This window comes from Allobosea sp. UC22_33 (assembly GCF_042700715.1).
GTDB lineage: Bacteria > Pseudomonadota > Alphaproteobacteria > Rhizobiales > Beijerinckiaceae > Allobosea.
The window spans coordinates 4,756,198-4,810,613 of record NZ_CP170556.1 but is presented as its reverse complement, the minus strand read 5'-3'; the positions used below and the strand labels follow the sequence as shown (position 1 = coordinate 4,810,613).

The window sequence follows — 54,416 nt, the reverse complement described above, 5'->3', positions numbered from 1 at the left end:
CGCGGGCGAGGCGGCGCAGCACGGCATTGCCGAGCGCGGCGTAGCGGGCCGAACGCGGGTCCTCGTGCAATTGACGGATCGCGATATCGACGGCGGCATGGTCGGGCACATCGAGGAAGAGGATCTGGGCGGCGGCTGCCGTCACGATCGGCTCGAACGGGCCGGATTTGCGCGGGCTGCCACGGTCGAGACGCGCGTCGATCGCCTGCTGGATCGTGCCGAGGCGACGGAAGGCGGTCACCACGATGGCGCGGGCGAGGCTCGCATCGGCGGCATCGAGCCCGGATTCCGGCAGCATCCGCTCCAGGGTTTCGTCGAGCGCGACGCGGGCGCGCAGCACTTCGTCGATGACGGCAGCGGCGAGCCGGCGGGCGGGTAGGCCCGGGGCATCGTCGAGCTTCGGCGCCTCCGGCTGGGGCGGGCGGGGCGAGGAGGATTGAGCGGACATTTCAGCCCCACGGGCCCGGCTGGCGCGGGGCATTGCCCCAGGGATTGTCAGTGGCTTGGGCGGTGAAGCCTGCGCTCGCATTGCTGCGGCCGATGCCCAATGCGCGCGCCTGTTCCATCAGGGCGGCGATGCGATTGCCGGTGTCGGGATGTGTCGAGAACAGATTATCCATGCCGCCGCCGGTCAGGGGATTGATGATGAACATGTGCGCCGTAGCAGGCTTGGCCTCCGCTGTCTCGCTGGGGATGTGCTGAACACCGGCCGCGATCTTGGCGAGCGCATCGGCCAGCCAGACCGGGTTGCCGCAAATCTGGCCGCCGAGCTTGTCGGCCTCGTATTCGCGCGAGCGCGAAATCGCCATCTGGATCAGGGCTGCCGCCATCGGCGCGAGGATCGAAAGCAGGATCTGGACGATGAAGTTCGGGCGGTTGTCGCGCGAGCCGAAGAACATGCCGAAGGTGACGAGCGAGGAGATCGCGCCGGCGAAGGTCGCGGTGATCGTCATCGTCAGCGTGTCGTGATTCTTGATATGCGCGAGTTCGTGCGCCATCACGCCGGCCAGTTCCTCATAGGTCAGCGTGCGCAGGATGCCGGTCGTCGCCGCCACAGCCGCGTTCTGCGGGTTGCGGCCGGTAGCGAAGGCGTTCGGCTGATCCTCCTGGATCAGGTAGACGCGCGGCATCGGCATGTTCGCGCGGGCGGCGAGATCGCGCACCATCCCGTAGAGTTCGGGCGCGGTGCGCTCATCGACCTCCTGGGCGTTATGGGCGGCGAGTGCCAGCCGGTCGGAATTCCAGTAGCTGAAGAGATTGGTGACAGTGGCGAAGCCGAGCGCCATCAGCATGCCGCCCCCGCCGCCGAGCAGATAGCCGACCGCGCCGAACAGCGCCGTCAGGCCCGCCATCAACATGCCGGTGCGAACGTAATTCATCGAACCCCCTTCTCTGGCGCGCGTTCGCGCGGACCCTCGCATCTGCGGGCGTCGTGCCCTATGTGGTGAGGGCAATCCCGATCCTGCAAGAGAATCCTGCAAGGAAACGCGCCGAAATGCCCGAAAAGACCGATCAGGACAGGCCTGCGGATACTCCGGACGCCAAGGTGCTGTCCCCCGCCGCGCAGCGTGCGCTGGCCGAAGCGGCGGCACGCCGCGCCGCAATCGACGCCCATGCCGCCGAGGTTGCGAAGCAGCGCGAGGTCAATGGCCGCGGCGGCCTGGAGCCGGTGCGCTATGACGATTGGGAAGTGAAAGGCATCGCCAGCGATTTCTGACGCGCTGGGGCGGCGAAGCATTGCCCGAACATTGCCAATCGGCTGCCCTGCGTTCAAACAGCTGCGGGATAGCAGCGGATTTGGCCTATGGACAGCAACGACAAGCGCCTCGCAGCCCTGCGCCGCCTCCTCGCCGAGGCGCATGAGAAACTCGGCCTGAAGCTCGGCTTCCGCCTTTGGGACGGCAGCATGGTTCCGGCGGTGTGGCCGCAGGATGCACTCGGCATCGCCATTGCCGACCCCGGCGTGCTCGCGGCGCTGATCCGTAAGCCGAAGCTGGACACGCTGCTCAACCTGCACATCGCCGACCGGCTCTCGATCGTGAACGGCTCGATCTTCGATCTCGCGGCGGCCCGGCCGGAAGGCAAGATCGGCAAGCTCGCCCGCAACATCCCAAAGAGCGCCGTCTTCGATGTCATCAGACGCTTCCTTTTCGCCCCCGGTACGGCCGAGGCCGCCGTCAGCCATCGCAAGGGCGACGAGATCGCGCGCGACGGGGCGCCGGCCACCAACAAGGCCAATATCGCCTATCATTACGACGTCTCGAACGATTTCTACCGGCTCTTCCTCGACGAGGAGATGGTCTATACCTGCGCCTATTTCACCGAGGATCATGGCGATCTCGAACGCGCGCAGCGCGACAAGCTCGACATGATCTGCCGGAAGCTGCGCCTGCAGCCGGGCGATCGCTTCCTCGACATCGGCTGCGGCTGGGGCGCGCTGGTCTGCCATGCGGCGCGCCATTACGGCGTCGAGGCCCATGGCGTGACGCTGGCCGAAGAGCAGCTCGCCCTGGCGCGCGAGAAGGTCGAAAAGCTCGGGCTTCAGGGCAAGGTCACGCTCCACCTCAAGGACTTCACGCAGATGGAAGGGGAGTTCGACAAGATCTCCTCCATCGGCATGTTCGAGCATGTCGGCATTCGCAACCACCCGTCCTATTTCCAGGCGGTGCACAGGCTGCTCAGGCCACGGGGCCTCTACCTCCACCACACCATTTCGCGCCGCGCCAAGAAGACCGAGAAGGCCTTCAACAAGATGCCGGCCGAGTATCGGGCCCTGGTGCGCTATATCTTCCCGGGCGGTGAGCTCGACCATCTGGGCATGTCGATCGCCAATCTCGAGCGCCACGGCTTCGAGGTCCACGATGTCGAGGGCTGGCGCGAGCACTACCAGCGCACGACGAGGCTGTGGTGGGAGCGGCTTGAGGCCAATAAGGCGAGGGCCGAGGCCGAGATCGGCCCGGAGCGGACGCGGATGTGGCTGCTCTATCTGGCGGGCTGCTCGCTGGCCTTCGAGCGCGGCGGGGCGCTGATCAACCAGACGCTGGTCTCGAAGCGGCGCAAGGGTCCGTCCGGCCTGCCGCTGACGCGCGCAGACCTCTATCAGGCGTGACAGGAATCCGGCCGGCTTCGGCGCCGGCCTCCCGTCCTGTCGAATGATGGGAAAGTCGCCCGGCGCGCGGCCGGGCCGAGGTCTTACTTCTTGACGAAAAGGTCGAGCTTTCCGTGATGCTCGGCCAGCAGGTAGTAGAAGGTCAGGCGGGACTTGGTCTTGTCGGCCTTCATATGCTCGCAGATCGCCTTGACGGAGCCGTCGAGATCGCCGGACTTCAAGCCGAGCTTCTTCTTCAGGAAGTTCTCGCGGACGCGATCGAGTTCGGCCGGATCGGAGCAGGCGACGTAGCGGGTGTCGGGTTTGCTCATCACAAGCGCGTAGGATTTAGACATGCCGGCGAAGGCCGCATCGTTGAGCGGCTTCTTGGCGAACTTCTTCACGTCGGCAAGATGATCCATCGGGTAGCCCCTTCCTGACCCGCACGAGCGTACGGGTGGTTACGTGTCGCGGCCGGAGGTTAACGCGGTTCTTCACGGGGGGCGAGGGGGCAACGACCGCGATTTCCGGATTTTGGAACCGCTTGGCCCAATCTTTGGTCGAAGACACGAATGCGCGGCGCGGATGACGGGGCCGACGCCAGCATGGGTTGAGCAAAGTCCGGCATGGTGCTGCGATGCAGCATATCTCCGGAGCCCTGTGATGAAGCCGACGATCCTGATGATGCCGCGCCTTTCCGATGACGCGATCGCAAGCCTGAAGCAGAGTTACACGGTGATCGGACCGGTCCTTGGCGGCGATGCGGCCGGGATTCCGGCCGAGGCGAAGGAAGCGCGCGCGCTGGTGACCTATGGTGGCTGGCGGACCGATGCTCAGCTGATGGACGCCTTGCCGAAGCTCGAACTGATCGCCTGCTATGGTACGGGCATCGAGAGGGTCGATGCCGCGGCGGCCAAGGCGCGCGGCATCCAGCTTTGCAATGCTGCCGATGCCAATGCACGCAGCGTCGCTGAATTCGCTGTTGGTCTCATGCTCAATGCGATGCGTGGCATCGGACGAGGCGACCGCTTCGTGCGCGACGGCCTGTGGACTGGCCGGGGGATCGAGCCGGTGTCGAATACGCCGGATCTCGCCGGCCGCAAGATCGGCATCTATGGGCTCGGTGCCATCGGCAGCAAGATCGCGAGCCGGGCTGCGGCCTTCGAGATGGAGGTCGGCTATCACAGCCGCTCGCCCAAGCCGGAGCTATCCTACCAGTTCCATGACAGCCTGTTCGGCCTTGCCCGCTGGGCCGACGTGCTCATGATCGCCGTGCGGGCCAGCGCCGAGACGCGCCATGCGGTCGACGCCGTCGTGCTCGATGCGCTCGGGCCCGAGGGCTATGTCGTGAATATCTCGCGTGGCCTCGTCATTGACGAAGAAGCGCTCTGCGATGCCTTGGAGCAGAAGCGGATCGGCGGTGCGGCGCTCGATGTCTTCGCCGGGGAGCCGCATGTGCCGGAGCGGCTGCGCAAGCTCGAGAATGTCGTCCTGACGCCGCATATCGCCGCGAGCTCTCAGGACGCCAAGAAAGCCCAGCTGCGAACGCTCCTCGGCAATCTCGAGGCGTTTTTCGCGGGACGTCAGATGCCTGCGGGCGTGCCTCTCTGACGGTTCAGGGCAGGACGACGACCGGCGTGCCCATCTGGACGCGGGCGTAGAGGTCGATCACGTCCTGATTGTGCATGCGGAAGCAGCCATAGGAGGCGGCGGTGCCGACGGTGTTCGGCATATTGGTGCCGTGGATGGCGTATTGCCCGGTCGGTCCGAGCCCGATGACGCGCGCGCCCATCGGGTTGCGCGGCGAGCCGCCGGGGATGACGTCGGGCAGGCGGGGGTTGTCGCGCCGGACCTCGGCCGGCGGGCTCCAGGCCGGATCGACCTGCAGTTCCTCGACATATTTGACGCCGCGCCACTGCTTGCCGGCCTTGCCGACCGCGATGGTGTAGCGGATCGCCTCGCCGGGTGCGGTGACGAAATAGAGCTTCCGCTCGCCGGTGCGGATCACGATGGTGCCGGGGTCGAAGCGCCCGTCGCGCATCCCGACGATCTCGCGCGCCTCGACGGGTCGAACGGCCGCGCCGATGGCCGACAGGGCAAGGGTGGCAACGGCGACATGTCTGAGCATGGTCGGAACTCCCGCAGGAAACGTGCGGGAGTTGTCGCGCGGCAGCCGTGAAGCGCGGGTTGAGCGATATGGTGAAGCTGCGATTCAGGATGAATCGCGGGTAAATCAGCCTCTTAGGCGGCGGGCCGGGCGCGGTGCTGCTGCGGCAGCAGGAAGGGCAGGCCGGGAGCCGGCGCGCGGCTCAGCGTCAGGTCGACCTTGAACACCTGGCGCAGCAGCGCGTCGTCGAGCGTCTGGGCCGGCGGACCCTGCGCGATGATCTGGCCCTGATCCATCACGACGAGATGGTCGGCATAGGTCACGGCGAGATTGAGGTCATGCAGCACGATCAGCACCGCGACGCCGCGCGCGGCGATGGCGCGCGCCATGTCGAGCAGCGCGAGCTGGTGACAGAGGTCGAGACTGGCGATTGGCTCGTCCAGGAAGAGCACCTGCCGCTCGGCGACGCTGCGGCCGGCTTCGAGCTGGCAGAGCACGCGTGCGAACTGGACGCGCTGCTGTTCGCCGCCCGAGAGGGTTTGGTAGCGCCGGCCGGCGAGGTCGATCACGCCGGCTGCGGCCAGGCTTTCGGCGACGATCGCCTCGCGGCGTTGACGCGTCAGCGCCCGGCCGATGCCGTCGACGCCGAGGCTCGCGACCTCGTAGACGCTGAAGGGGAAGGCGAGGCGGGCATGCTGGGCCATGACCGAGCGCAGGCAGGCCAGGCGCCAGGCCGGGACCGCGGCGAGCGGTTCCCCGGCGATGCGGATCTCGCCGCCGGCCGGCTTGATCTCGCCGGTCAGGAGCTTGAGCAGCGTCGATTTGCCGGCGCCGTTAGGGCCGATCAGGATCGTGGTCGTGCCGCCGGCCAGCTCCAGGCTGGCGTCAGTGACGAGCCGGCGGCCGCCTGCAACGAAGCTGACGCCATGGCCGGAGAGGATCGGGTTCGCGTCAGACATCGATCAGGCTCGTGCGGCGCAGCAGCAGCCAGAGGAAGAAGGGTGCGCCGATCGTGGCGGTGACGATGCCGATCGGCAGCTCGGCCGGGACGACGATGAGGCGAGCGACGATATCGGCGCCGACCAGCAGCATCGCCCCGCCCAGCGCCGAGAGCGGCAGCAGCAGGCGGTGATCGGGGCCGACCGAGAGCCGGATCAGATGCGGCACGACGATGCCGACGAAGCCGATCAGCCCGGCCGTGGCGACGCTGGCGCCGACCGCGAGCGCGACCAGCAGGATCGCCAGCGCCTTGATGCGCTGGACGGGGATGCCGAGATGATAGGCCTCGGCCTCGCCGAGCATCAGGCCGTTCAGGCCGCGCGCCAGCAGCGGCATCAGCAGCAGCAGCGGCAGGATGATCGGCGCCACCACAGTCAGCTTGGTCCAGCTCGCGCCGCCAAGGCTGCCGAGCGACCAGAAGGTCAGGTCGCGCAGTTGCCGGTCGTCCGACCAGAAGGCGAGAAGCCCGGTCAGGGCGCTCGCAAGCGCGCCGAGCGCGACGCCGGCCAGCAGCATCGTCGCGACCGAGGTGCGGCCGCCACGGGTGGCGATGAGATAGAGCGCCAGCGTCGAGATAAGGCCGCCGCAGAAGGCGCCGGCCGGCAGGGCGGCGAAGGGCAATTTCATCATGGTGCCGGCGAGGAAGCGGTCGCCCAGCACGATCGTGGTCGCGGCGGCGAGCGCTGCGCCGCTGGAGACGCCGACGAGGCCGGGATCGGCGAGCGGATTGCGGAACAGCCCCTGCATCAGCGCGCCGGACACCGCGAGCCCGGCGCCGACGAGCAGGCCCAGCAGCACGCGCGGCAGGCGGATATTGAGCACGACGAGGACGTCGCGCCCTTCGAGCAGGCTGATGTCGCCGGTGAGGCGCGCCATCAGGATTTCGGCGACGCGGCCGGGTGCGATCGCGATCGCACCCTGGCCGATCGCGACGATGGTGAGGAGCAGGCAGGCGAGAGCGAGGCCGGCGATGGCGAGCAGGCCGGCGCGGCGGCGGCTTGCGATCAGCGTCGTCAGGGTTGCCGTGGCCATGGTCGGGGACGGTGCCGCGAGGGTCACGGGGCGGCGGCGGTCTTGAGCGGCGGAATCGCGGCTTCGGGATAGATCGCAGCCATCAGGTCGCGCGCGGCCATCGGCGTGCGGGGCCCGAAGCCGAGCAGGTAGAGCCCGTCCATATGGACCAGGCGTTTGCCATTGGCGGCCGGCGTCTGGGAGAAGGCGGGCATCGCGAAAAGCTCTTCGGGCGTGATGTTGTGGGCGCTGCTGTTGCGCATCATCAGCACCATGTCGGGCGCGGCGGCGGCGATCGCCTCGTCGGTCATCGGCTTGTAGCCTTCGATCGCCTCGGCGACGTTGATGCCGCCGGCCAGCGCGATGATGCCGTCGGCCGAGCTGTTGCGCCCGCCGACCATGGCCCGGCCGTTCTGCAGCGAGAGCAGGAAGAGGATGCGCTTCTTCTTCGCGATGTCAGAGCGCAGCGTCGCGAGTTCGTCGAAACGCGCCCTGGTCTGCGCCGCCAGCCGCTCGGCCGGAGCGGCTGCACCGATCGCGGCGCCGATCGCGGCGATCTTGGCGGTGACGCCTTCCGGTGTCAGCCCGTCATTGATGCGGGCGATCTTCACGCCGGATTCGGTGATCAGCGAGACCGCGTCCGGCGGGCCGGCGCCGTCGATCAGCATGATCAGCGAGGGCTTCAGCGAGAGCACCCCCTCGGCCGAGAGCGCGCGGACATAGCCGACATTCGCCTTGTCCTTCAGCGCCTCCGCGGGGAACTGGCTGGTCGAGTCGACGCCGACGATGCGGTCCTGCAGCCCGAGTGCATAGATCACCTCGGTGATGACGCCGCCGGCGACGACGATACGGTCCGGCGTCTGGGCAAGCGCTGCGCCCGGCAAGACGGGGGAGAGCCCAAGCCCGCCGAGGCCGAGAGCGCTCAAGGCAAGGGCCGCCGTCAGATCACGGCGGTTCGGCTGCTGAAGGCCGCGAAGCTTCGGGGTGATGCGCGAGCCGGACATGTCGCAACTCCATTCCGGCGCGGACGACGGGTTTACCGGCATGGCGCCCAAGCAAGAAGATTGTAGCCAGTTTAAAATGATTCCACGTCAAGTAGATCTTGTTTTTAATTATTCAAAACAAGATCTCTGTCGCGGTATTATTGACGCTGATATGAGCCTTTACTACAAGGGGTCAAGGGCAATGCCGACATGTAACGGCTTCGTCAGGCGATCTTGTCAGGCGGCTGGCTATTGGTCGCGCGCATTTCCAGGTCGAATCCTCATTCCAGAGGGGGCGAATGGGATGGCGGTTGCCCGGTATCGTTCGTTTCCGCCATTTCCGGCGCGTCAGATGCAGGGTTTACCGATGTTCATCGCCATGAATCGCTTCAAGGTCGTCAAGGGCGAGGAAGCCGCCTTCGAGACGGTCTGGTCCTCGCGCAAGACCCGCCTCGACGAGATGCCGGGCTTCCTCTCCTTCCATCTGCTGAAGGGACCGGAGAAGGAGGATCACACGCTTTATTCCTCGCATACGAGCTGGGCCTCGAAGGAGGATTTCACGGCCTGGACCAAGTCCGAGCAGTTCCGCGAATCGCATCGCAATGCCGGCCAGCCGCGCCCGAAGCCGATCTATCTCGGCCATCCCGAATTCGAGGGCTTCGAGACCGTGCTGAGCGAGAGCAACCCGCACCTGCCCCGCCAGGCGGCCGAGTGAGGCCCGGACGATGACGACCGCCGACATCACCGCGCAGGATCCGATGGAGCATGCGCGCGCGCTGCTCACCGCCAAGCCGGACGGCCTGATCGAAGCGATCGCGCGCGAGGCCAAGGTCTCGACGCGCGCCGTGCTCGAACTCCTGCCCGCCGGGCAGCGCCAGCTCGTGGCGCCCGAGCGCTTCGAGGATGTCTGGAAGGAGCTTGCGACCTGGGGGACGGTGCTCTTCCTGATGCACACGCCCGACATCGTGCTGGAATGCGAGGGCTCGCTGCCCGTCGGCAGTTTCGGCCATGGCTACTACAACATCCATGGCGACAGCCCGATCGGCGGACATATCAAGGCCGAGAACTGCCGGGCGATCTATCTGGTCGACCGCTCGACGGCGCAGGGGCGGCGCGCCTGCTCGGTGCAGTTCTTCAACGGCTCCGGCGAGGTGATGTTCAAGGTCTTCGTGCGGCGCGATGCCGCGCGCGAATTGCTGGCTGATCAGCTGGCGCGGTTCGAGGCGCTCAAGACGATATTCGCCTGAGCCCAAAAAAAACGAGATGGTGCGGCTCATGCATCGCGTGGCGCAAGCCGCGCGATGCGGGTATTGAACGCGGGCCATGAGCGAGATTCACCATTCGTTAACCATACGGGCGCAGCCTTCGCGGCTGAAGGCCTGTCGGCCATGAACGCGCCTCGCGACCCGGACCTCCAGGGCGGCAAGGCGGAGATGGCTAACGACAGGCTGCCCGACGGTTCCGCAATGGGAGTCGACATGGCCGCGCACGTCACCATGGAGCGCGCCCATCTGCCGCATGGACGCCCGGGGCTGACCATCGCGGCCGGGCGCAGGTTCGTGGCGAGGCGGGTCCCGGCCCTGCGCTCGAATCTCGGGTCGGCGCTCTTGCTCGGCCTGCGTTTCATCCAGGCCCGGCTGATTTCGGTCTGGGGACTGATCATCGCGGCCGCTCTGTGCCCGCCCTTCGTCTTCGCCGCCTTTGCGGTGTTCTCCTCGGCCGCGAACTTCATTTCGATCGCCTCGCTCCTGCGGTTGGAGGCGGTGTTCTTCCAGAACAGCGATCGTGCCCGGCTCGGCCTCGCCTTCCGGCTCGCAACCGCCGTCGGGGTCGCCTTCCTGGCTATCACCACGCTCGTCCTGATCGGGCTCGCCGTGACCGGCTGGGTCGCGCCTGCGGTCGCCTTCTTCTTCCTCGTTTCGCTCGCCGCGCGCTCGGTGCTGCGCCTGCTCTGGTCGGAAGCGACGGCTGAGGGCGATTTCCGCGCCATCGGCAACAGCAATGTCGTGCAGGCCGTGGTGCAGCCGGCCATCATGCTGCTGCTGATCGCGATCTTCGGGCCGAAGGCGCTGACGCTGTTCATGGCCGATGCGCTCGGGCACGTCCTGGCAGCGGCCTATCTTCTGCGGCGCCGGCGGGATTCCGTCGCCGCGCTGGTCCGGCCGGCGCTCTGGTCCCTGCGCAGCCTCGCCGAGGCGGCATTCCGCTGGCGGGACGCGCCGCGGGCGCTGCTGCCTTCGGCGCTGCTGGCTTACGGGTTCGCGATCGCACCGCTCCTGGTGCTGCCCTATGCCAGCAATACCGTGCTCGCGGCGCAGGTCGCCCTGTCCATGCGGCTGCTGGACATGCCGACCCAGATGTTCGCCACCGTGTCGATCCCGCTCGTGCTGAACCGGCTGCGCTCCCATGCCGGCCCGCGCCGGCGCTTCTGGGCGCGGATCATGGCACTCGGCCTGACCGCCGGCGCGACCATCCTGTTCAGCGGTATCGCCATTGCTGCCCTCGTCACGGATCATTGGCTGGTCGGGACGCAATGGCAGGACCTTGGCGAGGTCATCGCGCTGCTCGCGGCGTTCTATATCGGCATCGCGGTCCTCGGCCCGCTCCAGGAAGTGGCGACGTTGTCACGCCAGCCCTTCTGGCAGGTCGCGGTCAATGCGGTCGCACTGATCGCGATCCTGGTGGCGATGGCGTGGTTCCGTGCCCTGTCGCCGGAGCTGCTGCTGACGATCGGCGCCATCTCGATCCTGCGGACGCTGACGCATACCGTCTTCATCTGGCTGCATCTCGACGATTCCGCCGAGGCAGCGCCTGATGGTCTTGCCGCTTCGGGGGCTGCCCGCTAAGGCCGGCTCCGATCAGATTATCTGAAACCGATCGGTGAAGCCGAGCTTCGGGAGTTACTCCCGACGGATCAGCCTGTCGGCGATCAGCGAGGAGAGCAGCCCGGGCTTGAACTCGCGCTCCAGCCGCTCGGGATCGTAGACCGTCGCGACCCAGTCCAGGAACGGGATGCCCTTGGCCTCGCCCTCGCGGCGATAGGCTTCGAAGAAGGCGTCGAGGATGCCGGTCTTGGCGAAGCGGAAATGGCCGTAACGCAGCGAGAGCTGGCGCATGGCCTCGTCGAGCGGGCGCCCTTCATGGACCAGCAGATAAAGCGCCGAGAAGAAGCCGGCCCGGTCTGCGCCGGATTTGCAATGCACCAGCGCCGGTTCGTCGATGCCATCGAAGAAGGCCTTGGCCTCGAGGATGGTCTCGCGATCCGGCGCGCCGCGCGAGCGCAGCACGAAATCGACGAGCTTGATGCCGTGGCGCTCGCAGGCTTCCTTCTGGAGCGGCCAGGAGCCGTGCTCGCGCCCGCCGCGCAGGTTGACGATGGTCTTGACGCCCTTGCGGGCGAAGGCCGCGATCTGGCCCGGCGCCGGCTGGGCCGAGCGCCAGAGCCGTGGCGTGACGCGATGCGCGTTGAGATAGGCCAGCCGGAAGATGCCGTGATCGACCAGCAGCATATTGGCCCAGGCGCGCAGGCGCTGGCCGCGTCCCTCGATCGGGCGGTCCCAGCGGGCGATGCGGGCCATGCGGCGGGCATAGCGCTCTTCGTCGGGGCGCAGCCGGCTCAGCACGGCCTGGTCTCGGAGCTGTTCATGGGGCGCCGGATAGCAGCGCGGGCGCGTCTGCGCAAATCGCCCGGTCACCAAGCGCGACGGAAGGGCTTGGCGTTTTCGCCGCGAACTTGCATAAGGCCCGGCGAAATTCCCAAGCGACAGGTTCCAGAATGCGCATCGACGCCATCTCCATCGGCAAGAACCCGCCCGAAGAAGTGAATGTCCTGATCGAAGTGGCGATCGGCGGCGAGCCGATCAAGTACGAGATGGACAAGGAGGCCGGCACGCTCTTCGTCGACCGCTTCCTCTATACGCCGATGCGTTATCCCGGAAACTACGGCTTCATCCCGCATACGCTCTCGGAAGACGGCGATCCCTGCGATGTGCTGGTCGCCAATACGCGCCCGCTGGTGCCGGGCTCCTATATCGCGGTGCGTCCGATCGGCGTGATGCTGATGGAGGACGAGGCTGGCGGCGACGAGAAGATCATCGCCGTGCCCGTGCCGAAGCTGACCAAGCGCTACGAGAACGTGCACAACTACACCGATCTGCCGCAGATCACGCTCGACCAGATCCAGCATTTCTTCGAGCACTACAAGGATCTCGAACCCGGCAAATGGGTCAAGCTCAAGGGCTGGGGCGACGCCGCCATGGCCAAGAAGCTGATCACTGAGGGGATCGAGCGGGCGAAGGCCGCGAAGAAGGGCTGAGTGTCTTCCCGCACGCGCTGCGGCACGAAGTGCTGTTGCGCAGATGCGGGACCTCGCGCAGGATAAGGCGCCCTTTCGTCACGCGGTCCCGTGTCTGCGCAGCAGCACTTCGTGCCGCAGCGCGCACGGGATGACACCTGCCTACGCCGCGATCGCGTCAGCCAGCGCGACCGTGCGGCGCGCCATCTCGGCATGGAGCAGTTCGACCATGCGGCCGTTGAGCTGGATCGCGCCCTTGCCGGCGTTCTCCGGCAGGTCGAAGGCGGCGATGACGGCGCGGGCCCGGGTCAACTCGGTCTCGTCGGGCGCGAACACCGTGTTGGCCACCGCGACCTGCGAGGGGTGGATCAGGGTGCGGCCGTCGAAGCCGAGGTCGCGGCCCTGCTCGCATTCGGCCAGGAAGCCGGCCTCGTCCTTTATGTCGTTATAGACGCCGTCGAGGATGTCGATGCCATGAGCGCGGGCGGCGAGCAGGGCGCTGGTCAGCCAGGGCAGCATCGGCGCGCGGCCGGGCACGAAGCGGGCGCGGGTTTCCTTGGCGAGATCGTTGGTTCCCATGACGAAGCAGGCGAGCCGCGTCACGGGATCGCGGGCGGCGCGGGCGATGCGCTCGACATCGAGGATGGCGAGCGGTGTCTCGATCATGGCCCAGACCCCGATGGCGGGATCGGCCCAGAGGCCGTTCAACAGGTTGCCGACTTCGCGCAGCGTCTCCGGGCTTGAGACCTTCGGGATCAGGATCGCCTGCGGCTTCGCCTCGGCGGCGGCGGCAAGGTCCTCCGCGAACCAGGGCGTGCCGACGCCGTTGACGCGGATCACCAGCTCGCGCCGGCCATAGCCGCCGGCCTTCACGGTGGCGCAGACCTGTTCCCTGGCGGTCGCCTTGGCATCGGGCGCGACCGCGTCCTCGAGGTCGAGGATCAGCACGTCGGCCGCGATCTCGCGGGCCTTTTCCAGCGCGCGGGCGTTGGAGCCGGGCATATAGAGGGCGCTGCGGCGGGGGCGTATCGTGCTCATGGTCTCTCCTGACACGGGCCGGCTTGTGCTGCGCTGCACAGTAGAGCAACGCAGCTGCAATGCCAGCGCTGCGAAAGGCGGAGGAAACGGGATGGCGTGGCTTGCCGGCGTCGATGGCTGCAAGGGCGGCTGGATTGCCGCCTTTTGCGATACGGAGTTCAGGGAATCTCCAATCGTTCAGGTGTTTCGCGATTTTCAAAGCATTCTGACGCATGAAGCGAGACCTGCCATCGTCGCCGTAGATATGCCGATCGGCTTACCCGACAGGATACAGGGACGAGGGCGTGGGCCTGAGGAAGCTGCAAGGGCTGTTCTCGGCCAGCGCGGGACTTCCGTTTTCAGCATTCCTTCGCGAGCTGCGGTCTATGCCGTGAGCCGGCCCGTTGTCGGCATGGACGATATTGATCGTTCCCATGCATACGCCTGCGATATCGCCCGACAGAGCTCGATGCCTGCAGCGGGGTTCAGCCGCCAAGCTTTCATGATCCTCCCTAAAATCCGAGAGATCGACGCCCTCCTTCGGAACGATTCTTTGATGAAGGAGCGGACGCGGGAGATTCACCCGGAAGTAGCCTTCTGGTCGATGAACGGCGAACGGCCGCTCGATTTTCCGAAGAAGACCGTAGAGGGTTCGGCCGAACGCACCCGACTTCTCGTCTCGCAAGGGGTTTGTCTGGCCGCAGCCGAAGGACCTGTCCCCAAAGGTGCAAAACGAGACGACCTGCTCGACGCGCTGGCGGCGCTGGTCGTCGCCCGGCACATTGCCGCCGGGCGCGGGCGCCCCTTTCCCGATCCGCCGGGACGCGATAGCCACGGGCTTCCGATTGCGATCTGGACCTATCGTCCAGTCTCCGAGCCTCGTCAGGATATCGCCATGAGCGCACGCCCCGTCACCCGTCCGATGATCGAGGAAGCGGCGGCGCGCATCGCCGGCCATGCCCGGGTCACCCCCGTAATGCGGCTGGGCACTGGCGCCTTCGGCTCCGCTGCGGATATCTCGCTCAAGCTCGAATGCCTGCAGCATGCCGGCTCGTTCAAGACGCGTGGCGCCTTCAACAACCTGCTCTCGCTGCCGGTGCCGGCGGCCGGCGTCTCGGCCGCGTCCGGCGGCAACCATGGCGCGGCGGTGGCCTATGCCGCATCGAGGCGGGGCGTGAAGGCGACGATCTTCGTGCCGGAGATCTCGCCTGCGGCAAAGATCGAGGCGATCAAGCGCTTCGGCGCCGATGTCGTGGTGGGCGGGGCGCAGTACGACGACGCGCAGGCGGCCTGTGACCGCTTCGTTGCGGAGACTGGCGCGCTGAAGATCCATCCTTTCGCGGCCGCGGAGACCATCACCGGCCAGGGCACGCTCGGCCGCGAATGGGACCAGCAGGAGCCCGATCTCGACACCGTGCTCGTCGCAGTGGGCGGCGGCGGCCTGATCTCGGGCATTGCGAGCTGGTTCGCGGGCAGCAAGGTCAAGGTCGTCGGCGTCGAGCCGGAGGGCTCGCGCGCCTTGCAGGCGGCGCTCGACGCGAAGGGGCCAGTCGAGGTCAAGGTCGCGTCGGTGGCGGCGGATTCGCTGGGCGCCCGCAATGTCGGCCAGCTCGTCTATGACGTCACCCGGGACAGCGTTGACCATGTCGCGCTGGTGCCGGACGCTGCGATCACGGAGGCGCAAGGCGTGCTCTGGCGCGATTTCCGCCTCGCGGTGGAGGCCGGCGGGGCGGCAGCGCTCGGCGCGCTGCTCTGCGGGGCCTACAAGCCCGCAAAGGGCGAGCGGCTCGGCGTGCTGGTCTGCGGCGCCAATGTCGACCTGACGAAGCTCGCGGCGATCGTGGGGTGAGCGTTTGTCATTCCGGGATGCCGCGTCGCGGCAGACCCGGAACCCACGACGGGGTGAACGCCCTGATCGTTATTGTTCGCGCAACAGGTCGCACCCGGTCGTGGGTTCCGGGTTCGTCCCTGTGGGACGCCCCGGAATGACAAAGCGCTCGATCGTTCGTCGGGGCTTGCCGCCGCCCCTGGTTGCAACGCAAACTCGTCTGCGATCAGGAGACGATGCATGTCCGGTTCTACGCCTAAGACCAGTTCCGGCCGTTTCTTCGAGGATTTCCACCTCGGCGACAGCATCGTCCATGCGACGCCGCGCACGGTGCGGGCTGGCGACGCGGCGCTCTATTCGGCGCTCTACGGCTCGCGCTTCGCGGTGCAGTCCTCGGACGCTTTCGCCAATGCGATCGGCTATCCCACCGCGCCGGTCGACGACCTCCTGGTCTTCCACATCGTCTTCGGCAAGACGGTGCCGGATGTTTCGCTGAACGCCGTCGCCAATCTCGGCTATGCCGACGGGCGCTTCCTGAGGCCGGTCTATCCGGGCGATACGCTTTCGACGACCTCGGAGGTGATCGGGCTTAAGCAGACCTCGTCGGGCGATGCCGGCATCGTCTATGTCCGCTCGATCGGCCGCAACCAGCGCAACGAGATCGTGCTGAGCTACGCGCGCTGGGTGCTGGTGCGCAAGCGCGAGCCCGGCACGCCGGCCCATGCCGAGCAGGTGCCGGAACTGGCCAAGGCCGTGCTGCCGGAACAGCTCGGCGAGGGCTGCCCCCGGATCGAACTCGCGGCTTACGACGACGCGCTCGCCGGCTCGCGCTTCCGCTGGGCCGATTATGCGGTCGGCGAGCGGATCGACCATGTCGACGGCGTGACCGTCGAGGAGGCGGAGCACCAACTCGCGACAAGGCTCTACCAGAACACCGCGCGGGTGCATTTCGATGCGCATGCGGCGCAAGCGACCCGCTTCGGCAAGCGCCTGATCTATGGCGGCCATGTCATCAGCCTGGCGCGGGCGCTGTCCTTCAACGGGCTCGGCAACGCCTTTCATATCGCCGCGATCAACGGCGGGCGCCATGTCGCGCCGCTCTTCGCCGGCGACACGGTCTATGCCTGGAGCGAGGTGCTCGGGAGTGCGGAGGTTCCGGGCCGCGGCGATGTCGGCGCCCTTCGGCTCCGGCTGGTCGCGACCAAGAACCGGCCCTGCGCCGATTATCCGCTAAAGACGGGAGATCAGTACGATCCGAGCGTGATCCTCGATCTCGACTACTGGGTGCTGCTGCCGCGGTAACGTTTTCGTAAGAAAATGACGATTTTCAGAATCTGTAACTTCGTTCTGTCGATGCCGCATTGCAGCGCCGGAACGGTTTCGTTAGACAACCAGTCACTCTAGAATGATCCCAAATGGGTCCGCCGCCGTCGACGGACCGCCTGACCGGAGAAGAAGATTGGCCGAGGTCAAGCCCGCGGCGCGTCCGCTTTCGCCCCACCTGCAAATCTATCGCTGGTCCTGGACGATGGCGATGTCCGTCGCCCATCGCGTCACCGGCACGGGGCTCTATCTCGGCACGGTGCTGATCGCCGCCTGGCTGGTCGCCGCCGCATCGGGGCCCGCCGCCTTCGACACGGCCCAGGCCATCGCCGGCTCGTTCCTCGGCCGGCTCGTGCTCTTCCTCTACAGCTTCTCGCTGATCCACCACATGGTCGGTGGCCTCCGGCACTTCGTCTGGGACATGGGCAAGGGCTATGAGCCTGAGACCCGGATGAACATGGCGAAGTTCACGCTCGTCGCCTCGGTGAGCTTGACGGTCCTGGTCTGGATCGTCGCCCTGGTCCTGCGCTGAGGAGCCCGCTCATGCTATCCCATTCCTCGATGCGCACCCCGCTCGGCCGCGTTCGCGGCCTCGGCTCCGCCAAGTCCGGCACCGGCCATTTCTGGCTGCAGCGCGTCACCGCCGTCTCGAACCTGATCCTGACGATCATCTTCATCGGCATCGTCATCGCGCTGGTCGGCCGGCCCTATCCGGCCGCCGTCGCGCTGTTGTCGAACCCTCTCGTCGCGATCCTGATGCTGCTCTTCATCCTCTCGGCCTGCATCCATATGCGGCTGGGCATGCAGGTCATCATCGAGGATTACGTCCAGTCGGAGGGGGCCAAGGTCCTCGCCGTCATGGCCAACACCTTCTTCGCCATCGCGATCGGCGCGGCCAGCGTCTACGCGGTGCTGAAGCTGTCTTTTGGAGGCTGATCCGATGGCGATCACCAAGTCCCGCCCGGTCCCGGCCTATACCGGCACCGCCTATCCGATCACGGACCACACCTTCGACGTCGTCGTCGTCGGCGCCGGCGGCGCCGGCCTTCGCGCCACCGTCGGCTGCTCGCAGGCCGGCCTGCGCACCGCCTGCATCACCAAGGTGTTCCCGACCCGCTCGCACACCGTCGCGGCCCAGGGCGGCGTCGCCGCCTCGCTCGGCAACATGGGCAAGGACACCTGGCAGTGGCACATGTACGACACCGTCAAGGGGTCGGACTGGCTCGGCGACCAGGACGCGATCGAATATCTCGTGCGCAACGCGCCGGCCGCCGTCTACGAGCTCGAGCATTGGGGCGTGCCCTTCTCGCGCACCGAGGACGGCCGCATCTACCAGCGCCCCTTCGGCGGCATGACCACCGAATTCGGCGAGGGCCCGCCGGCCCAGCGCACCTGCGCCGCGGCCGACCGCACCGGTCACGCCATGCTGCACACGCTCTATGGCCAGGCGCTGCGCTACAATACCGAGTTCTTCATCGAGTATTTCGCCATCGACCTGATCATGGACGAGGACGGCCATTGCCGCGGCGTGATCGCGCTCAAGCTCGATGACGGCACGCTGCACCGCTTCCGTTCGCAGCAGACCATCCTGGCGACGGGCGGCTATGGCCGCGCCTATTTCTCGGCGACCTCGGCCCATACCTGCACCGGCGACGGCGGCGGCATGGTGCTGCGCGCCGGCCTGCCGATGCAGGACATGGAGTTCGTGCAGTTCCACCCGACCGGCATCTACGGCTCGGGCTGCCTGATCACCGAGGGCGCGCGCGGCGAGGGCGGCTACCTCACCAATTCCGAGGGCGAGCGCTTCATGGAGCGCTATGCCCCCTCTGCCAAGGACCTCGCCTCGCGCGACGTCGTCTCGCGCTCGATGACGATGGAGATCCGGGCCGGCCGTGGCGTCGGAAAGGACAAGGACCACATCTACCTGCATCTGGATCATCTCGATCCGAAGATCCTGCACGAGCGCCTGCCCGGCATCTCGGAGAGCGCCAAGATCTTCGCCGGCGTCGACGTGACCCGCGAGCCGATTCCCGTGCTGCCGACCGTGCACTACAACATGGGCGGCATCCCCACGAACTTCCACGGCGAGGTTCTGACCAAGGTCGGCGGCGATCCGGACACGGTGGTGCCCGGCCTGATGGCGATCGGCGAAGCGGCCTGCGTCTCGGTTCACGGCGCCAACCGCCTCGGCTCCAACTCGCTGATCGATCTCGTAGTGTTCGGCCGCGCGGCCGGGCTGCGCTGCGCCGACACGGTAACGGCGGGCGAGAAGCAGCCGGAACTGCCGAAGGGCTCGTCGGATTTGGCGCTGACCCGTCTCGACAAGTACCGCAACGCTGCGGGCGGCACGCCGACCGCGGTGCTGCGCGACCGGATGCAGCGGACGATGCAGAACAACTGCGCCGTCTATCGCGAGGGCGCCACGCTGGAAGAAGGCCACAAGCTCATCCACGAGGTCTGGAACGGCATTGCCGATGTCGGCACCAAGGACCGCTCGCTGATCTGGAACTCCGACCTGATCGAGACCCTGGAATTCGACAACCTGATCACCCAGGCGGTCGTCACCATGGACTCGGCCCTGAACCGTCCGGAAAGCCGCGGCGCGCACGCCCGCGAGGATTATCCGAACCGCGACGACAAGGACTGGATGAAGCACACGCTCGCCTGGATCGACGACGAGAAGCGCACGATCACGCTCGATGACCGGCCGGTGCACACTTACACGATGTCCAACGACATCGAGTACATCAAGCCCAAGGCGCGGGTGTACTGAGGGACTCCGATGGCTGAATTCAATCTCCCGAAGAACTCCCGCCTCGTCGAGGGCAAGGCCTGGCCGAAGCCGGCCGGCGCCAAGAAGCTGACCGAATTCAAGGTCTATCGCTGGAGCCCGGACGACACAGAGAATCCGCGCACCGACACCTATTATGTCGACCGCGACGATTGCGGGCCGATGGTTCTCGACGCGCTGATCTGGATCAAGAACAAGGTCGACCCGACGCTGACCTTCCGCCGCTCCTGCCGCGAGGGCATCTGCGGTTCCTGCGCCATGAACATGGATGGCAAGAACGGGCTGGCCTGCACCACCGGCATCGACGAATGCGGGGCCAAGGGCAAGGTCGCGATCTATCCGCTGCCGCATATGCCGGTCGTCAAGGACCTGGTGCCGGACCTGACGCGGTTCTATGCCCAGCACGCCTCGATCGAGCCCTGGTTGCAGACCACGACGCCGGCTCCCGAGAAGGAATGGCGCCAGGCCAAGGACGACCGCGAGAAGCTCGACGGGCTCTACGAGTGCATCCTCTGCGCCTGCTGCTCGACCTCCTGCCCGAGCTATTGGTGGAACGGCGACCGCTATCTCGGCCCGGCCGCGCTGCTGCAGGCCTATCGCTGGCTGATCGATAGCCGCGACGAGGCGACGGGCGAGCGGCTGGACAATCTGGAAGATCCCTTCCGGCTCTATCGCTGCCACACCATCATGAACTGCGCGAATGCCTGCCCGAAGGGTCTGAACCCGGCCAAGGCAATCGCCGAGGTCAAGAAGATGATGGTGGCTCGTCAGGTCTGACGACGCGCGTCATCCCGTGCGCGCTGCGGCATGTGAATGCCGCTGCGCAGACACGGGACCGTTTTCCAATAAGGGCGCGTTCCTGTCTGGGGCGCGCCTTTTCGTTGAAGAGGTGCCTTCTTGTCGCGCGGTCCCGCATCTGCGCAGCAGCACTGCGTGCCGCAGCGCGTGCGGGAAGACAGCGGTTCTCAGCGGATGTAGCGCTCCGGCCGGAACGGCATCGGGTCGATCGGTGGCTTCTCGCCGCAGGCCATCGCGGCGATCATTTCGCCGGTGATCGGGCCGGTCGAGAAGCCGATATGCTGGTTGCCGAAGGCGAGCCAGAGGCCGGGATTGCGAGGCGCCTCGCCGATCATCGGCAATGAATCCGGCAAGGTCGGCCGGGCGCCGCGCCAGGTTTCGCCGACGACCTCGCCGAGCGGGAAGGCCTCGCGGGCTGACGCCGTCGCGCTGTCGATCTGGCGGTGATCGTCGGGGGCGTCGCGAAATGACAGGTCGACGCCGCTGGTGATGCGAAAGCCCTGCTCCATCGGCGCCATGTAATAGGCGCCGTCAACATCGTAGACTGGGCGCGACAGGCCGGTGCCGGCGGCCGGCTTGAGATGGCGGTGATAGCCGCGCTCGACATCGAGCTTCGGATCGATCCCGAGCGGCTTCAGCAGATCGCCGCTCCAGGGGCCCAGCGCCACGACGGCGATGTCGGCCTCGAAGCTGCCTGAAGCGGTGCTCGCGCGCCAGCTGGTACCGTTGCGGGCGAGGCTGGTGATCGCGGCCTGTTCGATCCGGCCTCCACGCTCGGCAAAGAGCGCCGCGTAGGCTTCGGTGACGGCGCCGGGAGAATCCACCGAGCCGACGCAGGGAATCAGGAGCCCCGCCGGGAAGATCGGGTTCAGGTTCGGCTCGAGGCCGGAAATGCCCTGCCGCTCGAGCACTTGCGACTCGATGCCGTGGCTCTTCAGGAAATCATGCTCGGCCCGGGCGGCGTCATGGCCGGCCTCGCTGCGCCAGAGCTTGAGCGTGCCGGTCTCGCGCAGGCGGTGCGAGACGCCGGCCTCGGCCATCAGGACGCGATGGCGTTCGACCGTGCTCGCTGTCAACGCCTGCAAGGCGGCGATGCGGGCTTTGGCCTGCGAGGGCCGGGCCTCCCAGAGGAAGCGCAGCAGCCAGCCCGGCCGGCTGAAGGCACGGGTCCAGCTCAGGTTGAGCGCCGGATGGCGATTGCCGAGATAGCCCGTGATCTTGGCGTAGAGCGAGGGATTGTTGAGCGGCACGATCGAGGAAGCCGCGAGCACGCCGGCATTGCCGTAGGAGGTCTCGCGGCCCGGCGCCTTGCGGTCGATCAGGGTGACCGCCAGCCCACGCTTCTGGAGCGCGAGCGCGCAGGAGACGCCGACCATGCCGGCGCCGAGGACGAGAGCTGTACGGGTCAAGGCGATGTCGTTCCGGCGTCAGCCGGCTCCTTCAGCCAATGGTCGAGGAAGGCGTCGAGCCAGAGCCGGATCGCCGGGTCGTGCTGGAACCAGCCGGGGACATGGGTGTGGCCGAGCTGGGCGCCGGGCATCAGCGTGCGCTCATAGCCGCGCACCGACCAGCGATACATCATCGCCGGCGTCACCTCGGGGTGGAACTGGATGCCATAGGCCTTGCTGCCGGCGCGTATCGCCTGGACCGGGAAGTCCCCGCCCGTCGCGAGGCATTCCGCCCCGTTCGGGCAGTCGAAGCCGTCGCGGTGCCATTGATAGACCGTTCCGGGCCAGGTGAAGCCGGCCGTCGTTGCATGGGAATGGCCGGCATCGGTGACGGCGAGCGGATAATAGCCGACCTCGGCGCGGCCCTCGCCATGGGTATAGACGCGCGCGCCCATATGCTTCGCCAGCATCTGCGCGCCCAGGCAGATGCCGAGGAAGGCGGCATCCTCCTTCAGGCAGGTGCCGATCCAGTCGATCTCGATCTTGACGAACTCTTCCGGGTCATTGGCCCCCATCGGGCCGCCGAAGATCACGGCGCCGGCATGGTCGCGCATCGTCTGCGGCAGCGGATCGCCGAAGCGCGGCTTGCGGATATCGAGCGCGTGGCCGCGCGCCTGCAGCAGGCGGCCGACGCGGCCGGGCGTCGAATGCTCCTGGTGCAAGACGATCAGCACCGGCTTGCGCGCGGGAATCGGCTTGCGGGCGGTGAGGGGAGAGCGGGTGCGGCGAGCCGGACGCAAGCGGAAGGCGTGGTCGTTCATCACGGACTTCAAGGTCGCTCGCGCGTGACGTTGAAGAGGGGCGGCGCGCGAAGCCATGCCAGATCGCCTCTGAGCATGCGGTTCCAGACGGAACGAAGCAAGCGATTTATGCGGGAGAATGCGGCAATCGTCCGGCAATCTTCAGTCTGTTTATCACCGCGGCTAGGGGCGCGAGGGGCACTCAGCTTGACGCCAGCGGTCTTATCTGAGATGAGAATGAACATTCATTCTCATTGTTTCGAGTTCACATGTCACCCGTGGTTCCCGCCTCGCCGCCCGAGTCCGTCCTGTCGGAGCGGCATATCCGCATCCTCGACGCGGCGGAGCGCGTCTTCGCGCGCGCCGGTTTCCATGCGGCGACGATGCAGGATGTGGCGGCCGAGGCCGGCATGAGCCCGGGCAATCTCTATCGCTATTTCTCCTCGAAGGACGCGATCATCGAGGGCATGACCGAGCGCGACCGCAGCCTGATCGCGGAAGATTTCGGGAAGCTCTGTCCGAATAACGGCTCGCTGCTGGATCAGCTGGAGGCGCTTGGCCGCAAGCATCTCGTCGATCAGCCGCGCGAGAAGGCGGTGATCGCCGTGCAGATCTGGGCCGAGGCCGCGCGCAATCCCGGCATGGCGCGGATGTGCGCGGATATCGAGGGCACCGTGATCGAAGGCCTGGCAGCTGCGATCCGCGAGGCCAAGGCGAACGGCGAGTTGCCGCCGCGTCTCGACGAGGGCCGCTTCCTGATGGCGATCTCGATGATGGCGGACGGCTTCTTCTGCCGGCGGGCGATGGACCCGAATTTCGATGTGACCGCTGCCGCCGACACGCTCTTCGACGGCATGCGCCAGCTCTCGCAGACCATGCTCCTGCCCGAAACGGAGACGCAGTCGTGATCTCTGCTTCCGCCGCGCTTTCCCCGTCTCCGTCCGGCCCGATGGCCGCAACAGGATTCTTTCCGATGTCCCTTCGTTCGATCGTTTCGCTGAACGCGATGATCGCCCTCGCGCTGCTTGCTGCGCCGCTGCCGCTGCGGGCTCAGACCGCGGCCCCGGCCGCGCCGGCTGCCGCGGGACCCTCCGTCACGGTGACGCAGGCGCAGACGACCGAGATCGTCCAGAGCGTCGTCGTCTCCGGCTCGATCGTCGCGCGCGACGAAATCCTGGTCGCGCCGGAAGTCGACGGGCTCTCGATCGTCGAATTGCTGGCGCAGGAAGGCGACAAGGTTGCGCAAGGGCAGGTGCTCGCCCGGCTGAGCCGGACGACGCTCGAAGTCCAGAAGTCCCAGAACGACGCCCAGATCGCCCGTGCCGAGGCGCTGATCGCGCAGGCCAAGGCCCAGATCGCCGAAGCCGATGCCAATGTCGTCCAGGCCAACAACGCCTTCGACCGGACCAAGGCCCTGCGCGAGACCGGCAACACCAGCATCGAGACGTTCGACCAGCGGGCCGCCGCTGCCCGTTCCGGACAAGCCCGCGCGAACTCGGCCCGGCAGGCGCTGGCGATCGCCAGCGCGGACCTCGCCTTGGCCCAGGCGCAGGGCAAGGATATCACCGTCAAACTGGCGCGCACCGAGATCAAGGCGCCGCGCGCCGGCATCATCAGCCGGCGCACGGCGCGGCTCGGCGCGATGGCGAGCATGCTGCCGCAGACCGATCCGCTGTTCCGGATCATCGCCGATGGCGCGGTCGAGCTGGAGGCGCAGGTCGCCGAGGTCGAGCTGCCCCGGCTCAAGCTCGGGCAGGGCGTGGCGGTGACCCCGGCCGGCGCCAACGAGGCGCTGGCAGGCACGATCCGCCTGATCATGCCGGAGGTCGACAAGGCCTCGCGGCTCGGCCGCGTGCTCGTCGCGCTCGAGGGCAATCCGCCGGTCGCCATCGGCTCCTTCGCGCGCGGGATCATCGAGACCGGCCGCAAGCGCGCCGTCACCCTGCCGCTGTCGGCGATCACCTATAACCGGGCCGGGGCGACCGTTCAGTCCGTCAAGGACGGCAAGGTCACGACCAAGCCGGTAACGCTCGGGCTCGTCGGCCATGGCCGCGCCGAGATCGCGAGCGGCATCACCGAGGGCGAGACGGTCGTGGCGCGTGCCGGCACCTTCGTGCGCGACGGCGACGTGATCACGCCGGTCGCGACGAACTGACGGGCGGCCGCGATGAACGTCAATTTCTCCGCCTGGTCGATCCGGAAGCCGGTTCCGGCCATCCTGCTCTTCGTCGTGCTCTGCGTGCTCGGGCTGCTCGCCTTCTCGAAGCTGCCGGTGACGCGCTTCCCGAACATCGATATCCCGCTGGTCTCCGTCACCGTGACGCAGTCCGGCGCGGCGCCGGCCGAGCTCGAAAGCCAGGTCAGCAAGCGCGTCGAGGACACGGTCGCCAATATCACCGGCGTGAAACATGTCGTCTCGACGCTGACCGACGGCCAGTCGCTGACGCTGATCGAGTTCCGGCTGGAAACCAATACCGATCGGGCCGTCAACGACGTCAAGGACGCGATCGCCAAGATCCGGGCCGAGTTGCCGCGCACCATCGACGAGCCGATCATCCAGCGCATCGATGTCGAGGGGCAGTCGATCCTGACCTATGGCGCGGCCTCGGCCGGCATGACGCTGGAGCAGCTCTCCTGGCATGTCGACGATGTCGTCGCGCGCGAATTGCAGGGGCTGAAGGGCGTCGGCCGGGTCGAGCGCTATGGCGGCGTCGACCGTGAGATCCGCATCTCGCTCGATCCCGACCGGCTGCTCGCGCTCGGCATCACCGCCGGCGAGGTCAATCGCCAGATTCGCGCCACCAATGTCGATCTCGCCGGCGGGCGCGGCGAGGTCGGCGGTCAGGAGCAGGCGATCCGTACGCTCGCCGGTGCGCGGACCGTCGCCGAGCTGGCGGAGACCAAGATCACGCTCTCGGGCGGACGCGAGGTGCGCCTGAAGGAGCTCGGCCGCGTCGAGGATTCCAATTCCGAGCCGCGGGCGTTCGGGCGCCTGAACAAGAGCCCGGTCGTGACCTTCGCGGTATTCCGCTCGAAGGGGTCGAGCGAGCTCTCGGTCAAGGATGTCGTGGCGCAGCGCGTGGATGAGCTGAACAAGCGCTTCCCGGACATCAAGATCACGCCGATCGACGACGCCGTCGCCTATACCTACGGCAACTACAAGGCGGCGATGGAAACGCTACTGGAAGGCGCAGGGCTCGCCGTCCTCGTCGTCTTCCTGTTCCTGCGCAACTGGCGGGCGACGCTGATCACCGCAGTGGCGCTGCCGCTCTCGGCCATTCCCACCTTCTGGGCGATGGAGCTGATGGGCTTCTCGCTGAACCTCGTCAGCCTGCTCGGCATCACGCTGGTGACCGGCATCCTGGTCGACGACGCCATCGTCGAGATCGAGAACATCGTCCGGCACATGAAGATGGGTAAATCGCCCTATCGCGCCGCGATGGAGGCGGCCGACGAGATCGGCCTCGCGGTCATCGCGATCACGCTGACCATCGTCGCGATCTTCGCGCCGGTCTCCTTCATGGGCGGCGTCGCCGGCCAGTATTTCCGGCAGTTCGGCCTGACCGTCGCTGTCGCCGTGCTGTTTTCGCTGCTCGTCGCGCGCCTGATCACGCCGATGATGGCCGCCTATCTGATGAAGCCGGTCCATCATGCCGATCCCAAGGACGGGTTCGTGATGCGCGGCTATGTCGGCCTGCTCAGGGGCACGCTGAAGAAGCGTCGCATGCCGTTCTTCCCGCGCCTCGACGGCTCCGGGCGCTGGCGGACCATGCCGTTCAACACGGCCTATGCGACGCTGGTCATCGGCTTCATGTTCCTGATCGGTTCGATCCAGGCGACGCAGATGCTGCCGACCGGCTTCATCCCGGACGAGGACACCTCGCGCGTGGTCGCTTCCGTCGAATTGCCGCCCGGCTCGACGCTCGAAGACACCCGCGTCACCACCGACAAGCTCGTCGATGTCCTGAAGACCATTCCCGAAGTGCGCGACGTCTTCGTGCTGGGCGGGGCTTCGCCGACCGGCCAGCGCGAGGTGCGCCGCGCCTCGGTCTTCATCCTGCTCAAGCCCAAGGCCGAGCGCGACATCGCCCAGAAGGAGCTCAAGGTCACTATCGCCGAGAAGCTCGCCAGCGTGCCGGATGTGCGCGCCTGGTATGTCAACGAGCGCGGCGAGCGCGAGATGGCCTTCTCGATCCTGTCGAAGGATGGCGAGGCGCTGGATGCCGCCGTTGCCAAGATCGAGGCGCGGATGCGCCAGGTCGACGGCTATCTCAATGTCGCGACGGCGGGCTCGCTGAGCCGGCCGGAATTGCGCGTCACGCCGAAGCTGGAGGAGGCTGCCAATCTCGGCGTCACGCCGGAGGCGATCTCGGAAGCGGTGCGCGTCGCCACGATCGGCGATGTCGGGCCGAACCTCGCCAAGTTCAACGCGGGCGACCGGCTGGTGCCGATCCGCGTCCAGCTCGACGAAGTCGCGCGGACCGACATGCGCAACATCGCGGCTTTGCGCGTGACCAATGCGACCGGCGTCTCGATCCCGCTGACGGCCGTGGCCGAGATCGGCTTCGGCGAGGGGCCGAGCTCGATCGACCGCTATGACCGTGTCCGCCGCGCCCAGATCGGCGCCGACCTGAAGCGCGGCTTCGAGCTCGGCACGGCCCAGGACAAGTTCAACGAGATCGTCAAGGAGGTCGGCCTGCCGCCGGGCGTCTGGATCGCCGCGACGGGCGATGCCGAGATCCAGGGCGAGGTCGTGCAGGGCTTCGTCACCGCGATGACCACCGGTCTGATGCTGGTGCTGGCGGTGCTGATCCTGCTGTTCGGCTCGGTCTTCCAGCCGATCACGATCCTGCTCTCGCTGCCACTGTCCTTCGGCGGCGTGGTGATCGCGCTGCTCGCGACCAACAACGCCGTCTCGATGCCGGTCTATATCGGCCTGCTGATGCTGATGGGCATCGTCACCAAGAACGCGATCATGCTGGTCGATTTCGCGGTGGAGGAGGTCGGGCGCGGCAAGGACCGTTTCACGGCGCTGATCGAGGCCGGCCGCAAGCGGGCACGGCCGATCCTGATGACCACGATCGCGATGGCGGCGGGCATGCTGCCCTCGGCCTATGGCGTCGGCGACGGCGGCGAGTTCCGCGCGCCGATGGCGATCGCGGTGATCGGCGGCCTGATCGTCTCGACCGTGCTCTCGCTGGTCTTCGTGCCGTCCTTCTACATGGTGATGGACGATCTCTCGCGGGCGACCGGCTGGCTCTTCGGCCGGTTCTTCGGCAAGGCCGAGGACGAAAGCCAGTGGGAGCCGATCGACGAGCACGCGGCGCCGGCGATCGCGACGGCGGAAGCGATGTCGAAGCCGGCCCCGCCAAGGCTGGCGGCGGAGTGAGGCGTCAGGGCTGAAGTTCGAGCGGGAAGGGCGTGCGTTCGTAGACCGGGAGGAGGTCGTTTTTTGTTGCGAACTCCTCCTCCCATTGATGGAGCAGGGCAGCCACGGCGGGGCGATCTCCCGCGGTGACAAGAGCTCCCAGCTCGGTGGCCTTTTCGAAGGCTGGACGCGGCCAGGATGTCATGCGCAGGTGCCATTCCTTGATCTGCTCGTAGATGGCCGCGGCCTCGTCGAAGCGGCCGAGAGCGGCGAGGATATGGATGCGATAAGGCTCGTAGTGGTTCAGCCAGCCATTGTGTCGCGGAGCGCAAAGCTCGCCACTGGTAAGCACCATGTCATCGATCGTTCCAGCGCGACGCAACATCGACAGACCCTGATGCTCGATCGCAGTGATGGCCGCTTCGGCGAAACCCGGCTCGGACCACCGCCGAGGTCCGTCTTTGGAAAGCCAGATCGGTTCGAAGCCAAAACCATAGATAGAACCGAATGGATTGAAGGCATGCCCCATATGCCAGTTAAAGCCGGGGTAGTCCGCACTGCTGCTTCGCTCGATGGAAATCGCCCGATACACATGGCGCATCGGCTTCAGTATAATGATCGGGCCCCTGACAATGATATCGTCATGGCGTGAAGCGAGTTGCTCAAAAAGCGCCCTGATCTGCTTCTTCGTCGTCATTGTCTCGGCCTAACCTCCATGACAATGATCCGTCGAACAGGATTGAACCCTAATTTTATGGCACTCGCCAAGATATCAGCTCGCCGGTCGGGCAAGCCGGCTTTGCCGGTTTTGAGATCATAGACGCAAAGCGTGCCATCTTCTCGGTATTCATAGGCGTCCACACGGATCGACCGCGGATACCCATAAGGCACCTCTTGGCTGTTAACGCCCTCAATGCGTTCTTTGAGGAATGATCGTTCGGCTCGGAAACGGAAGTCGTTTAGAATCGTTGACATATCGCGCAAAGCGCGTGTGGATATCCGTTCCATAAACTGTTCGTGACGGGTAAAGCTCAGGGGAGCCGGCAGCATTGGCGGCGCGATCGGCTAACTCCCTGACATCCGGCAAGCGCCGGCAGGCTAGCTCGGCCTGCTCCTCCGTTATGCGCCCGGAAAAGCTGAGGTCGAACTTGCCGGTCGTGCCGTCTCCCAGCTGATACTCACGGGCGTTGAAGCCCATGACGGCATGCTGGCCGTCGATGCCGTTGGACGGCGATTGCCAGTTGAAAAGGATCGCGCCGCCGAGGAGGATCGCCGGTGCTGCCAGAAGCGGCACGAAAGCCGGCTGCACCGTCGCATCGGGCTCGGGCCCGGACGGCGTCCAGATCGTGCGGGCGACGAGTTCGCCGTCGGGGCCGCCGTTATAGATCGACTGGACATTGCCGCTCCTCTCGAAGCTGGTCTTGTTGCCCTCGGGATCGATGACAGTCTGGCGCTCGTCGAAGCTTACGGCGCGCGAGGCGGCATATTCCGACTGGATCGTCGTGCCCTCGCCGTCCGTGACGGTCTGCTCGAAGATCGAGCCATCCTCGCTCCAGCCTTCGTCGAGCGGGGACCAGCCGGTATCGGCACCCAGCGAGCTGCCATCGGGAGACAGGGGATCTGCCGGGCTGGAGCCGCCACCTCCGCCGGCGCCGCTGGTCCATTGACCGCCGCCGGCATTGCCGGAGGGGACGCGCGGCTGGTTCGGGTTGTATTTGCGGCGCCAATGATCGCGCCGGATCAGGCAAAGCTCGTCGCGCAGCCGCAGCAGGCGCAACCGGGCGGCGCGAAGCTCGCGATCGGCGTACGGACGATGGAGGATGGGCATCTGAGGCTCCTGGACGGGAGTCCCAGTGTGATGCCGCTACGGCAGACGGGGATAAGTTCGGGTGGGCTTCAGCCCGCCGTGGCCTGCCGCCGCGCCAGCGCGTCCCGATAGGCCTGCGTCAGCTCGGCGAGCACGGATTGCTCGGGCTTGGGCGCATCGAGATGGAGATGCCTCAGCTCCTGCATGAAACGCTCCCAAAGGGGCGGGCCGCCTTCGCTGAGCAGTTCGGCGCGGATCGAGAGTTCCTCGGTCACCGGCAGGAAGTTTCGGCCCCACTCCCCCATAGCGGCGAAGACCGGGACGAGCGCGATGCCCATCTCGGTCAGGCTGTAGATCGCCTTCTGCTTGTGGCTGGCGTCGTCGCGGCGCGAGAGCAGGCCCTTCTCGACGAGGCGCTTCAGGCGGTCGGCGAGGATGTTCGAGGCGATGCCCTCGTCCGATTTCGCCAGCATCTCGCGGAAATGCCGGCGGTTGCCGAACATGATGTCGCGCAGCACGATCAGGCTCCAGCGGTCGCCCAGGATTTCCAGCGTCAGATTGATCGGACAGCCCGAACGGCCGGTCTCGCGCATGCTTGTCTCCAAAACCGCTTGCAACATAGGAGCGGTTTCGTTACCCAACAACCGGTTGCAAATCGAAACTGGTTTTGACCGGACCTGTCAGGAGGATGCGATGGCCAAGGTGATCGTCTGGAATCTGATGACCATGGAGGGGTTCTTCGAAGGCAAGGAGAAGTGGGATCTGAGCTTCCATGGCGATGCCTGGGGCGACGAGATCTCCGTGCTCAGCAGCGAGTTCGGCCGCAAGGCCGGGCTGCTCGTCTTCGGCCGCGTCACCTATGAGGGGATGAAGGCCTACTGGACGACGAACGAGGATGAGGGTGAAGGCGAGGTCAAGGGCTTCATGAACGCCCTGCCGAAGCTCGTGGCGTCACGCAGCCTCACCGGCTCCGACTGGAACAATACGACGGTGACGGCGGATATCACCGGAGAGATCACGCGCCGAAAGGCGGAAGCCGGCAAGGACATCTATGTCTTCGGCAGCGCCGAATTGACGGAATCGCTCTTGGCGGCGGGTCTCGTCGACGAGATCATGATCGCGGTCGCGCCGGTTACCATCGGGCAGGGTACGCCCTTGTTCAAGCCGAACGCGGAGAAGCGCCACTACGCGTTGATCGCGGCCCGCCCGCTCAAGAACGGAACCGTGATCCTGCACTATGGCGTCAAGACTGCGGCCTGAGGGCCAGGCTCAGCCGCGCCTCACCAGCAGCACGGCGGCGAGAATGGCGACGCCGCCGAAGGCCTGGACCGGCGTCGGCTGCTCGCCGAACAGCGCCCATGCGGCGAGCACGCTGACCAGAGCCGGCCAGACCATGACGAGCGAGGCGGCGCCGGCGCCATAGCTGCCGAGCGAGAGCGTGATCAGGCCCTGGCCGAGCGCATGGGAGACGAGGCCGAGCGCCGCGACCGCGAGCCAGCCCTGCAGGCTCATCGGAACGATCTGCTCGCCCAGCATCAGCGCGGCGGCGAGGCAGAACACGGCGCAGATCGCGCTGGAGACGAGGCTGACATAGCCGGCGCCGGCCCCGTCGCGGGCGCGGCGCACCGCCAGGATATAGGCGGCATAGGAGAACGCGGCACCGACGGCGAGACTGTCGCCGAAGAGATTGCCGGTGACGCGTTCGGCGCCGGTGAATTTCGGCAGCACCAGCAGGATCGCGCCAGCGACCGCCAGCATCAGCGCGCCAAGGATGCGCCGCGAGGGCTTGTCGCCGAGCAAAAGCCAGCCGCCGAGCACGACGCCGACCGGCGAGAGATTGCCGAGCAGCGAGGCGTTGGCGATGGTCGTATGGCCGAGCGCGGCGTTATAGAGCGTGACGTCGATGCCGAAGGTCAGGCCGGCCAGCGCGACCGCGATGAAGGCGCCGCGACCGATCTTCTCGCCCGCCGGCCTGCGCTGCTCCAGCGCCGTCCAGGCGACCAGAACCGGCAGCGCGAAGAGCATGCGCCAGAAGCCGGCCGCGGCCGGGCCGACATCGGCGAGGCGCACGAAGATGCCGGAAAAGCCGATGCAGGTGGCGCCGGTCAGCAGCGTGAGGAACATCGCCAGCGCGGGCGACGCGGGCCGGACGGGAATGGCAGGGGCGGACATGGTGTTTTCTGACGATCGGTGAAGCCAGCTTCGGCCGCGACGGCGCGGTCTGCTCGGCTTCGTTCGACCAATGATATAGGCCGCTTCCTTCAATCGGAAAAACGGATTATTCTGATTTAACCATTCTTAAAACCGATCGATCGCACCCGTCCCAAGGAGGCACGTCATGACCGCTCATTTCGATCTCGCTGCGCTCGGGATGCTGGTGGCCGTGGCGGAGACCGGTGGCTTCACCGCTGCGAGCGCCCGGCTGGGCCGGACGCAATCGGCGATCTCGGTGCGCATCCAGGATCTGGAGAGCCAGCTCGGCCACAAGCTGCTGGAGCGCTCGCGCCGCGGCGTCACCCCGACCGATGCGGGCGAGCGCCTGATCGCCCATGCGCGGCGCCTGCTCGCCGTCGAGCGCGAGGCGCTGGCCGACCTTGCCGGCGAGACGCCGACGGGGCGCCTGCGCATCGGCGTTCCCGACGACTATATGGACGCCTATCTCAGGCCGCTGATCGCGCGTTTCGCGGTGGAGCATCCCAAGGTCGAGCTCGAGGTCCATTGCGACCTCTCGAAGCGGATCGAGCCGGCGCTGAAGGCGGGCGATCTCGATCTCGCCGTGGTCTCGCAGGATCCGAGCCGGCCGATGGGCGAGGTACTCCGGCGCGAGCCGATGATCTGGGTCGCGGCGCGCGGCCATCGCCCGGAACTGCAGGAGACGCTGCCACTCGCCCTGTTCTCCGAAGGCTGCCGGGCGCGCTCGCGCGTGCTCGGCGCGCTGAACAGCGCGGGACGGGCGTATCGGCTGGTCTTTTCCTGCTCGCATACCTCCGGCGTGCTTTCGGCGGTGGAGGGCGGCTTCTGCGTCACGGCCATTACGGAAAGCGCCGTGCCGCCCTCGCTGCGCCGTCTCGGCGCGACCGAGGGCTTGCCGCCGCTGTTCGAACTGACGGTCGGGCTGATCATGGCGCCGCGTCCGGGGCTGGCGGCGCAGCGTTTTGCCGATGCGCTCCGCGAAGAGATGAGCGCTTTCCGGCAGGCGGCGTGATCCGGTCCATTGCCCTTTCCTTCGCTCATCACTAGTGAAACAGCATGAAATTCCTCGACCAGGCCAAGATCTATGTGAAGGCGGGTGACGGCGGCGCCGGCTGCGTCTCCTTCCGCCGTGAAAAATTCATCGAGTTCGGTGGGCCGAACGGCGGCGATGGCGGGCGCGGCGGCGATATCGTCATCGAATGCGTGCAGGGCCTGAACACGCTGATCGACTTCCGTTTCCAGCAGCATTTCAAGGCCAAGATCGGCGGGCACGGCATGGGTTCCGACCGGCACGGCGCCAATGGTGAAACCAAGGTGCTCAAGGTGCCGCCGGGCACGCAGATCTTCGACGAGGATGGCGAGACCCTGGTCGCCGACCTGACCGAGCCCGGCCAGCGTTTCGTCCTGTGCAAGGGCGGCAATGGCGGCTTCGGCAACGCCTATTTCAAGACCGCGACCAATCAGGCGCCACGCCATGCCAATCCCGGCCTGCCGGGCGAGGAGCGCTGGGTCTGGTTCAGGCTGAAGCTGATCGCAGATGCCGGCCTCGTCGGCCTGCCCAATGCCGGCAAGTCGACCTTCCTCGCCACCGTCACGGCGGCGAAGCCGAAGATCGCCGATTATCCGTTCACCACGCTGCATCCCGGCCTCGGCGTCGTGCGCGTCGACGGGCGCGAGATGGTGCTGGCCGATATTCCCGGCCTGATCGAGGGCGCGCATGAGGGCCATGGCCTCGGTGACCGATTCCTCGGCCATATCGAGCGCTGCCGCGTGCTGCTGCATCTGGTTGAAGGCACCAGCGAGCATGCCGGCAAGGCCTACAAGACCGTGCGCGAGGAGCTGGAGGCCTATGGCGAGGGACTGGCCGAGAAGCCGGAGATCGTCGCGCTCTCCAAGGTCGACGCGCTGACGCCGGAGGTGCTCAAGGAGCAGGTCGCGCGCCTGAAGCGCGCGGCCAAGCGCATGCCGATCATCCTCTCGGCCGCTTCGGGTGAAGGTGTCGATGCGGCGCTCAGGGCGCTCTTCGCCGTCGTCGAGGAAGCGCGTCGCGCGGAAGAGCGCGAGAACGCCCCGGTCGAGGAGACCGGCTGGCGGCCCTGAAGCCGACCCGGCGCTTCAACGGAAATCCCGCCAGGCGCCGACACGGTGGATGCTTTCGCGGTCGCGCTCGGCTTCGCCGAAAGGCGCGACCGGCCAATCCCAGCTTTCATCAGGATCCGGAAGAGCGGCGCCGCGTGTAAGATCGAGGCGATCGATGACCGTACCTGTACGGTCCCTCTCGATCATCTCGACATCGCTCAACAGGGCGACGCGACCGCCGAAGCGGCGGAGATCGGTGAGATGCCAGGCAATGCATTGCGCCGGCAGATCGGCCGGGAGTTGTCCCGCGCGGGCAGGATGATCGTCCAGCCAGTCTTCGACCGGCCAGGCAAGCTGCGACATCAGGTTGGCGGAGATGACGAGGTCGACGGCCGGGTCGGAAGCCAGATCGGCGAGCGGATCGACCCGCCCGCCTTCCTCTCCGGCGAGCCAGCCGATGACGCCAGTGAGATCGCGGGTCAGGAGCCTGACCTTGGGCAGAAGGCGCATGCGCAACCGGATCTGGGGCAGGTGAACGGCATCGACCAGCAGAACCTGCTCGAACCGTTCGCAGAGCAGGTCGAGCGGGATGTCGCGCAGCAGGCCCGAGCCGAGGACGGCGACTTTCCGGTGCTGCGGCAACTCCGCGACGACTTCGCTCACCACGGCGCGGCAGCGCTCGTGATGGGGCGCCCAGGCCCGGCGTTGCCGATTGCCGCGCGCCCAGAGCGCGACACTCTCTGCGACGAGACCGAGCCGGCGCGTCATCCGCGCCGCCGGTGTGGCCAGGCTCAGGAAGAGCTCGGCGAGCATCGCTCGCTCAGGTCAGGGCACCGCGCGCAGCGACCGGCCAGAGCGCCTCGACATGGGCGTCGGGCCCGTGCAGGCCGCGGACGCAGACATACCAGTCGTGCAGGTTGACGGTCGGGTCGCAATGGCCGGGGATCAGCAGCAGACGGTCGCCGCGATGCGGCACCGCGACCGGGTCGCCGGTGAGGATGCCATGCTCGTCGGAGGGCTTGGTGTAGATCACGCCCTCGCGGCGGAAGGGCACGGGCATGCCGGAATCGACCGCCGCCGACTTGTGGCCGGCATCGACGATGGCGCGGTCCGGCACCGGCTTGCTCATCACGCCGGCGAGGACGAAGAGGGCGTGCTCGAAGCTGCGGAAGGGCGTGCCGTCGGCCTGGCGATTGCGGGCGTAATCGGCGTCCATGAAGATGTAGGAGCCCGGCTGGATCTCGTTCCAGATGCCGGACTGCGTCTCCAGCTCATGGGTGCCGGTGCCGGCGCCGGTGACGATTTCGCAGGGCAAGCCGTGATGCTTGAGCCGCTCGACCGTGTTGCGGGCGGCGAGCCCGGCGCGCTCGATCGCCTCGCGCCGTTCGTCGATGGAGCGCATGTGCTGGGCCGAGCCGTGATAGGCATGGATGCCGGCGAAGCGCAGCGTGTTGGAACGCGTGATCGCCTCGGCCAGCCGGACGGCGCCCTCACCGGGGGCGACGCCGCAGCGCCGGCCACCGACATCGATCTCGACATAGACATCGAGCGTCACATCGTTGCGGGCCGCCGCTTCCGCCGCCTCGCGCACGCCGTCGGGATGGTCGACGCAAAGGCCGATCTTGGCGCTGCGGGCGAGCCGGGCGAGACGATCGAGCTTGGCAGCGCCCACGATCTCGTTGGTGACCAGCACGTCGCCGACGCCGCCGGCCACCAGCACTTCCGCTTCGCCCACCTTCTGGCAGCACTGCCCAACTGCGCCATGCGCAATCTGGCGCAAGGCGATCTCCGGGCTCTTATGCGACTTGGCATGGGGCCTGAGCCGGATGCCATGCGCCTGCGTGAAGGCGGCCATGGCGACGAGATTGCGCTCGAACGCGTCGAGATCGAGCACGAGGGCAGGAGTTTCGATCTCGGCGAAGCTCTGGCCGGGCTGGGCCGGCGGGGATAGCGGCATGAGGTCTCCTGAGTCGGTTGTGGCCATGGGAAGACAGCTTCGTGTTCGTAGCAAGGCCCCTCCGCCATGGACCGGCATGCGCCAGTGGCGCTTGCCGGTCTGCCATGATAGGCCCCCGGCATGAAGATCGGCCGCGTCACCGACGACACCCTCGCGCTCTTTGCCCGTGTCTGGCGTGAGCAGATCAGGTCCTACCTCCCGCAGATGCTGATGATTCTCGGCCTCGTCGTGGTCATCGCCGCGACGACGAGCTTCTATCCGCTGCTGATCAAGGCGGCATTCGATGCCTTCGCCGATCCGCTGACAGCCGAATCGACGGGTTTCGTCCGGCGCATGGAGCGATTGGTCTCGAAGTCGATCGGCTACGATATCGGCGTCATCAACGCGGTTGCGACCGTGGTCGTCATCGTCACCGCGATCAAGGGTTTCTCCCTGCTCGCCCAGACGGTGATGACCAACAAGGTCGTCAGCCGCATCGAGGCGAACATGCAGACGGCGCTCTACGGCCATCTGATCGATGCCGATCTGGCGCAGTTGCAGCGAGAGAATCCAGCCTCGCTCACGCAGCGCTTCACCACGGACTTCACCTTCGTGAAGGAGGCGCTGACGCGCATCGTCAACATCGCCATCCGCGACGTCGTCACCGCGATCGCGCTGGTCGGGGCTCTGATCTGGATCGACTGGCAGATGACGCTGGTGGTGCTGCTGATCGCACCGGTGGTCGCCCATCCCATCGGCCGGATCGGGCGCAAATTGCGCCGGATGGCCAGTTCCCAGCAGGAACAGACCGGCCTGATGGCCAATCTCGTCACCGAAAGCCTGCAGGGCGCCCGCGTCGCCAAGACCGATCGGCTCGAGCCCTATCTGAAGACGCGGGCCGCCAACGCGTTCGAGACGATCCGGGCGCTGAAGATGAAGGCAGCCAATGCGCGCGGGCGGCTCGATCCCTTGCTCGAGGTCGGTGGCGGCATCGCGGTCGCCGGCGTGCTCGCCGCCATCGGCGTGCGCATCACCTCCGGCAATTCGACGGTCGGGGATTTCACCGGCTATGTCTCGGCGCTGCTGCTGGCGGCCCAGCCGATGCGCTCGCTCGGCAATCTCAACGCCATCGTCCAGGAGGCCGGAGCCTCGCTGAAACGCTACTACGCACTGATGGACGAGAAGCCGCAGGTGCTCGACCGGCCCGATGCGAAGCCGCTTGCGGTCGGGGCCGGCGAAGTCGCCTTCCGCCAACTCCGCTTCCGTTATCGCGAGGACCAGCGTGCCCTGGAGGGCATCGACCTCGTCGCGCAGGGCGGGAAGACGATGGCGCTGGTCGGCCGCTCGGGCTCGGGCAAGTCGACGCTGCTCGCGCTGGTGCCGCGCCTCTACGACCCGACCGAGGGGCGGATCGAGATCGACGGACAGGACCTGCGCAATGTGACGCTCAGGAGCCTGCGCCGACAGGTCGGCGTGGTCAGCCAGGACGTCGTGCTGTTCGACGACAGCGTGCAGGCCAATATCGCCTTCGGCCGACCTGAGGCCTCGCCGGACGAGATCGTCGCAGCGGCCAAGGCCGCTGCCGCGCATGACTTCATCATGGCGATGCCCGGCGGCTATGACGCCCCGGTTGGCGAGCGCGGCCACAAGCTCTCGGGCGGCGAGCGCCAGCGGGTCGCGATCGCGCGCGCCATCCTGAAGAACGCGCCGATCCTGCTGCTCGACGAAGCGACGAGCGCGCTCGACACGGAATCCGAACGGCTGGTCCAGCAGGCTCTGGCGGGGCTGATGAAGGGGCGCACCACCATCGTCATCGCGCACCGGCTCTCGACCATCCGCGAGGCCGACATGATCGTGGTGATGGACGAGGGCAAGGTCGTCGAGACCGGCAGCCACGATGAATTGCTGGCGCGCGACGGCGCTTATGCCCGGCTGCACCGGATGCAGTTTCTGGAGGGCTGAGCGGACTGCTCAGCCTGCAGGCTGCTTCAGCGCAGTGTTAAGCTCGACGGCGAAGCCTGCATCGAGCGGTGCGCCGTCGCTCCAGCAATGGCGGACGATGGCGATGCGGCCCGAATCGATCAGGCTGTTCTCGTCGCCCGACCTGCTGGTATGCGGGCGGCCACGGCGGATGCGCCAGACGATCTTCTCGCCTTCTTCGGAGACGATATCGGCGGCGCCCGCGATCTTGTCGCGGCCGATACCGGCGAGACCGATCTGGGCCGGCAATTCCTTCGGCAGGTTGACGCTCAGGAACGTGCCTTCGCGGGTCCATTGCGCGCGCGTCCGCCAGAGATTCTCGATCAGGGTCGCCAGCGCCGCGACATCGCGCTCCTCCGAGGTTCCGCCCTTGGTGCGGGAGAAGCCGATTGCGGGGCGATTCCAGAAGCTCGCCTCGCGGGCGATCGAGAGCGTGCCGGAATAGGCGGCGTCCTCGGCGGCATTGCGCCCGTCATTGACGCCGGAAAGCACGAGGTCGGGCGCACCGCCATCGCGGAACAGCACGGTCATCGCCGCGACGACGCAGTCGGCCGGCGTGCCGTTCAGCGCGTAGACCTGCGGCTCGCGCCGGCTGAGCGTCAATTCCTTGTCGAAGGAGAGATGATGGCTCGCGGCCGTCCATTTCCGCTCGGGCGCGACGACCCAGATATCGGAGGCGATGCGGGCAGCAGCCTTGCGCAGCAGGGCGATGCCGGGAGCGTCGATGCCGTCGTCATTGGCGATGAGGATGCGCATGGTCAGATCTCGATGGTGTCGCCGGGTTTCATGCCGGTGACGAGCTTGGGAATGTCGGCTGCCAGCAAGGCAGCGGTCGCCGCATCGCAGGAATGGGCGAGGATGCGGCCGGCACCGCTCGCCGCCGCGAGCGCGATATTCTCCGGTAATGTCGGATGGGTCGGGAAGCGCAGCCAGTCGGCCTTGCCGGCTGCCAGCATCAGATCGGCGGGACTGCCCTTGGGGATGCCGCCGGTCAGCAGGACCGGATGGCGCTCGCGACGGGCCTGCGCGAGCGCAGCCTTTGAGGGACCGGCGAGCCCCATCCCGTCATCGACGAGCAGGGCGGCGGCCGGGAGCGGCTGTCCCTCTTCCCAGAGCAGGGCCTCGGCAAAACGCGCCGAAAGAACGTTGGCGGCACCGGGCTTCAGCCAGGCCGGGGCCGCAATCTGCTGGGCCAGCGCCTCGCGCATCGAGGGGTGAATGGCGATCGGCGTCTCGATCAGCCCGATCAGCTCGATGGAGCGGCCAGAGAGCGGTGTCGGCAGGACGGCACCCTGCGGATGCGTCGCGAGCCAGCGCGTGATGGCTGAGCCGCGTTCGGCGGCGGGTATGCGGTCCGGACCGTAGGAGGCATCGACCAGCAGCAGGTCGCAGGGCGGCAGTGCGTCCATGGCGAAGACCGGGCTGTCCGGCACGACATCGCCGCAATAGCCGAGGCTGCGGCCGCCTGCGCTGAGATGACACCAGATGCCGCCGACGACATGGCCGCTGCGGCCGGTGCTGATCGCGATCGGGCCGAGGGCGAAATCCGCGCCGGGCGCGATGATCTCAACATTGGCTTCCTTGGCGAGAGCCCGCTCCTGCGAGGTGGCATAGGCTGCAAGCGTTGCATCCGTCTCGACGGCGGATTCGGCGGTCATCAGGATGCGGCCGGGAAAGCCATTGGCGAGGCACCAGCCGAGCGCCGCGACATGGTCCTCGTGGGCGTGGGTGACGATGATCGCGTCGATGCGTTCGAGTTCGGCTCGCGTGATCGCCGGATGGTAGGCGGCCCCTCGCGCGCTGGTATCGACGCCGACATCGAGCAGGAGCCTAGTCCCGCCATGTTCGACGCCGATGCAGGTCCGGCCCTTCTCGCCGATCCCGCCATGAACTGTCAGTTTCATGCCGCCGGTCTCACGCAGCCCTGTCCAGGGCGATGTTCTCCGGGATGATCCAGCCGTCGGTGATGGCGATGCCGATCGTCTGGCCGGGCTGGGCGGGCGCGGGTTCGGCCGCGTCGAGATGCAGGACGATGTCCTGATTGCTGGCGGGGCGGGCTTCCATGCGGAAGAAGCCGCCCTGATAGGACAGGCGCTCGACCGTCGCGGCGAGGCCGTCCTGTCCGGTTGCGGTGATGCCGATATCGCGGGCGCGCAGGCAGAGTTTTGCCTGGCCGGTAACGGCTTGGTCGGGCCGGCAGCGCACGACGGCTTCGACGCCGAGCACGCTGACCTTGCAATGGCCCGCCTGCGGAGCGGACAGGATCGTGGCCGGCAGCACCATGCCTTCGCCGATGAAGCCGGCCACGGTCACGTTGGCGGGCTCGCGATAGAGCAGCGAGGGCGTGGCGAGCTGGAGCAGGCGGCCGCGATCCATCACGGCGATGCGGTCCGCCAGCGCCATGGCCTCGGCCTGGTCATGGGTGATGTAGACCATGGTCGTGCCGGTGCGCTCGTGGAAGCGGGCGAATTCCTCCTCCATCGAGGCGCGTAAGTGCACGTCGAGATTGGCGAGCGGCTCGTCGAGCAGCACCAGCGAGGGCTCGGTGACGAGGCAGCGGGCGAGCGCGACGCGCTGGCGCTGGCCGCCGGAGAGGAGGCCGGGCCGGCGTTCGGCGAAGCCGTTCAGCCCGACGAGATCGAGCGCGGCGGCGACGCGTTTCGACCGCTCGGGATCGCGCACGCCGGCGACGGTGAGGCCATAGGCGACGTTCTCGGCCACGGTCATATGCGGCCAGAGCGCATAGGACTGGAAGACGATGCCGAGCTTGCGATGCTCCGGCGGGATATGGGTCTGCGCCGAAGAGACGAGCCGCTCGCCGATGCTGATCCGGCCGCCGTCGAGCTTGTCGAAGCCGGCGATCTGGCGCAGCAGCGTGGTCTTGCCGCAGCCGGAAGGGCCTAGCACGGCCAGGAACTCGCCGTCCTCGACCGCGATCGAGACGTCGTCGAGTGCGAGATAGGTGCCGAAGCGCTTCTGCGCGCGGTCGATGGTCAGTCGCGCCACGGCAGGACTCCCTGGGGCAATTTCTGGGCAAAGAGGCTGGTGGAGGCCATCAGGCCGATGGTGACGAGCACGGTCACGGCCGCCAGCGCCGAGGCATAGGTGGAATCGCCGCCCTGCTCGAAGGAAAAGACGACGACGCCGAGCGTCTCCGCGCCCGAGGACCAGAGCAGGGCCGAGACGGTGAGCTCGTTGAAGGCCGTGAGGAAGACCAGCAGCGCGCCCGCGACGGCGGCCGGCGCGACCAGCGGGAAGATGATCGTGACGAGGCGGCGCGGCAGGCCGGCGCCGGCGATCTGGGCGGCCTCCTCCAGCGTGCGGTCGATCTGGAGATAGCCACTGATGACGGGGCGCAGGCCCAGCACCAGGAAGCGGGCGAGATAGGCGAAGACGATGATCCAGATCGTGTTGTAGAGCGAGACGTTCACGACCGGCAGCGGCTTGAGGAAGAGCAGGATCGCGGCGATGGCGAGCACGACGCCGGGCATCGCATAAGGCAGTTCGGCCGCGAGGTTGAGCAGGCGCAGGGCTCGGGACTTCTTCCAGACGATGAAATAGCCGAGCGGCACGCAGATCAGGACGATCAGGGTGGCCGCGCCCGCCGACATCAGGAAGGAATTGACGAAGGCGCGCCGCGAGGCAGCGTGCTCGAACAGGACATAGGCGTAGTTGGCGAGCGTCGCGGTCTTCGCGTTGAGCGGCACGCCGAAGGCCGGGATCAGCGAGGTCGAGAGCAGGCCGAGGAAGGGCATGGCGAGCACGAGGATCGCGAAGCTCCAGAGCGCGATCTCGACCGGCCGGCGCCAGCGGCCGAGCTCGAAGGGGCGCGCCGCGCTCGAGGTCGTGGTGATCCGGAAATCGCGGCGGCGCAGCATGACATCCTGCAGGAGGATGCCGACCATCGCGATGACGCCGATCAGCAGGGAGAGGATCGCGACCTCGGAGAGCACGCCGGGGCCGAGGCCCGCGAGGCGCTGGTAGATCAGCGTCGGCAGGACGAGGAAATTGCCGGGAATGCCGAGGAAGGCGGGGATGCCGAAATTGCCGAGGCTGGAGACGAAGCAGAGCGCGATGCCCGCGACGAGCGGTGGCGTCATCAGCGGCAGGACGACGGTGCGCAGAACGGTGAGCGGGCTCGCGCCAGCGGCGAGGCCGGCCTCGATCAATTCCTTAGGCAGGGCGCGCAGGCCGGCGCGCAGGGTCAGGAAGACCAATGGCGCATATTGCAGGCCGAGCAGCAGGATGATGCCTTCGCGCGAATAGAGCGGGTTGCGGCTGCCGAGCGGCGGCGCCATGCCGATGAGCTTGAGCAGCGTGCTCGACGGGCCGAAGAGCTGGAGCCAGGCCAGCGCCGTGACCTGCGGCGCGATCATCAGCGGCAGGACGAAGCAGAAGGTGAAGGCGTTGCGGGCGCGGATATCGGTCAGCGTCGCGAGCAGCGCGACCGTCCCGCCGATCAGCGTGGCGAGGATCGTGCCGGCGATGGCGGTGGTGAGGCTGTTCCAGGTCGCGGTCCAGGTCGCCGGGCTCGCCATGACTTTGCCGAGCGCCGTCGCCGAGAGCTGGCCGCCGGGGGCGAGGCCCTCGACGATCAGGCGCCCGATCGGCAGCAGCGACAGGAGCGCGACGAGGCCGACGAGCCCCCAGAGGAGGCCCGTCTCCTCGACGCGCGTGCGCAGCGTCGCGGGATCGGCGAGGGACATGCGCACCGCGTCCGGGCTCAGTTGCCGAACATCGTGGCGAAGCGAGCCTTGTCGGCCTCGGTCGCCTTGACCACGGCCGCGATGTCGGAGGCCATGACGTTGATCCTGGTGCCTTCCGGCAACCAGGCGGGCGACCCGACGCTGGGCTTGGCCGGGATATAGCCCATGGCGAGCGCAAGCTTCTGGCCGTCATCGGAGAGGATGAAGTCGACGAAGGCCTTCGCGGCGGCCTCGTTCTTCGTGGTCTTCACGATGGCGACGGGCTCGGTCACCGCAGGCGCGCCTTCCTTCGGGAAGACGAACTCGATCGGCGAGCCCTGCTTCTTGGCGTTGAAGGCCATGAAGTCGACCAGCACGCCATAGGATTTCTCGCCGGTCGCGACGGATTTCAGGACGGCGCCATTGCCGCGTACGGCGACGGCTTCGTTGGCCTTCAGTCCCTCGAACAGCTTCCAGCCGAGATCGGGCCGGGCCGTCATGGTCGAGAGCATGATCGCGGCAGCACCCGAATAGAGCGGGCTCGGCATCGAGATCTGGCCCTTGTAGGCGGGCTTGTCGAGATCGGTCCAGGAGGTCGGCTTCTCCTTGGCGCCGGTGTTGTAGGCAATGCCCGTCGTGATCAGCTTCGAGCCGAAATAGGTCTTGTCGGCGTCGAAGGAGCCGGCCTGCAGGCCCTCGGTCTTCGCGCCGGGATAGGCGAGGAGCTGCTTCTGGCCCTTCAGGATTTCCATGCTCGCGGCATCCGCGATCAGGAGGACGTCGGCGCCGGGCTGGCCGGCCGAGATCTCGGCGGCGAGCTTGCCCATCACCTCGGTCGTGCCGGAGCGGAAGATGTCGATCTCGATGCTGGGATAGGCCTTCTTGAAGGCCGCGACGGTCTGGGCTGCGTCCTTTTCCGGCTGCGAGGTGTAGAGCACGAGCTTGCCCGAGGGCGCCTGTGCGAAGGCGGGTGCGGCGGCGAGCAGGGCGGCAGCGGCGGTCATCATCAGGCCGTGTCGCGTGAAGCGGCGTCGTGTCAGGGTCATGATCTCATCTCCTCCGTTGTCGCGATGCCGACCTTTACGCCAAATGCGCCGGCCGATCTTCGTGTCAGATCGTCATGTCAGTTCGCTTCTTGCCGGTCATCCGCGCTGCGGCGACCGGCCAGCATCTTCCTTCACAGAAGCAGCTCGGGGTTTTCAAGGGCCTCGCGCAGATCGGCCATGAAACGGGCCGCCGCGACGCCGTCGACGATGCGGTGATCCGAGGACAGCGTGAAATTCGCCATCGGCCTGAGCACGATCTGGCCATCGCGCCCGACCGGCTTGTCGACGGTGCGGCCGACCGCGAGGATCGCGCCCTGCGGCGGGTTGATGATCGCGGTGAACGAGTCGACGCCGTACATGCCGAGATTCGAGATGGTGAAGGTGCCGCCGCCGAGCTCGGCCGGTGTCAGCGTGCGCTTGGCCATGCCCTCGCGCAGCCTTGCGAATTCGCGGGTCATGGCGGGCATGTCCATGGCGCCGGCATCGCGCAGCACGGGCACGACGAGGTCGCCGTCCCGCTCCATGGCGATGCCGATATCGATGCGCTCGTGGAAGCGGGTCGCCTCGCCCTCGACGGAGGCGTTGATGACCGGGTGGTCGCGCAGAATGCGGGCGGCGACGCGGGCGATCAGCACGGTGAGGCTAGGCTTGGGCGCGCCGATGCGCTCGTGGCGTTTGGCGAGGCGGCCGAGCAGGTCCCGCGCGGCGCTCATCTCGATCTCGGAGGTGAGATAGAAATGCGGGGCGCTGCGCATGCTCTCGGAGAGCCGGTTCGCGACGATGCGGCGGATGGCGGAGAAGGGCTGCAGGCGGCCTTCGGAGGCAGTCGCCGGTAGGGCCGGTGTGGGACGCGCCTCCTGCGCCGGAGCGCAGCGCGGCCGCTCTTCCAGATGGCGCTTCACATCCGCTTCGCCGATGCGTCCGCGCGGGCCGGTGCCGGTCACGGTCTTGAGGTCGAGCGCGTTCTGGCGGGCGATACGGCGGGCGAGCGGGGTCGCGCGCAGGCCGGACGAGGTCGGTGCGACCGCAATCACCGGAGCGGCCGGCGCCTCGGTCTTCGAAACGGATGTGGCAGCCGCCACGGTAGCCGCGGCGGCTGCCGGCTCGGACGGCGTGCTGGCGGGCTCGCCGTCGAGATAGATCCACGCAACGGGGGTCCCGACCGAGATCGGCACGCCGGTCTCCGCCCTGATATTCCGGATCGCGCCGCTGGCGGGGGCCTCCACCTCCATCACGGCCTTGTTGGTGCCGATCTCGAAGATGGTGTCGCCCTGGCGGACTTGGTCGCCTTCCTTGACATGCCAGGCCTCGATCGTGCCCGTCTCCATGTCCATGTCGACCTTGGGAAGGATGACCTCGATGGGCATCAGGCTTCCCCGCGGCGGACGAGATTGGTGGCGGCGGTGACGATGTCGTCCTCCTGCGGGACGGCCGCCTTCTCCAGAACCGGATTGTAGGGGATCGGCGCGTCGGCGCCGCCGAGCCGGATGATCGGCGCATCGAGGAAGTCGAAGACCTCGCTTTCGGCGATCATCGCCGAGATCTCGGCGCCGATGCCCATGGTCTTTACGCCCTCGTAGACGACCAGCAGGCGATGCGTCTTGCGGACGCTCTCGGCGATGGTGGTGAAGTCGATCGGACGGATCGAGCGCAGGTCGATCACCTCGGCCGAGATGCCGTCTGCGGCGAGTCGCTCGGCCGCGGCCTCGGCCTTGCGGGCCATGATCGAGGAGCCGACGATGGTCACATCCGTGCCCTCGCGGCGGATCGCCGCCTGGCCGATCGGCACGCGATAGGCTTCGGCTGGGACATGGCCCTTGGTCTTGTAGAGCAGCTTGTGCTCGAAGATCAGCACCGGATTGGGGTCGTCGATCGCGGCGAGCAGCATGCCCTTGGCGTCATGCGGCGTGCTCGGCTGGAGCACCTTGAGACCCGGAACATGGGCGAACCAGGCTTCCAGGCTCTGGCTGTGCTGGGCAGCCGCGCCCGTGCCCGAGCCGCCGGGCAGGCGCACGACCATGGGCACGCTCGCCTTGCCGCCGAACATGAAGCGGATCTTCGCCGCCTGGTTGACGAGTTGCTCCATGGCGAGCGTGACGAAATCGGAGAACTGGATTTCCAGCACCGGGCGCATGCCGGTGATCGCGGCGCCGACCGCGGCGCCGGCAATGCCGAGCTCGCTGATCGGGGTGTCGATCACGCGGTCCTTGCCGAAGCGATGGACGAGGTCGCCGGAGACGCCGAAGGCGCCGCCATAGACGCCGACATCCTCGCCGAACAGGAAGACGCGCTCGTCGGCTTCCATCGCCTGGCCGAGCGCCTCGCGCACGGCCTCGGCATAGGAGAGCTCGCGGATCTCGCTCACGGCTTCGAGCGTGTCAGAGGGCATAGACGTCACGGGTCAGGTCTTTCGGATCGGGGTCCGGGCAGGCGCGGGCGAATTCGACGGCGGCGTCGATGTCGCGCTGGGCATCCTCTTCGAGCTTCATCAGCGCGGCCGCGTCGAAGCGGTCATGGGCCTTGAGTTCGTCCTCGAGCCGCCGGATCGGGTCCTGGTTGCGCCATTCCTCGATCTCTTCCTTGGAGCGGTAGAGATTGCGGTCGCTCTTGGAATGGCCGCGCCAGCGATAGGTCTTGCACTCGATCAGCGAGGGCCCCTCGCCGGAGCGGGCGCGCTCGATCGCGACCTTCGCGACGGCTGCGACGGCGGCGAGGTCGTTGCCATCCAGGCAATGGCCGGGCATGCCATAGGCGCTCGCGCGGTCGGCGACGTTCGGCACCGCCATGGCGCGGTTGATGTCCATCGACATGCCGTATTTGTTGTTCTCGCAGACGAAGACGACCGGCAGCTTCCAGATCGAGGCCATGTTCAGCGCCTCGTGGAAGGCGCCCTCGTTCGAGGCGCCGTCGCCGAAGAAGACCATGCAGACGCGGCCGTTCTTCTGCGCCTTGATGCTCATGCCGACGCCGACCGCGATCGGCAGGCCGCCGCCGACGATGCCGTTGGCGCCGAGATTGCCGCCCTCGACATCGGCGATATGCATCGAGCCGCCACGGCCCTTGCAATAGCCGGTCTCCTTGCCGAAGAACTCGGCGAACATCAGCTTCGGCTCGGCGCCGCGCGCGATGCAGTGGCCATGGCCGCGATGGGTCGAGAGGATGTAATCGTGGGCCTCCAGCGGCAGCGTCGTGCCGACGGCGCTGGCTTCCTGGCCGATCGAGAGATGCATCGTGCCGTGGATCAGGCCGCGCATATAACTGGCCTCTGCGGCTTCCTCGAACTTGCGGATCAGGTGCATGCGGGTCAGCGCCTGCGCCACCGTTGCGTCGTCGAGCGCGGCGAGTTCCGGCCGCTGGTTCGGCTTCTGGTCAGCGCTCATGCCTGGGCTCTGGAGGTCAGCGCGGCGATCATCGCGTCCTGCGCACGGCGCACTTCGACGATCTTCAACCGCTCGTCGGGGGCGGCGTCGGCCAGCGTGATCAATTCGCCCTTGCGGACGGGCCGCGTCACGGTCGCGCCCTGGGCGAGGCCGATCGGCAGCGCTTTGCGCGCCTGCGCATCGGCGCGGGAGAGGGCGAAGCCGCGATAGCCGTATTCGCCGATGGCATCGAGCGTCTCGCCGACGGCGAGATCGCGCTTGGCGACGCAGCCGACCTCGGAGGTCGGCACCGGCAGCGGGCGCATATGGCTCTGGTTGAAGATGACAGCGGCCGCGGCCGAGAGCGGCACTTCCAGGCTCGTCAGGTGATAGGGGCGGAAGAAGGAGTAGTACGGGCCGGGGCCGAGATGCAGGTCGCTCATCCGCTCGCGGACGCGGGGATGGCGCATCTCCGCGACGGCGAAGACGCCGGGAGCCACGCCTTTGGCAACGGAGAAGTCGACGATGCCCTTCTGCGAGAGCAGGCCGCCCTCTTCCTTCGGGCAGAAATAGTTCTGGAGTTCGTCCTTCGGCGCGGCCGGGCCGTGCATGCCGGGGATATCGGGCACGAAGCCGCAGGCATTGGCGATGGCGACCATCTCGACCATCGTCTTCGAACCGTCGACGAACTCGACCAGCATACGCGGATTCATGTTCCGGCGGGTGGCTTCCTCGACATAATCGGCCGGCACGGCATCGATGCGGAACGGGTTGTTCTTGCCCTTGCCGGCGGCGACCACCGGATAGCCCATGGCGCGGACGAAATTGATCAGCTCCATCGCGGCGGCGGGCTCGTCGCCGGCGCCGAGCGTATAGACGACGCCCGCCTTGGCCGCCTCGACCGCGAGATAGGAGCCGATGGTGATGTCGGCCTCGACATTCATCATCACGATATGCTTGCGCGCGGCGATCGCAGTCAGCGCGACGCGCGAACCGGCCTCGGGATTGCCGGTCGCGTCGATGATGACGTCGACATGGGGGGAGCGGCAGATCAGGTCGAGCGAGGTCGTGGCGGCGATGCGGCCCTTGCGACGGCTGGCGTCGAGCCCGGCTTCGTCGGTGACATTGTCGACCTCGCCCTTGCGCCCGGCGAGTGCGGCGGCCTCCGCGACGCGATCCGGCGCGATATCGGCGACGGCGGCGATTTCGATGCCGGTCATCTGGGCGATCTGGACGACGATGTCGGTGCCCATCTGCCCGGCGCCGATCAGGCCGACGCGGACGGGCTTGCCGGCCTTGGCACGCAATTCGAGGGCTTCCGCCAGGGACAGGCCGGCGACGGGCGCGCCCAAAGGCGGCTGCGGCTGGATCGCGGCCATCGTCACTGTCTCTCCCTAAGGACATATGTTCTTATACGGGAACAAAAGAACATGTCTTTCGTCCTGTCAAGCGCACAGATGTTCAAACAGGTTGCCTAGGCCGCATGATGCGGTGATGGTGGCGCAGGTGCCCGAGGCGGCACGGCAGGGAGCACTCGTGGAAGACGCATTCGGAGCAGGGCTGATCCAGGGCGAGATGCCGGTCGCGGAGGCGAAGGTCCGCGCCGCCTGGCTTTACTATGTCGAGGGCCTGACCCAGGAGCAGATCGCCGAGGCGCTGGGCTTAAGCCGGATCAAGGTGATCCGCATGCTGGCGGCGGCGCGCTCCGAAGGGCTGGTCAAGATCAGGATCGATGCGCGCTCGGCCCGGCAGGCCGGGCTTGAGCGTGGCCTCGTCACGGCTTTCGGCCTGAAGGAGGCGGTGGTGGTGCCGGCGGCGCGCGATGCGGCCAGCGTCTCCGCGCTCGTCGGCTATGCCGCGGGCTTGTGGCTCTCCGACAATCTCACCGACAACATGTCGCTGGCCGTCGGTTGGGGGCAGACCCTGCATCTGGCGCTGCGGGGCATGCAGCCGCGCCAGGTCGAGGCGATGTCGGTGGTCTCGCTGCTCGGCGGGCTTACCCATTCGCGCAGCATCAACCCCTCGGCGGTGGCGCGCCGCGTCGCCGACATGTTCGGGGCTGACTGCTTCCAATTGACCGCGCCGGTCTTCGTCTCGAATGCCGAAATCCGCGATGCGCTCTGGCGCGAGCCGACCCTGCGCGACCTGCTCGACCGGGCCCGCGCCGCCGATGTCGCGCTGGTCAGCGTCGGCGATCTCGTCGCGGATTCGACGCTGTTCCGCGAGGGGCTCTTGCCGCAATCGGATCTGGCCGGACTGAAGAAGGCGGGCGCGGTCGGCGACCTCGTCTGCCATTTCATCGATGCCGAGGGCGAGCTGGTGGACCATCCAGTGAACCGGCGTATCATGGCGGTGAGCCCGGCCGATCTCAGGGGAATCGGCCTCGTCGCGATCGCGGCCGGCGGCGCCCATAAGGAACATGCGATCCGCGCGGCCTTGCGGGCGAGCGCGGCGAAGGTGCTGATCACGGATGAAGGCGCTGCAGAGGCCTTGCTGGCCGGCAGCGCGGAACCGGCGCCAAAGGCAGCCGAACGGGAGAGACGAGATGGCCAATAATTTCGAGCAGTTCGCGCGCAACTCCCTGCAGTTCCGGCCGTCCGACATCCGTCTCATGCTGGAGCGGGTGCATTCCCATGTCGTGAAGCCGCGCATGACGGCCGAGGAATTGCTGGAAGTCGTGCAGGGTCTCGGCTTTACGACCGTCGAGGCCTTTGGCGACCAGATCGGACTGGAGCGGCGGACCTCCGAGAGCTGGGCGCGCTACGGATTGTCGCGCGATGCGGCGCAATTGCTGCTGGCGCTGCTGAACTATCGCCAGCGCCTGCTCGACGCGATGGACGATTTCGAGAAGACGACCCAGATCCCGCTGGACGGCTTCTTCGAGAACCAGCAGCTGCCGTAACGCGTCAGCGGCAGAACTCGGCGCAGCCGGCTTCCCAAAATGCTTTGCCGGATTCAAGCGCCGGCACGGAGGGCCGCGGCTTGCGGCCGGGCAGATCGGCGGGGGCAGGCTTGACCTGTTCCCACCAGCCATGGGCGCATTCCGAGCGGAAGGCCATCTGGTCGGAGATCGAGGTGCCCTCCTGCTCCAGAACGGTGTCGAGCGCCGCGCAGGCCTCGCGCAAGCGGGCGTCGTGTTCGTCGCTGGGATCGTTGGCGTAGTCGTGGAAGGCTTCGGTGAAAGCCGCCATTTCGCGGGCGATATGCGGCCAGTCGGAGCGCTGGAGGCTCCAGGCACCCATCCATTCGCGCACGACGGTCTCGACCGCCTCGGCCTTCGGCTTGTCCTTGACCTTGCGGGCCGTGGTCAGCATGTGGCGCATCAATTCGGCGCGGGCATGGGCGTGGCGGGCACGCAGGGCCGCCTCCTGCATCTGCGCGATGGCTTCCGCCGCTTCCTGCTGCAGCGCTTCGACGAAATGCGGCATGGTCTGGTCTCTCAGGGCAACGTGGCGAGGCGTTCGATCATCCGCTCGAACAGCTCATGGGCCTGCACGGCCGCGACGACATGGGCGTTGGGCTGGCGCCTGAGGCGGCCGTTCCAGTCGATCGTGGTGCGTCCGCGCAAGGGACCGTCGCCGGTCTCGACCGTGACGAAGCAGTCGCGCCCCTCGAACAGCTCGGGCCAGAGCAGGAAGGCGATGACGCAAGGGTCGTGCATCGGGTGGCCGTTCGAGCCGAGACCGTCGGGGCGCGGGCGTGTCAGCATGCCGTGAACGGCCTTGCCGGTGGCGGTACCGAGCGCGCCGATTCGGGCGATCTGGTCATGGCTGGCGATGGCCTGGAGCGTGACGCCGAGGCCGAACATCACGATCGGCCGGCCGCAGCCGAAGACCACTGCCGCGGCATGCGGATCGACATAGGTGTTGAACTCGGCCGCCGGCGTGATGTTGCCGAGCCCGATGGCGCCGCCCATCAGCACGATGCGCCTGACCTTCGGCAGGATGTCGGGTGCCAGCCGGAAGGCGAGCGCGAGATTGGTCAGCGGGCCGAGTGGGCAGAGCGTGATGCCGTCCGCAGGCGCGGCACGACATAGATCGATGATCGCCTGAACGGCATGTCCGGGCGCAGCCGAGCTTTTCGGCTGAGGCAAATCGGCGCCGGCCAGCCCATCGGGGCCGCAGACGAATTCCGCAGTTTCGAGCGCGACGACCAGCGGTCCCTCGGCGCCGCGATGAACCGGGACGTTTTCGCGGCCGGCGAGGTCTCGGATGCGCAAGGCATTCGCCGTCGTCTGCGCGACCGGGACATTGCCGGCGACCGTGGTGATCGCCTTGAGGTCGATATGCTCGGTGCTGGCGAAGGCGAGCAGCAGGGCGACGGCATCGTCCTGGCCGGGATCGGTGTCGATGATGATGGCTTCGCGCATCGCTTCAGGCCGCCTTGGCGTTGCCGGCCATGATCATATGGGCGATGTCGTCAGCAGTGAGATCGCCGAGCGGCCGGTCGACATATTTGCGACCGGCGCCCATGATCACGACGCGATCGGCCAGCGCCACCACGTCGCGCATATTGTGGCTGATCAGGATGACTGTTCGGCCGTCGGCTTTGAGCTTGCGGATGAGGTCGAGGACGAGCGCGCTTTCCTTGACGCCGAGCGCGGCGGTCGGCTCGTCCATGATGATGATCTCGGCGTTCCAGCGCAGCGCGCGGGAAATCGCGACCGCCTGGCGCTGGCCGCCCGAGAGCCGTTCGACCGGGCGCGTCATGTCGGTGACGGCGGCGGAGAGCTGCGCGAGATAGCGCTGCGATTCCGCGATCATCTTCTTCTTGTCGAGGACGCGCAGGAAGGGCAGCAAAACGGGCTTGGTCAATTCCGAACCCATGAAGACGTTCTGGGCGATCGAGAGGCGCGGCGCCAGCGCCAGATCCTGGTAGATCGTCGCGACGCCGTTCTCGAGCGCGTCATGCGGCGAGGCGAAGGTGACCGGCCTGCCGCGCAGGCTGATCGTGCCGCTTGTCGCCTCCTCGGCACCGGAGATCACCTTTATCAGGCTCGACTTGCCGGCGCCGTTATCGCCGCAGAGTGCCACGACCTCGCCCTTGAAGATGTCGAGATCGACATCGCGGACGGCCACGACCGGGCCATAGGCCTTGCCGATGCCACGCAGCGAGAGGAGGGGGGTGGACGATTGCCCGGGATCGGTGGTCTGCATCTCGCGCTCTCCTTCCTTCTCCCCTCGGGGGAGAAGGTTGGCCCGGCGTCAGCCGGGTCGGATGAGGGAATGACGGGCGGGAGCGGAGCTAGTCCGCCCTCATCCGTCAGCGCTTCGCGCTGCCACCTTCTCCCCCGAGGGGAGAAGGAAGAGCACTCACTTCTTCAGGAACTGCTGGACGTTGTTCTTGTCGACCAGCACGGCTTCCGTGAAGAGATAGGGGCCGGAGGTGATGCTCTCCTTCGGCTTCTTCTCGACGACGATCGCCTGGATCGCGTCGACGGCCTGCTTGCCCATCTCGTCGAAGGGCACGGCGACGGTCGCCATGAAGGTCGAGTTCGGGTCGGCGATGCGCTCGTAGCTTTCCTTGCCGCCATCGACCGAGACCAGCGGGATCTGGCCCTTCTTCACGCCTTGAGCCTGCAGGAGGTCGTCGATGATATAGGCCTGGCCGTCGAACGAGGCCCAGATGCCGTTGATCTTGCCCTGGTTCTGCAAGAGCAGCGCCTGCATGCCGGCGCGGACGTCGTCGCGCCAGCTCTGGGTGCGGGCCATCGAGAACTTGCCGAGCTCCTTCACCGCCTGGTTCTCGGCGAGGACGGCATCGAGCAGACGCCCGCGGATGCGCGAGGCGACGTTGAGGTCGAAGCGGGCCGAGACGATGTTGCCCTGGTAGCCGAGCTGGCCGAGCAGGTAGAGCGCAGCATCGGCACCGACCTTGTACTCGTTGGTCTGGATGTCGAAGAGCGCGTGCGGGCTCGAGCCCGACTGCACGGTGATCACCGGGATCCTGGCATCCTTCGCCGCCTTGAACTGCGCGTCGGCCTCGACCGGCTTGCCCATGGCGATGATGATGGCATCGACCTTTTTCGCGATCAGCGCGTCGAACTGCTCGGCATGCTTGGGCAGCGCGCCTTCCGAGTTCAGCAGCGTGACGTTCCAGCCCTTGGCCTTGGCAGCGGCCGCCGCGGCATTGGCGACGCGGGCATGCGTTTCCGATGTAAACTGGAAGCCGATGATGCCGACCTCAAAGGCGCTCGCGGACTGGCCGAGCGCGACGAGCGCAGCCGCGGCCAGCAGCATTTTCCTCAAACCCAACATGAAACCCACTCCCCTTATTCTGCTTTTCGTTGCTGAAATCAGACCTTGAACGCCGCCTTCTTCATCGCGCTGGCCGAGAAGGCGACCGAGCCAATGATGATCGCGCCGAGCACGATGTCCTGGATGTAATAGGGCGCGCCCATCAGCACCAAGCCGTTGCCGAGCACCTTGAGCACCAGCGCCGCGAAAACCGTGCCGGGAATGTTGGGTTTGCCGGGCTCGAACATGGTCATGCCCAGCAGCACGGCGGCGATGGCATAGAGCAGGTAGTCGCCCGCCATGTTCGGCGCGGCCGAGGACAGGTTGGCGGCGAGCAGCATGGCCATGAGTCCGGCGAAGACGCCGGAGAGCAGGAGGCCGATGCGCTTCATCCGGGCGGTGGCGATGCCGGCCAGCCGCGCCGCCTCGTCCGCTTCACCGGTCGCGACCATATGCGCGCCGGTGCGGGTCCATTTGACGAGGCCATAGGCGAAGAGCGTCGCGCCCGCCATCCAGAGCACGAGATTGGGAATGCCGAAGGAGTAGCCGCGGGCGAGCCCGGTGAAGCCGACCGGCCAGCGCCCGACGAAGGCGACGCCTTGCGTGATCATGAAGGCAAAGCCCTTGGCGATGGCGGCGGTGCCGAGCGTCATGATCAGCGAGGGGATGCGCAGCACGGTGACGCCGTAGCCGTTCAGCGTGCCCAGCACGATGCCGACGCCGATGGCCGCCGATACCGCGACGGCCGGCGGATATTGCGCATGGACGAGCCAGCCGCAGACGACGGCGGCCAGGCTCGCCATTTCCGCGACGGAGAGATCGAGCTCGGCCACGGTAAAGGCCAGCGCGAAGCCGAGCGCGAGGATGGCGAGGAAGCTCGTGTCCTTCAGCACGTTGATGATGTTCATCGTGCTGGCGAAGTTCGGCGCGAAGATCAGGAAGAACAGGATCAGCGCGAGGCCGGCGAGCGCCGTGCCGTAGTGTCCGATCAGTTCGCGCGGGTCGATGCGGCCCAAGCTCAGCTTTCCTTCTTCGCGATCATGCGCGCCGGCGCCAGTCCCCGGATCGTCGGCATGACCAGTCCTTTACGTCGCGCTTGCGGGGTTGGCGAGACCGGGCAACGCGGCGGCGTCCTGCGCCAGTGCGACGAGCTCGGCCGAGATCGGGGCCAGCGCCGCTTCGCTCTGCCGATAGAGGGCATAGAGCGCGTTATAGGCGGGGCGTCGCGCTGGGTCGGACTCATAGCGGCGGGTAATGGTGACGAGAGCGTCCTGCGCGGCTTCGAGCGAGACGAAGCGGC

54 protein-coding genes and 1 pseudogene (2 of these 55 only partly in view) are annotated in these 54,416 nt (G+C 67.1%); 23 read left to right on the top strand and 32 right to left on the bottom strand.

Translation table 11 applies throughout. The features are described from left to right. On the bottom strand, positions 1 to 448 hold the 5' portion of the coding sequence (locus tag ACFJGT_RS23240; protein ID WP_377843082.1) for an RsmB/NOP family class I SAM-dependent RNA methyltransferase. It extends 914 nt beyond the left edge of the window; the window shows 448 of its 1,362 coding nt (coding positions 1-448); its start codon is at positions 446 to 448; the stop codon falls past the left edge of the window. Between the two features lies 1 nt (position 449). Further along, positions 450 to 1,379 carry a zinc metalloprotease HtpX gene (htpX, locus tag ACFJGT_RS23235; protein ID WP_377843079.1) on the bottom strand — a complete coding sequence of 310 codons (930 nt, stop codon included), beginning with the start codon at positions 1,377 to 1,379 and terminating at the stop codon, positions 450 to 452. Positions 1,380 to 1,495: 116 nt separating this feature from the next. Between htpX and ACFJGT_RS23230 the strand changes: the two genes are divergently transcribed. Both ACFJGT_RS23230 and ACFJGT_RS23225 read left to right on the top strand, forming a co-directional pair. Next, positions 1,496 to 1,717, top strand: a complete 222-nt coding sequence (locus tag ACFJGT_RS23230; protein WP_377849052.1) for a DUF1674 domain-containing protein — start codon at positions 1,496 to 1,498, stop codon at positions 1,715 to 1,717. 87 nt (positions 1,718 to 1,804) lie between these two features. Continuing rightward, positions 1,805 to 3,109 (top strand): class I SAM-dependent methyltransferase, encoded by a 1,305-nt coding sequence (locus ACFJGT_RS23225; protein WP_377843075.1) that lies wholly within the window; start codon positions 1,805 to 1,807, stop codon positions 3,107 to 3,109. 83 nt (positions 3,110 to 3,192) lie between these two features. Here the strand turns inward: ACFJGT_RS23225 and ACFJGT_RS23220 are convergent, their stop codons facing one another. Further along, positions 3,193 to 3,510: a DUF2853 family protein gene (locus tag ACFJGT_RS23220; protein WP_377843072.1), complete on the bottom strand. Its 318-nt coding sequence runs from the start codon at positions 3,508 to 3,510 to the stop codon at positions 3,193 to 3,195. Between the two features lie 241 nt (positions 3,511 to 3,751). Here ACFJGT_RS23220 and ACFJGT_RS23215 point away from each other — a divergent pair, with 241 nt between their 5' ends. Then, a complete protein-coding gene (locus tag ACFJGT_RS23215; protein ID WP_377843067.1) occupies positions 3,752 to 4,699 on the top strand; it encodes a 2-hydroxyacid dehydrogenase in 948 nt (315 codons plus the stop codon). A gap of 4 nt (positions 4,700 to 4,703) precedes the next feature. On the opposite strand, the gene ACFJGT_RS23210 is transcribed toward ACFJGT_RS23215, so the two are convergent. From ACFJGT_RS23210 to ACFJGT_RS23195, 4 genes are all read right to left on the bottom strand, one after another. Further along, a complete protein-coding gene (locus ACFJGT_RS23210) occupies positions 4,704 to 5,216 on the bottom strand; it encodes a L,D-transpeptidase (protein ID WP_377843064.1) in 513 nt (170 codons plus the stop codon). Between the two features lie 113 nt (positions 5,217 to 5,329). Then, entirely contained in the window at positions 5,330 to 6,154 is an 825-nt protein-coding gene (locus ACFJGT_RS23205; protein ID WP_377843061.1) for a heme ABC transporter ATP-binding protein, read from the bottom strand. Further along, positions 6,147 to 7,226: a FecCD family ABC transporter permease gene (locus ACFJGT_RS23200; RefSeq protein WP_377843054.1), complete on the bottom strand. Its 1,080-nt coding sequence runs from the start codon at positions 7,224 to 7,226 to the stop codon at positions 6,147 to 6,149. Before ACFJGT_RS23200 ends, ACFJGT_RS23205 begins: the two co-directional genes overlap by 8 nt. Positions 7,227 to 7,249: 23 nt before the next feature. Continuing rightward, on the bottom strand, positions 7,250 to 8,209 hold the full coding sequence (locus ACFJGT_RS23195; protein WP_377843049.1) for a hemin ABC transporter substrate-binding protein: 960 nt from the start codon (positions 8,207 to 8,209) through the stop codon (positions 7,250 to 7,252). Positions 8,210 to 8,555: 346 nt separating this feature from the next. Between ACFJGT_RS23195 and ACFJGT_RS23190 the strand changes: the two genes are divergently transcribed. From ACFJGT_RS23190 to ACFJGT_RS23180, 3 genes are all read left to right on the top strand, one after another. Then, positions 8,556 to 8,903, top strand: coding sequence for an antibiotic biosynthesis monooxygenase family protein (locus ACFJGT_RS23190; RefSeq protein ID WP_377843045.1), 348 nt, complete (start codon positions 8,556 to 8,558; stop codon positions 8,901 to 8,903). A gap of 10 nt (positions 8,904 to 8,913) precedes the next feature. Beyond that, on the top strand, positions 8,914 to 9,435 hold the full coding sequence (gene hutX / locus ACFJGT_RS23185) for a heme utilization cystosolic carrier protein HutX (protein WP_377843040.1): 522 nt from the start codon (positions 8,914 to 8,916) through the stop codon (positions 9,433 to 9,435). A 141-nt stretch (positions 9,436 to 9,576) separates the two neighbouring features. Further along, the gene (locus ACFJGT_RS23180; protein WP_377843037.1) at positions 9,577 to 11,034 is read left to right on the top strand and encodes a hypothetical protein; all 1,458 of its coding nucleotides are present in this window, start codon (positions 9,577 to 9,579) and stop codon (positions 11,032 to 11,034) included. Between the two features lie 54 nt (positions 11,035 to 11,088). Here the strand turns inward: ACFJGT_RS23180 and ACFJGT_RS23175 are convergent, their stop codons facing one another. Continuing rightward, positions 11,089 to 11,811, bottom strand: a complete 723-nt coding sequence (locus ACFJGT_RS23175; RefSeq protein WP_377843034.1) for a tyrosine-protein phosphatase — start codon at positions 11,809 to 11,811, stop codon at positions 11,089 to 11,091. Between the two features lie 152 nt (positions 11,812 to 11,963). On the opposite strand from ACFJGT_RS23175, the gene ppa reads away from it, so the two are divergent. Next, positions 11,964 to 12,503: an inorganic diphosphatase gene (gene ppa, locus ACFJGT_RS23170; protein WP_377843031.1), complete on the top strand. Its 540-nt coding sequence runs from the start codon at positions 11,964 to 11,966 to the stop codon at positions 12,501 to 12,503. 141 nt (positions 12,504 to 12,644) lie between these two features. Here the strand turns inward: ppa and ACFJGT_RS23165 are convergent, their stop codons facing one another. Further along, a complete protein-coding gene (locus ACFJGT_RS23165) occupies positions 12,645 to 13,520 on the bottom strand; it encodes an HpcH/HpaI aldolase/citrate lyase family protein (RefSeq protein WP_377843028.1) in 876 nt (291 codons plus the stop codon). On the opposite strand from ACFJGT_RS23165, the pseudogene ACFJGT_RS23160 reads away from it, so the two are divergent. From ACFJGT_RS23160 to ACFJGT_RS23130, 7 genes and pseudogenes are all read left to right on the top strand, one after another. Then, positions 13,519 to 14,307, top strand: a pseudogene (locus ACFJGT_RS23160) (DUF429 domain-containing protein); the annotation flags it as partial. The gene ACFJGT_RS23165 and the pseudogene ACFJGT_RS23160 overlap by 2 nt on opposite strands. 87 nt (positions 14,308 to 14,394) lie before the next feature. Next, positions 14,395 to 15,348: a threonine/serine dehydratase gene (locus ACFJGT_RS23155; RefSeq protein WP_377849051.1), complete on the top strand. Its 954-nt coding sequence runs from the start codon at positions 14,395 to 14,397 to the stop codon at positions 15,346 to 15,348. A 219-nt stretch (positions 15,349 to 15,567) separates the two neighbouring features. Beyond that, the gene (locus ACFJGT_RS23150; protein WP_377843024.1) at positions 15,568 to 16,629 is read left to right on the top strand and encodes a MaoC family dehydratase; all 1,062 of its coding nucleotides are present in this window, start codon (positions 15,568 to 15,570) and stop codon (positions 16,627 to 16,629) included. Positions 16,630 to 16,786: 157 nt separating this feature from the next. Beyond that, complete coding sequence (gene sdhC, locus ACFJGT_RS23145; protein ID WP_377843020.1) at positions 16,787 to 17,182, top strand: succinate dehydrogenase, cytochrome b556 subunit; 396 nt, start codon at positions 16,787 to 16,789, stop codon at positions 17,180 to 17,182. 11 nt (positions 17,183 to 17,193) lie between these two features. After that, on the top strand, positions 17,194 to 17,586 hold the full coding sequence (gene sdhD / locus ACFJGT_RS23140) for a succinate dehydrogenase, hydrophobic membrane anchor protein (protein WP_377843017.1): 393 nt from the start codon (positions 17,194 to 17,196) through the stop codon (positions 17,584 to 17,586). A gap of 4 nt (positions 17,587 to 17,590) precedes the next feature. After that, positions 17,591 to 19,423 (top strand): succinate dehydrogenase flavoprotein subunit, encoded by a 1,833-nt coding sequence (gene sdhA, locus ACFJGT_RS23135; protein WP_377843013.1) that lies wholly within the window; start codon positions 17,591 to 17,593, stop codon positions 19,421 to 19,423. A gap of 9 nt (positions 19,424 to 19,432) precedes the next feature. Next, positions 19,433 to 20,218 carry a succinate dehydrogenase iron-sulfur subunit gene (locus ACFJGT_RS23130; RefSeq protein WP_336810200.1) on the top strand — a complete coding sequence of 262 codons (786 nt, stop codon included), beginning with the start codon at positions 19,433 to 19,435 and terminating at the stop codon, positions 20,216 to 20,218. 188 nt (positions 20,219 to 20,406) lie between these two features. Here the strand turns inward: ACFJGT_RS23130 and ACFJGT_RS23125 are convergent, their stop codons facing one another. Both ACFJGT_RS23125 and ACFJGT_RS23120 read right to left on the bottom strand, forming a co-directional pair. Next, the gene (locus ACFJGT_RS23125) at positions 20,407 to 21,648 is read right to left on the bottom strand and encodes an NAD(P)/FAD-dependent oxidoreductase (RefSeq protein WP_377843008.1); all 1,242 of its coding nucleotides are present in this window, start codon (positions 21,646 to 21,648) and stop codon (positions 20,407 to 20,409) included. Continuing rightward, positions 21,645 to 22,448, bottom strand: a complete 804-nt coding sequence (locus ACFJGT_RS23120) for a glutamine amidotransferase (protein ID WP_377843005.1) — start codon at positions 22,446 to 22,448, stop codon at positions 21,645 to 21,647. Before ACFJGT_RS23120 ends, ACFJGT_RS23125 begins: the two co-directional genes overlap by 4 nt. Before the next feature lie 248 nt (positions 22,449 to 22,696). Between ACFJGT_RS23120 and ACFJGT_RS23115 the strand changes: the two genes are divergently transcribed. The 3 genes from ACFJGT_RS23115 (at position 22,697) to ACFJGT_RS23105 (ending at position 27,816) form a co-directional block, all read left to right on the top strand. Further along, positions 22,697 to 23,335, top strand: coding sequence for a TetR/AcrR family transcriptional regulator (locus ACFJGT_RS23115; protein WP_377843002.1), 639 nt, complete (start codon positions 22,697 to 22,699; stop codon positions 23,333 to 23,335). Positions 23,336 to 23,400: 65 nt separating this feature from the next. Beyond that, positions 23,401 to 24,582, top strand: coding sequence for an efflux RND transporter periplasmic adaptor subunit (locus ACFJGT_RS23110; RefSeq protein WP_377843000.1), 1,182 nt, complete (start codon positions 23,401 to 23,403; stop codon positions 24,580 to 24,582). A 12-nt stretch (positions 24,583 to 24,594) separates the two neighbouring features. Continuing rightward, positions 24,595 to 27,816, top strand: coding sequence for an efflux RND transporter permease subunit (locus ACFJGT_RS23105; RefSeq protein WP_377842996.1), 3,222 nt, complete (start codon positions 24,595 to 24,597; stop codon positions 27,814 to 27,816). 4 nt (positions 27,817 to 27,820) lie between these two features. Here the strand turns inward: ACFJGT_RS23105 and ACFJGT_RS23100 are convergent, their stop codons facing one another. From ACFJGT_RS23100 to ACFJGT_RS23090, 3 genes are all read right to left on the bottom strand, one after another. Beyond that, the gene (locus tag ACFJGT_RS23100) at positions 27,821 to 28,492 is read right to left on the bottom strand and encodes a hypothetical protein (RefSeq protein WP_377842994.1); all 672 of its coding nucleotides are present in this window, start codon (positions 28,490 to 28,492) and stop codon (positions 27,821 to 27,823) included. A gap of 213 nt (positions 28,493 to 28,705) precedes the next feature. Further along, positions 28,706 to 29,623 carry a hypothetical protein gene (locus ACFJGT_RS23095; RefSeq protein WP_377842991.1) on the bottom strand — a complete coding sequence of 306 codons (918 nt, stop codon included), beginning with the start codon at positions 29,621 to 29,623 and terminating at the stop codon, positions 28,706 to 28,708. 68 nt (positions 29,624 to 29,691) lie between these two features. Beyond that, complete coding sequence (locus tag ACFJGT_RS23090; protein ID WP_377842989.1) at positions 29,692 to 30,195, bottom strand: winged helix-turn-helix transcriptional regulator; 504 nt, start codon at positions 30,193 to 30,195, stop codon at positions 29,692 to 29,694. Between the two features lie 100 nt (positions 30,196 to 30,295). On the opposite strand from ACFJGT_RS23090, the gene ACFJGT_RS23085 reads away from it, so the two are divergent. After that, positions 30,296 to 30,862: a dihydrofolate reductase family protein gene (locus ACFJGT_RS23085; RefSeq protein ID WP_377842983.1), complete on the top strand. Its 567-nt coding sequence runs from the start codon at positions 30,296 to 30,298 to the stop codon at positions 30,860 to 30,862. A 9-nt stretch (positions 30,863 to 30,871) separates the two neighbouring features. Here the strand turns inward: ACFJGT_RS23085 and ACFJGT_RS23080 are convergent, their stop codons facing one another. Continuing rightward, positions 30,872 to 31,774, bottom strand: coding sequence for a DMT family transporter (locus ACFJGT_RS23080; RefSeq protein ID WP_377842980.1), 903 nt, complete (start codon positions 31,772 to 31,774; stop codon positions 30,872 to 30,874). A gap of 166 nt (positions 31,775 to 31,940) precedes the next feature. Here ACFJGT_RS23080 and ACFJGT_RS23075 point away from each other — a divergent pair, with 166 nt between their 5' ends. Together ACFJGT_RS23075 and obgE are read left to right on the top strand one after the other, a co-directional pair. Then, positions 31,941 to 32,807: a LysR family transcriptional regulator gene (locus ACFJGT_RS23075; RefSeq protein ID WP_377842976.1), complete on the top strand. Its 867-nt coding sequence runs from the start codon at positions 31,941 to 31,943 to the stop codon at positions 32,805 to 32,807. A 44-nt stretch (positions 32,808 to 32,851) separates the two neighbouring features. Continuing rightward, entirely contained in the window at positions 32,852 to 33,895 is a 1,044-nt protein-coding gene (obgE, locus tag ACFJGT_RS23070) for a GTPase ObgE (RefSeq protein ID WP_377842973.1), read from the top strand. A gap of 15 nt (positions 33,896 to 33,910) precedes the next feature. On the opposite strand, the gene ACFJGT_RS23065 is transcribed toward obgE, so the two are convergent. After that, positions 33,911 to 34,687, bottom strand: coding sequence for a hypothetical protein (locus tag ACFJGT_RS23065; RefSeq protein ID WP_377842970.1), 777 nt, complete (start codon positions 34,685 to 34,687; stop codon positions 33,911 to 33,913). Positions 34,688 to 34,694: 7 nt separating this feature from the next. Then, positions 34,695 to 35,831 (bottom strand): DSD1 family PLP-dependent enzyme, encoded by a 1,137-nt coding sequence (locus tag ACFJGT_RS23060; protein ID WP_377842967.1) that lies wholly within the window; start codon positions 35,829 to 35,831, stop codon positions 34,695 to 34,697. 120 nt (positions 35,832 to 35,951) lie between these two features. On the opposite strand from ACFJGT_RS23060, the gene ACFJGT_RS23055 reads away from it, so the two are divergent. After that, the gene (locus ACFJGT_RS23055) at positions 35,952 to 37,772 is read left to right on the top strand and encodes an ABC transporter ATP-binding protein (RefSeq protein ID WP_377842964.1); all 1,821 of its coding nucleotides are present in this window, start codon (positions 35,952 to 35,954) and stop codon (positions 37,770 to 37,772) included. A gap of 9 nt (positions 37,773 to 37,781) precedes the next feature. Here ACFJGT_RS23055 and surE read toward each other — a convergent pair whose 3' ends face one another. From surE to ACFJGT_RS23010, 9 genes are all read right to left on the bottom strand, one after another. Then, the gene (gene surE / locus ACFJGT_RS23050; RefSeq protein WP_377842961.1) at positions 37,782 to 38,546 is read right to left on the bottom strand and encodes a 5'/3'-nucleotidase SurE; all 765 of its coding nucleotides are present in this window, start codon (positions 38,544 to 38,546) and stop codon (positions 37,782 to 37,784) included. Positions 38,547 to 38,548: 2 nt separating this feature from the next. Beyond that, positions 38,549 to 39,694, bottom strand: coding sequence for an MBL fold metallo-hydrolase (locus ACFJGT_RS23045; RefSeq protein WP_377842959.1), 1,146 nt, complete (start codon positions 39,692 to 39,694; stop codon positions 38,549 to 38,551). Between the two features lie 10 nt (positions 39,695 to 39,704). Then, entirely contained in the window at positions 39,705 to 40,796 is a 1,092-nt protein-coding gene (locus ACFJGT_RS23040) for an ABC transporter ATP-binding protein (protein WP_377842957.1), read from the bottom strand. Next, positions 40,784 to 42,496, bottom strand: coding sequence for an ABC transporter permease (locus tag ACFJGT_RS23035; protein ID WP_377842952.1), 1,713 nt, complete (start codon positions 42,494 to 42,496; stop codon positions 40,784 to 40,786). The genes ACFJGT_RS23040 and ACFJGT_RS23035 overlap by 13 nt, the downstream gene beginning before the upstream one ends. Before the next feature lie 17 nt (positions 42,497 to 42,513). Beyond that, the gene (locus ACFJGT_RS23030; protein ID WP_377842949.1) at positions 42,514 to 43,521 is read right to left on the bottom strand and encodes an ABC transporter substrate-binding protein; all 1,008 of its coding nucleotides are present in this window, start codon (positions 43,519 to 43,521) and stop codon (positions 42,514 to 42,516) included. Positions 43,522 to 43,652: 131 nt separating this feature from the next. Next, positions 43,653 to 44,888 (bottom strand): dihydrolipoamide acetyltransferase family protein, encoded by a 1,236-nt coding sequence (locus ACFJGT_RS23025; protein WP_377842947.1) that lies wholly within the window; start codon positions 44,886 to 44,888, stop codon positions 43,653 to 43,655. After that, a complete protein-coding gene (locus ACFJGT_RS23020; protein WP_377842944.1) occupies positions 44,888 to 45,910 on the bottom strand; it encodes an alpha-ketoacid dehydrogenase subunit beta in 1,023 nt (340 codons plus the stop codon). The genes ACFJGT_RS23025 and ACFJGT_RS23020 overlap by 1 nt, the downstream gene beginning before the upstream one ends. Further along, positions 45,900 to 46,901: a thiamine pyrophosphate-dependent dehydrogenase E1 component subunit alpha gene (locus ACFJGT_RS23015; protein ID WP_377842941.1), complete on the bottom strand. Its 1,002-nt coding sequence runs from the start codon at positions 46,899 to 46,901 to the stop codon at positions 45,900 to 45,902. Before ACFJGT_RS23015 ends, ACFJGT_RS23020 begins: the two co-directional genes overlap by 11 nt. Continuing rightward, a complete protein-coding gene (locus ACFJGT_RS23010; RefSeq protein ID WP_377842939.1) occupies positions 46,898 to 48,259 on the bottom strand; it encodes an NAD(P)H-dependent oxidoreductase in 1,362 nt (453 codons plus the stop codon). Before ACFJGT_RS23010 ends, ACFJGT_RS23015 begins: the two co-directional genes overlap by 4 nt. A gap of 157 nt (positions 48,260 to 48,416) precedes the next feature. Here ACFJGT_RS23010 and ACFJGT_RS23005 point away from each other — a divergent pair, with 157 nt between their 5' ends. Next, positions 48,417 to 49,436 carry a sugar-binding transcriptional regulator gene (locus ACFJGT_RS23005; protein WP_377842935.1) on the top strand — a complete coding sequence of 340 codons (1,020 nt, stop codon included), beginning with the start codon at positions 48,417 to 48,419 and terminating at the stop codon, positions 49,434 to 49,436. Further along, the gene (locus tag ACFJGT_RS23000; protein WP_377842932.1) at positions 49,426 to 49,782 is read left to right on the top strand and encodes a hypothetical protein; all 357 of its coding nucleotides are present in this window, start codon (positions 49,426 to 49,428) and stop codon (positions 49,780 to 49,782) included. Before ACFJGT_RS23005 ends, ACFJGT_RS23000 begins: the two co-directional genes overlap by 11 nt. Before the next feature lie 4 nt (positions 49,783 to 49,786). Here ACFJGT_RS23000 and ACFJGT_RS22995 read toward each other — a convergent pair whose 3' ends face one another. The 6 genes from ACFJGT_RS22995 to ACFJGT_RS22970 all read right to left on the bottom strand — a co-directional run. Continuing rightward, positions 49,787 to 50,308: a hypothetical protein gene (locus ACFJGT_RS22995; RefSeq protein ID WP_377842930.1), complete on the bottom strand. Its 522-nt coding sequence runs from the start codon at positions 50,306 to 50,308 to the stop codon at positions 49,787 to 49,789. An 11-nt stretch (positions 50,309 to 50,319) separates the two neighbouring features. Next, positions 50,320 to 51,249, bottom strand: a complete 930-nt coding sequence (locus ACFJGT_RS22990) for a nucleoside hydrolase (RefSeq protein WP_377842928.1) — start codon at positions 51,247 to 51,249, stop codon at positions 50,320 to 50,322. Between the two features lie 4 nt (positions 51,250 to 51,253). Continuing rightward, entirely contained in the window at positions 51,254 to 52,036 is a 783-nt protein-coding gene (locus ACFJGT_RS22985) for an ATP-binding cassette domain-containing protein (protein WP_377842926.1), read from the bottom strand. Positions 52,037 to 52,192: 156 nt separating this feature from the next. After that, positions 52,193 to 53,137: a sugar ABC transporter substrate-binding protein gene (locus tag ACFJGT_RS22980; RefSeq protein ID WP_377842924.1), complete on the bottom strand. Its 945-nt coding sequence runs from the start codon at positions 53,135 to 53,137 to the stop codon at positions 52,193 to 52,195. 38 nt (positions 53,138 to 53,175) lie between these two features. Next, complete coding sequence (locus ACFJGT_RS22975) at positions 53,176 to 54,132, bottom strand: ABC transporter permease (RefSeq protein WP_377842922.1); 957 nt, start codon at positions 54,130 to 54,132, stop codon at positions 53,176 to 53,178. Positions 54,133 to 54,201: 69 nt separating this feature from the next. Beyond that, a protein-coding gene (locus tag ACFJGT_RS22970) for an FGGY-family carbohydrate kinase (RefSeq protein WP_377842919.1) crosses the window boundary here: on the bottom strand, positions 54,202 to 54,416 show its final stretch. Its footprint extends 1,303 nt past the window's final position; only the last 215 of its 1,518 coding nucleotides appear in the window; the start codon falls outside the window, past its right edge; the stop codon is at positions 54,202 to 54,204.

Excerpts from the sequence above, each read along its gene's own strand:
- ACFJGT_RS23190 (WP_377843045.1), top strand. The coding sequence starts at position 8,556 with ATGTTCATCGCCATGAATCGCTTCAAGGTCGTCAAGGGCGAGGAAGCC.
- ACFJGT_RS22995 (WP_377842930.1), bottom strand. The coding sequence starts at position 50,308 with ATGCCGCATTTCGTCGAAGCGCTGCAGCAGGAAGCGGCGGAAGCCATC.
- ACFJGT_RS23115 (WP_377843002.1), top strand. The coding sequence starts at position 22,697 with ATGTCACCCGTGGTTCCCGCCTCGCCGCCCGAGTCCGTCCTGTCGGAG.
- ACFJGT_RS23025 (WP_377842947.1), bottom strand. The coding sequence starts at position 44,888 with ATGCCCATCGAGGTCATCCTTCCCAAGGTCGACATGGACATGGAGACG.
- sdhA (WP_377843013.1), top strand. The coding sequence starts at position 17,591 with ATGGCGATCACCAAGTCCCGCCCGGTCCCGGCCTATACCGGCACCGCC.
- ACFJGT_RS23090 (WP_377842989.1), bottom strand. The coding sequence starts at position 30,195 with ATGCGCGAGACCGGCCGTTCGGGCTGTCCGATCAATCTGACGCTGGAA.
- ACFJGT_RS22985 (WP_377842926.1), bottom strand. The coding sequence starts at position 52,036 with ATGCAGACCACCGATCCCGGGCAATCGTCCACCCCCCTCCTCTCGCTG.
- ACFJGT_RS23150 (WP_377843024.1), top strand. The coding sequence starts at position 15,568 with ATGTCCGGTTCTACGCCTAAGACCAGTTCCGGCCGTTTCTTCGAGGAT.
- ACFJGT_RS22980 (WP_377842924.1), bottom strand. The coding sequence starts at position 53,137 with ATGTTGGGTTTGAGGAAAATGCTGCTGGCCGCGGCTGCGCTCGTCGCG.
- ACFJGT_RS23195 (WP_377843049.1), bottom strand. The coding sequence starts at position 8,209 with ATGTCCGGCTCGCGCATCACCCCGAAGCTTCGCGGCCTTCAGCAGCCG.
- surE (WP_377842961.1), bottom strand. The coding sequence starts at position 38,546 with ATGCGCATCCTCATCGCCAATGACGACGGCATCGACGCTCCCGGCATC.
- ACFJGT_RS23045 (WP_377842959.1), bottom strand. The coding sequence starts at position 39,694 with ATGAAACTGACAGTTCATGGCGGGATCGGCGAGAAGGGCCGGACCTGC.
- ACFJGT_RS23130 (WP_336810200.1), top strand. The coding sequence starts at position 19,433 with ATGGCTGAATTCAATCTCCCGAAGAACTCCCGCCTCGTCGAGGGCAAG.
- ACFJGT_RS22990 (WP_377842928.1), bottom strand. The coding sequence starts at position 51,249 with ATGCGCGAAGCCATCATCATCGACACCGATCCCGGCCAGGACGATGCC.
- ACFJGT_RS23210 (WP_377843064.1), bottom strand. The coding sequence starts at position 5,216 with ATGCTCAGACATGTCGCCGTTGCCACCCTTGCCCTGTCGGCCATCGGC.
- ACFJGT_RS23230 (WP_377849052.1), top strand. The coding sequence starts at position 1,496 with ATGCCCGAAAAGACCGATCAGGACAGGCCTGCGGATACTCCGGACGCC.
- ACFJGT_RS23060 (WP_377842967.1), bottom strand. The coding sequence starts at position 35,831 with ATGCCGCTATCCCCGCCGGCCCAGCCCGGCCAGAGCTTCGCCGAGATC.
- ACFJGT_RS23000 (WP_377842932.1), top strand. The coding sequence starts at position 49,426 with ATGGCCAATAATTTCGAGCAGTTCGCGCGCAACTCCCTGCAGTTCCGG.
- ACFJGT_RS23080 (WP_377842980.1), bottom strand. The coding sequence starts at position 31,774 with ATGTCCGCCCCTGCCATTCCCGTCCGGCCCGCGTCGCCCGCGCTGGCG.
- ACFJGT_RS23030 (WP_377842949.1), bottom strand. The coding sequence starts at position 43,521 with ATGACCCTGACACGACGCCGCTTCACGCGACACGGCCTGATGATGACC.
- ACFJGT_RS23035 (WP_377842952.1), bottom strand. The coding sequence starts at position 42,496 with ATGTCCCTCGCCGATCCCGCGACGCTGCGCACGCGCGTCGAGGAGACG.
- ACFJGT_RS23075 (WP_377842976.1), top strand. The coding sequence starts at position 31,941 with ATGACCGCTCATTTCGATCTCGCTGCGCTCGGGATGCTGGTGGCCGTG.
- hutX (WP_377843040.1), top strand. The coding sequence starts at position 8,914 with ATGACGACCGCCGACATCACCGCGCAGGATCCGATGGAGCATGCGCGC.
- ACFJGT_RS23225 (WP_377843075.1), top strand. The coding sequence starts at position 1,805 with ATGGACAGCAACGACAAGCGCCTCGCAGCCCTGCGCCGCCTCCTCGCC.
- sdhD (WP_377843017.1), top strand. The coding sequence starts at position 17,194 with ATGCTATCCCATTCCTCGATGCGCACCCCGCTCGGCCGCGTTCGCGGC.
- ACFJGT_RS23015 (WP_377842941.1), bottom strand. The coding sequence starts at position 46,901 with ATGAGCGCTGACCAGAAGCCGAACCAGCGGCCGGAACTCGCCGCGCTC.
- ACFJGT_RS23215 (WP_377843067.1), top strand. The coding sequence starts at position 3,752 with ATGAAGCCGACGATCCTGATGATGCCGCGCCTTTCCGATGACGCGATC.
- ACFJGT_RS23095 (WP_377842991.1), bottom strand. The coding sequence starts at position 29,623 with ATGCCCATCCTCCATCGTCCGTACGCCGATCGCGAGCTTCGCGCCGCC.
- ACFJGT_RS23220 (WP_377843072.1), bottom strand. The coding sequence starts at position 3,510 with ATGGATCATCTTGCCGACGTGAAGAAGTTCGCCAAGAAGCCGCTCAAC.
- ACFJGT_RS23120 (WP_377843005.1), bottom strand. The coding sequence starts at position 22,448 with ATGAACGACCACGCCTTCCGCTTGCGTCCGGCTCGCCGCACCCGCTCT.
- ACFJGT_RS23100 (WP_377842994.1), bottom strand. The coding sequence starts at position 28,492 with ATGACGACGAAGAAGCAGATCAGGGCGCTTTTTGAGCAACTCGCTTCA.
- ACFJGT_RS23155 (WP_377849051.1), top strand. The coding sequence starts at position 14,395 with ATGAGCGCACGCCCCGTCACCCGTCCGATGATCGAGGAAGCGGCGGCG.
- ACFJGT_RS23165 (WP_377843028.1), bottom strand. The coding sequence starts at position 13,520 with ATGAGCACGATACGCCCCCGCCGCAGCGCCCTCTATATGCCCGGCTCC.
- ACFJGT_RS23065 (WP_377842970.1), bottom strand. The coding sequence starts at position 34,687 with ATGCTCGCCGAGCTCTTCCTGAGCCTGGCCACACCGGCGGCGCGGATG.
- ACFJGT_RS23200 (WP_377843054.1), bottom strand. The coding sequence starts at position 7,226 with ATGGCCACGGCAACCCTGACGACGCTGATCGCAAGCCGCCGCCGCGCC.
- obgE (WP_377842973.1), top strand. The coding sequence starts at position 32,852 with ATGAAATTCCTCGACCAGGCCAAGATCTATGTGAAGGCGGGTGACGGC.
- ACFJGT_RS23110 (WP_377843000.1), top strand. The coding sequence starts at position 23,401 with ATGTCCCTTCGTTCGATCGTTTCGCTGAACGCGATGATCGCCCTCGCG.
- ACFJGT_RS23010 (WP_377842939.1), bottom strand. The coding sequence starts at position 48,259 with ATGGCCGCGATCCAGCCGCAGCCGCCTTTGGGCGCGCCCGTCGCCGGC.
- ACFJGT_RS23105 (WP_377842996.1), top strand. The coding sequence starts at position 24,595 with ATGAACGTCAATTTCTCCGCCTGGTCGATCCGGAAGCCGGTTCCGGCC.
- ACFJGT_RS23205 (WP_377843061.1), bottom strand. The coding sequence starts at position 6,154 with ATGTCTGACGCGAACCCGATCCTCTCCGGCCATGGCGTCAGCTTCGTT.
- ACFJGT_RS23085 (WP_377842983.1), top strand. The coding sequence starts at position 30,296 with ATGGCCAAGGTGATCGTCTGGAATCTGATGACCATGGAGGGGTTCTTC.
- ACFJGT_RS23055 (WP_377842964.1), top strand. The coding sequence starts at position 35,952 with ATGAAGATCGGCCGCGTCACCGACGACACCCTCGCGCTCTTTGCCCGT.
- ACFJGT_RS23020 (WP_377842944.1), bottom strand. The coding sequence starts at position 45,910 with ATGCCCTCTGACACGCTCGAAGCCGTGAGCGAGATCCGCGAGCTCTCC.
- ACFJGT_RS23180 (WP_377843037.1), top strand. The coding sequence starts at position 9,577 with ATGAACGCGCCTCGCGACCCGGACCTCCAGGGCGGCAAGGCGGAGATG.
- htpX (WP_377843079.1), bottom strand. The coding sequence starts at position 1,379 with ATGAATTACGTTCGCACCGGCATGTTGATGGCGGGCCTGACGGCGCTG.
- ppa (WP_377843031.1), top strand. The coding sequence starts at position 11,964 with ATGCGCATCGACGCCATCTCCATCGGCAAGAACCCGCCCGAAGAAGTG.